Below are 56,037 nucleotides of genomic sequence, written 5' to 3' on the forward strand. Positions count from 1 at the left end.
ACCGGCTTGGCCGCGGCCGGCGCCGCGCCGCGGCCCTGCGCCTGGGCGGCGCGCAGCGCCTCCACCGCGGGGTCGGGCTGTTCCTTCAGCTCGGCCAGCACCGACATCACCGCGGCGACGATGCCCATGTAGCCGGTGCAGCGGCACAGGTTGCCGGACAGTTCGATCCGCACCCGGCCTTCGTCGGCGTCGGGCAGGCGCAGCACGATATCGCGCGAGGTCGCCAGCATGCCCGGGGTGCAATAGCCGCATTGCAGGGCGTGGTGGCGGGTGAAGGCGGCGCGCAGCCGCTGCATCACCGGATCGGCGTCATAGCCTTCGATGGTGGTCACCTGGCGGCCTTCGCAGGCCACCGCGAACGAAATACAGGAGCGCACCGGCGCGCCGTCGACCAGCACCGTGCAGGCGCCGCAGACGCCATGCTCGCAGCCTAGGTGGGTGCCGGTCAGCCGCGCCTGGTCGCGCAGGAAATCCCCCAGATGCATGCGTGCGGGCGCTTCGTGCGACACGCGCTTGCCATTTACTTCCAATGTCACCTGAACCATGGTTCTTCCTGTCAGCCCAGCGCCTGCGCCAGGCAGCGCGTCACCGCGGTCCCGTGCAGCTTGCGGTGGTGTTCATCCTTGTCCTGCATGACCCCGGCCAGCTCGGCGGCCAGCAGCGTCTCGTCCAGTCCGGCCAGCCCTTGCTGCGCGATGCGCGCGGCCAGCTGGGGCAACAGCCTGGGCGCTCCGTCTAACGCGCCGACCGCGATGCGGGCCGTCTTGGAAGACGGATCGAACCAGGCGGCGCAACTGGCCTCGGCGAACTCGCCGGTCTTGCGGCAGAACTTGTAATAGCCCCAGCGCGCCTGGGGTCCGGCTTCGGGTATGTGCACGGCGGCGATCAGTTCGTCCTCGCGCAGCCCGGTGGTGTAGGCGCCCTGCATATAGTCTTCCGCCGGCAGCATGCGCACACCGTCCGGCCCCGCGATCTCCAGCGTCGCGCCCAGGCCGACCACGGTCAGCACCCAGTCGGCCGCCGGATCGGCATGCGCCAGGCTGCCGCCCAGCGTGCCGCGGTTGCGGATGGCGCGATAGGCGATGCCGGGCGCCACCTGCTGCAGAGGCGTGCCGCGCAGCAGTTCATGCACGCCGTCCTCGATCTCGGCATGGGTCACCGCCGCGCCCACGCGCAGCTTGCCGTCCTGGCGCGAGACCGTGCGCAGTTCCGACAGGCCGGAAATGTCGATGACGACCGGCGGACGCGCCAGCCTCAGGTTCAGCATGGGGCCGAGGGACTGTCCGCCCGCCATCAGCTTGGCGCGGCCCTCGTGTCCGCGCAGCGCGCGCAAGGCGTCCTGCAGCGTGTCCGGACGGGTGTATTCGAATGCGGCGGCCTTCATGCCGTCACCTCCGCGGCGGCGGGAGCCGCCTGGCGGCTGCCCTGCGCAATGGCGGCCAGCACCCGCGTCGGCGACAAGGGCGTGCGCAATAGCTCGGCCGCGCCCAGCGGCCGCAGCGCGTCGTTGACCGCGTTGAACAGCACCGCCGGCGGCGCGATGGCGCCGCCCTCGCCCATGCCCTTGGCGCCGAACTCGGTATGCGGCGACGGCGTCTCGAAGTGATGCAGGCGCATATTGGGCACCTCGGTGGCGCCGGGCAGCATATAGTCCGCCAGGGTCGACGCCAGGGGCTGGCCGTTTTCGTCGTACGGCGTTTCCTCGTAGAAGGCGGTGCCTATGCCCTGGGCCACGCCGCCTATGGTCTGCCCCTCGACCACCATGGGATTGATCATGGTCCCGCAGTCCTCCACCACCACGTAATCCAGTATCTCCACGCCGCCGGTGCCCGGGTCCACCGCCACCACCGCCGCATGGGTGGCATAGGTGAAGCAGCCGGTGTCGACCTTGGGCTTGTAGCCCACGGTGACTTCCAGGCCGCTGGGGTCCACGTCGGGCGGCAATAGCTGCGGCCGCAGGTACCAGGCGTCGGCCACGTCCTTGACAGACACCGATTTGCCGCCCGCCTCCAGGCGGTCGCCGTTCCAGGCCACGCTGGCGGGATCGGCCTGCAGCAGGTGCGCGCCAATATGCGTCAGCCGCGGCAGCAGACGCTTGCAAGCCTGCGATACCGCGCCGCCGGACATCACTAGCGAACGCGAAGCATAGGTGCCGGTGGAGAACGGGGTCTGCCCGGTATCGCCATGCAGCAGCTTGATGCTGGCCACGTCCACTCCCAGGATTTCGTTGGCGATCTGGGCGAACGTGGTCTCCATGCCCTGCCCGTGCGAATGCACGCCGACCCGCAGCTCCAGCCCGCCGTCCGGCGTGACCCGCGCGGTGGCCTGGTCGAAGCCCGGAATCACGGGCGTGCCCCAGGCCGCGAACACCGAGGTGCCGTGCGCCGCCTGTTCCGTGTAGGTCGCCAGGCCCACGCCAATGAGGCGGCCGTCGGCCTCGCCCTGGCGCTGGCGTTCGCGTATGGCGTCCACGCCTATCATGTCCATGGCCTGTTGCAGGCTGGCCGGATAGTCGCCGCTGTCCAGGTGCTTGCCGGTGACGTTGACGTAGGGCATCTGCTCGCCCTGCACGAGGTTCTCCTGGCGGATCTCCCAGGGTTCGCGCCCGACTTCGCGGGCTATCGCGTCCATCGTCAGTTCGATGGCGAAGCACACGCCGGTGCGCGCCACGCCGCGGTACGGCACGAAGCCCGGCTTGTTGGTGGCCACCGCCCGCGTGACGCAGCGATAGCCCTTGAATGCGTACGGCCCCGGCAGGTTGCCGATGGCCTGGCCCGGTTCCAGGCCGATGGTGAAGGGCCAGACCGAATAGGCGCCGCCGTCGATGGTGATCTTGGCGTCCAGCGCCAGCAGCTTGCCGCGGCGGTCGGCGTAAGCCACCATTTCATAATGGTGCTCGCGCGAATTGGCGCCCGCGGTCAGGTGTTCGCGACGGTCCTCGATGAAGCGGAACGGCTTTTTGAAGGTCTTGGCCAGCCAGGCCACGCACAGCTCTTCCTGTTGCAGCACGCACTTGTAGCCGAAGGCGCCGCCCACGTCCGGCGACACCACCCGCACCCGGCCCTGCTCCAGCTCCAGGCACTGGGCCAGCACGCTGCGGATCATGTGCGGCACCTGCGTGGCGCTGACCACCACCAGCTGGTCGGCCTGGTGGTCCCAGTAGGCCAGCACGGCCTTGCCTTCCATCGGCACCATGCATTGCCGCGACAGGTCTATCTTGCGGCGCACGACCACGTCGGCCTGCGCCGCCAGCTCGTCGAACTGCTTGTCGACATTGAGGGTGACGAAGACGTTGTCGCGCCATTCCTCGTGCACGAAATCGCCCTGCGCGGCCTGGGCGCTGACCACGTCCGGATAGACCGGCAGGTCGTCGTAGTCGACCTCGATCAGTTCGGCGTAGTCCTCGGCCTCGGCCCGGGTCGGCGCGAACACCATGGCGACGGGTTCGCCCACGAAGCGCACCTTGCCCGAGGCCAGGGGCGGCTGGGCCGACACCTGGTAGCTGGGCAAGGTGGAATCCGCCACGATGTCGCGCGCGTCGGCCATGGCCTGACGCACAAACGCCTTGTCCGCGATCTGCTCGGCCACGCGCACCGAAGCGATGCGCGCATGCGCCAGCGGGCTGCGCAGGAAGGCCACCTCGCAAAGGCCGGGCATGGCCATGTCGGCCACGAAATTGCCCTTGCCGTGCAGATGGCGCGCGTCCTCCTTGCGCGGCACCCGCGCGCCCACTCCTTGCGGCTTGCCTGGCCGGCCGTGCGTATCGGCGTTTGCTGTCGTCATGACTCCCCTCTATCTCCTGCCTGTTATTTCGCCTGGGCCTTCGCCACCGCGGCGAAGGTGTAGTTGTCCAGCGGGCTTTCTGCGACCCGGAACCAGCCTGCCTGCTCCGCCTGGAATTTCTTCCAGTCGGGGAAGATGGCGGCGAAATCCGGGTTCTTGGCCGACAGTTCGGTCCACAGTTCCTGCGAAGCGTTATACGCCGCGTCCATCACTTCCTTGGGGAAGAAGCTGACCTTGGCGCCGCCGGCAATCAGCTTGCGCAGCGCCAGCGGGTTGCGCGCATCGTAGTTCGCCAGCATGCGCATGGTCTGCTCGCCCGCCGCCGCTTCGAACGCGGCCTGATAGGCCGGCGGCAAGGCCTCCCAGGCCTTGTCGTGCACCATGCTGGTGATGGACGCGCTGCCCTCGAACCAGCCCGGAGAGTAGTAGTACGGCGCGACCTTGTTGAAGCCCAGCTTCTCGTCATCGTAAGGGCCGATCCATTCGGCCGCGTCGATGGTGCCCTTCTCCAGCGCCGGATAGATGTCGCCCGGCGGGATCTGCTGCGGCACCGCGCCCAGCTTGGACAGCACCATGCCGCCGATGCCGCCGATGCGCATGTTCAGGCCCTTCAGGTCCGCGACCGACTTGATTTCCTTGCGGTACCAGCCGCCCATCTGCACGCCCACGTTGCCACAGACGTGGTTGACGATGTTGTACTTCTTATAGAGCGCGCGCAGCATCTTCATGCCGCCGCCGTAGTGGATCCAGGCGTTGTGCTGGCGGGCGCTCAGGCCGAAGGACAGGCCGGTGTCGAACGTCAGCGCGGTGTTCTTGCCGATGTAGGCCGTGCTCAGCACGTGATTGCATTCGACCGTGCCATTGCTGACCGCGTCCATGTTCTGCGCCGCGGGCACCAGTTCGCCGCCAGGAAAGGCGCGGATCTCGAACTTGCCGTCCGTCAATTGCGCCACGCGCTTGCAGAGTTCTTCAGCCGAACCGTAAATAGTGTCCAGGCTCTTGGGCCAGCTGGTGGACATGCGCCAGCGCACCGATGGCGCGGATTGCGCGACGGCAGGCATGCCGACAGTGGCGAGGCCCGCGCCGGCTGCGCCGGCGGCTTGTGCGAGGAAACGGCGTCGTTGCATTCATTGCTCCCGATCTGGTTCGATTGAGTCCCCTTGGACCCGCCTCAACTCATGCCAACGCCACTCGCGTACATCCGAAAAAAACGTTAGCACACTGAATTGTTGATCAGCATACTGACAGTAATTTTGAGTGTCAACAAGGTAAATCCCCACTGCCGGCACCCGCTAAACGCCTGGGTTTACACCGATTCCGGCGATATTTTCGGGGCAGCTCGCGCGCAGTTTGCGGGTACTCCTTTCATATAGCGGACACCCGCCGCCGCAGGTCCGACGGGGCGTGCATAATAAGCGCGCGCCGCCGGCCGCCAACCCTCCCGATGTCGGGGAAATCCCTAGCTCCTGACTTGTTTTTTTAGGCAGTACACTGACGACAATTACTCAGCATACTGACTAGCGAGTTGATATGAACTGGATCCGCATTGCCTCCACCGACCAGCTGACCGACGACGACGAGGTGATTCCCGTCGCGGCCGGCGAAAAGCAGCTTGCGCTGTATCGCAGCGAAGGCGAGTTCTTTGCCTCCGACAACGTCTGTACGCACGCCTATGCGCTGCTGTCCGACGGCTATCTGGAAGACGGCTGCATCGAATGCCCGCTGCACCAGGCGAAGTTCGACATCCGCACCGGCCAGGCCATGTGCGCGCCCGCCACCAGCGGTATCCGCGTCTATCCGGTCAAGGTCGAAGGCGAAGACATCTACGCCAACCTGCAAGGCTGACCATGGCCGACGCAGACCCGATCCTCATCATCGGCGCTGGCCAGACCGGCGCGGTCGCGGCGGCCACGCTGCGCGACCTGGGCCACGCGGGCCCCATCACGCTGATCGGCCAGGAAGCGCACGCGCCCTACGAGCGGCCGCCGCTGTCCAAGGCCGTGCTGCAGACGGCCGATGCCCATGGCCAGACGGCGGTGCACGCCGGCGACTTCTATGAACAGCAGCGCATCACGCTGCTGACCGGCACCGAAGCGGTGGCGATCAACGCCGCGGACCGCACGGTCCGGCTGGCCGACGGCCGCGCCCTGTCCTACAGCCGCTGCCTGCTCGCCACCGGCGGCCGCGCGCGCGAATTGCCCAGCCTGCCGCGCGGCACGCCGGGCGTGCACTACATCAGGACGCTGGACGACGCCGCCGCGCTGCGCGCCGGCCTCACCGCGCAAGCCCGCGTCGCCGTCATCGGCGGCGGCTTCCTGGGCCTGGAGGTGGCGTCGACCGCCCGCGCCCTGGGTGCCCAAGTCACCGTGCTGGAAAGCGCTCCGCGCCTGCTGGAACGCGTGCTGCCCCCTGCCCTGTCGGACTGGCTGGCCGAACGCGCCCGCCGTGCCGGCGTGGACCTGCGCCTGGGCGCGCGCATCGTCCGCAGCGACTGGCAGCCTCATGCCGATGCCTCGGTCACGCAGCAGGCGCGCTTCGCCATCGAACTGCAGGACGCGGCCGCGATAGCGGCCGACGTCGTGGTGGTGGCCATCGGCCTGGTGCCGGACGTGGCCCTGGCGGCGCAGGCCGGCCTGGCGCTGGATCCCGCCAACGGCGGCATCGTGGTGGACGAAGCCTGCCGCAGCAGCGATCCCTATATATATGCGGCCGGCGATTGCGCCAGCCAGCACCGGCGTCACCTGAACATGGTGCTGCGGCTGGAATCCTGGCAGAACGCCAATGAACAGGCGCGCGCCGCGGCGGCCGGCATGCTGGGCCAGCCGGCCCCCGCCGAACCCTATCCCTGGTTCTGGACGGATCAATATGGCTGCAACGTGCAAATGCTGGGCCTGCCGCAGCCGGACCTGGTCTACGCCTGCCGCGGCGTGCCGCAGGTGCAGGTGGAAGCGCCCAAGTTCATCTGGCTGGGCCACCGCGACGGCGTGCCGGTGCACGCCATTGCCATCAATGCCGGCGGCGACCTGCGCCAGCTGCGCGTGCTGTTCGAACAGGGCATACCCATCGATACGCAACGCTACGCCGACGAAAGCGTGGCGCTCAAGCCGCTGGTGAAGGCCAGCCAGCAAAACGCCGCCGCGTCCTGAATCCGATTACCGCCCCCGCTTAGACAGGAGCTTTTCATGTATCAATCGCAAACCGTCATCGGCCTTACGATGGCGTCCAAGGACACCGCGCTGGCCGACTGTGTCTGGCCCGAAGACGCGCTGCACTACATTCCCGACTGGGTCTACACCAGCCGCGCCGTCTACGACCAGGAAGTGGAAAGGATCTTCCATGGCAAGACCTGGAACTACGTGGCGCTGGAAGCGGAGCTGCCGAATCCGGGCGACTACAAGCGGTCCTATGTGGGGCCGACGCCGGTGGTGGTGTCGCGCGCCGAGGACGGCTCCGTCAATGTCTTCGAGAACCGCTGCGCCCACCGCGGCGCCGAGTTCTGCCGCAACAGCCAGGGCAACGCCAAGGAATTCGTCTGCCCCTACCACCAGTGGTCGTATGACCTGAAGGGCAATCTGCAGGGCATCCCCTTCAAGCGCGGCGTGAACCGCGAGGGCGGCATGCCCAAGGACTTCAAGAACGAAGAGCATGGCCTGCGCAAGCTGAACGTCACCACGCGCAACGGCGTCATCTTCGCGTCCTACAGCAACGAGGTCGAGCCCATCGACGAATACCTGACGCCCGAGATCCTGGCCGATTTCGACACCGTCTTCCCCGGCAAGAAGCTCAAGATCCACGGCTACTACCGCAACGAGCTGCCGTGCAACTGGAAGATGTACCACGAGAACCTGAAGGATCCGTACCACGCGACCCTGCTGCATTCGTTCCTGGTGGTGTTCGGCCTGCTGGTGGCCGGCAACAAGTCGGCCATGCTGGTCGACCCGGTGCACGGCCGCCACGGCACCATGGCCTCGGCCAAGAGCGAGGACAAGTACGCCAACGTCAGCGAAGAGAACAAGAAGGAGATGCGCTCCTTCCACGACGGCCTGCACCTGCAGGACGACCGCTTCCTGGAATTCGTCAAGGAATTCGATTCGCCCTGGTCGGTCACGATGCAGACGGTGTGGCCCAACCTGATCGTGCAGCGCGAGATGAACACGCTGGGCGTGCGCCAGATCGTGCCCAACGGGCCCGACAGCATGATCATGCAATGGACCATGTTCGGCTACGAGGACGACACGCCCGAAATGGAACGCCACCGCCTGCGCCAGGGCAACCTGATGGGGCCGGCGGGATTCCTCGGCCTGGAGGACAACGAAGCCATGAAGTTCGTGCAGGAAGGCGTGCGCCGCGCCAGCACCGACGTCAACGTGCTGAAGCTGGAATCCGGCAAGCAAGGCACGTCCAACACGCTGATCTCGGAAGCCGCGATCCGCTCCATGTACAGCTATTACCGCAGCGTGATGGGCTTCTGAGGCAGGAACCTAGAAATATGAGAACCCGATTCGAATTTTCCCCCCGCAAGATCGACCCCGCGCGCGCCATCGCGCTGCGGCAGGAGATCGAGGAATTCCACGCCGAGTACTGCGCGACCCTGGACGCGGGCCAGGTCGAGGCCTGGCCGGACTTCTTCACCGAGGACGGCCTGTACCGCGTCACCGCGCGCGAGAACGCCGACCTGGGCCTGCCCGTGGGGCTGGTCTATTCCGAAGGCCGCGCCATGATGCATGACCGCGCCGTGGCCATCTCGCGCACCCAGATGTTCGCGCCGCGCTACATGCTGCACCTGGTCAGCAACACCCGCGTGATCAGCGAATCCGCCAGCGGCGAGATCGAGGCCCAGGCCGCGTTCATGCTGATGCAGACGCTGGTGGAAGGCCCCACCACCCTGCACCTGGCCGGCAACTACTACGACCGCTACATCCGGCAGGATGGCGTGCTCAAGCTGAAGGAGCGCCAGGTGGTATATGACACCACCATCCTGGCCAACGACCTGGTGTATCCGGTCTAGCAAGCAGGACTCCAGCGAAAGAAGGGGTTGCGCCTCGCGGCGCAACCCCTTTTTTGCATGCCGGCGCCCTGTTTGGGCTCAGCCCTGCGTGGCGCGCACCGCCTCGTCGCGCGTGAGCACGGTGGCGTACTTCTGCTGCATGTCGAACAGGTTGGCGTCGTGCGGGCCGATGGCACGGTCGCCCACGCAGTCCGACACCACCAGCGGACGGAAGCCGTACTGCATGGCATCCACCACACTGGCCCGCACGCAGCCGCTGGTGACCGCGCCCGCGACCAGCAGCGTCTGCACCCCGCGCTGCGACAGCCAGGCCGCCAGGCTGGTGCCGAAGAACGCCGAGGGCACCGTCTTGCGCACCACCAGTTCCCCGGCGGCCGGAGCCAGCTGAGGCACGATGGCGCTGTTGTGGTCCGCCTCCTTCAGGGTCAGCATCCCCGGCACCTTCAGCGTGAAGATGTTGTGGTCGGCATCGTCGTCGGCGAACACGATGCGGCTGTGCGCCACCGGCCACCCCTGTTTGCGCGCATGCGCCAGCAGGCCCGCCGTCTGCTCGATGGCCTGGGGAATGTTGCCTCCGCCGAACACCGCCGGGTCGGCGAAGCCGTTGACCAGGTCCACGATCAGCAGGCCATAAGGCGGCTTGGGCGCCATCGCCGCGCCGAAGCCCTGGCGCGCGTAGGCCGAGATGTCGTCATTCATATAGTGAACTCCTTGATCGATGATGGCCTGCCTAGGCCTGGGTCTGGCCAGCGGCGCCGTCCAGCACCTTGCCCTGGCGCACCACGTCCTCCCCGTCCAGCCGCACGGTGCAGGCGCGCAAGGGGATGTCGATATGGCAGGTAGTGGTGCGATTGCCGCCGGCTTCGTTGTTGGGTCCCAGCGAGAACAGGAAGTTGCCCTCGTAGGCCCGCGCGTCCATGCCTATGGTGGCTTCGCGGTCGTACAGGCCCAGCGTGGTCCAGTGCGCGCGCGGTTGCAGCCCCCAGCCTATGTGCGAGATGGCATAGGCTTCGGGGTCCTGGAACGACGCCACGTATTCGCGCAGCAGTTCGGCGTCCACGCCGCCATCGATGCGCGTGGCATAGCCGTTTTCCACCGTCAGCTCGATCGCCGAGCGCACGTAGAGCTTCTGCGGCAGCAGGATGTCGCCCACGTCGATCACGATCTTGCCGTTGGCGCCGCCCTCGTTCGGCCAGGTCAGCACGAAGCCGCTGGGCCAATGGTCCCAACGGCCGGGCTCGTCGACGAAGCCGTACTCGCTGATGGCCGGGAATACGCCCAGCGGGCAGCGCAGGTCCGTGCCGGCTTCCGATACCACGCTCATTTCGCGCGCCGCGCCGATGCGCGCGGCAGCCGCCTTGACCCGGGCGCGGTCCGCTTCGGTCGGTACCAGCCGCGCCAGCACTTCCGGCGGCTCCACGGCCAGCAGGATCTTGGTCCCCGTGGCCAGGATCTCGTGCTGCTCGGGCGAGAACAGCAGCGTCATCAGGTCCAGCACCAGATCGCTTTCCTTCAGGGCCGCGATCGCGGCCTTGTTTCCGGTCAGCGGGGTGGTGCCCAGGTAGGCCAGCGAATCCCGGCTCAGGGCCCGTTCGCCGTTGATGGGCGGCAGGTCCAGGCGGTTCACGACCGCGCCCATCGCCTGCGTCGCTATCAGCGCCGTGGCCAATGTCTGCGGATGGGTCGCCGCGCTGGTCAGCACCGTGACGGTCTGCCCGGGCTCCAGCTTGGACAGGGTCAGCACCTGCTGCCAGGCCTTCACCATTTCGTAGTCGCTTATAGGCATGATGCCCTCCTTGCTTGACGGTCGCGCGCTTCAGCCGCGCGCCAGCGGCGCGCCCAGGAAATCGCCGAAAGCCGCATAGAAGCCTTCCTCGTTGTCCCACGGAATCATGTGGCCGGCGGCGGGCACCCGGTGATGCAGGGCACCGGGCGCCAGGCGCTGGATCTCCGCCACGTCCGCATCCAGCACCACGTCTCCCCTTTCGGCCGTGATCAGCAGGACCGGCACATTCAGCCGCGGCAGGTCGGCATGGATGTCGTCGCTCTGGAACGCCTCAAAGCTCTGGATGATGGCGCGCTCGTCGCAGGTGTGCAGCCATTCGGCGCGCAGCTGGCGCTGCGTCTCTGTCCAGGTCGGGCAGAAGGCGCGCATGGCTTCGGCGTCCATGCCCAGGCGCGCCTGCGCCATGGAATCGACGTACCACGGTAGTTTGGCGGGATACGGCCTGCGGCCGGGGCCGGACACTGGCGGGTCCACCAGCACAAGGCGACCGAGGCCCGCAGGCTGGCCGCGTCCGGCGCGCACGCCGATGCGCCCGCCCATGGAATGGCCGACCACGCTATAACGCGCCAGGCCCAGCGCCTGGGCGAAGGCCAGCACGTCGGCGGCTTGCGCGTCCAGGCTGTAGTCCAGGTCCGCGCCGGCTTCCGACAGGCCGCGGCCGCGCACATCGAGGATATAGGTATCGAAGGACTCGCCGAAGCGCTCGCCCACGAAGCCCCAGGTGATCGCGGGGCTGGTGATGCCCGGGACAATGATCACCGGATCGCGGCCCGCCCCGCGCTCGCCACCGTAGCGCAGATAGTGCTGGCGGATGCCGTTGGCATGGACGTTGCCGCCGTACAGGAAATTGCTCATGTCGGTCTCCGTGGCCGGGATCAGAGTTTGAACAGGCGCCGCGCGTTGCCGTTGCAGATCAGTTCGCGGGTCGCGTCGTCCATCGGCGTCTGCTCGATGAACTCCACGGCCAGCGCAGTCGACTCGTAGGGATAGTCGATCGAGAACATCACCGCCTCGCGGCCCATTTCGGCAATGGCGGCCATCAGCGTCGGAGGCGAACAGACGCCCGAGGTGGTGATGACGATGTTGCTGCCCAGGTATTCGGAAGGCGTGCGCTCCAGCTTGATGCCGTGCGAGTAGACGGCGAAGCGGCTGTCGAAGCGCCAGCGCAGGAACGGCAGGCCCTCGCCCATGTGCCCCAGGATCAGCTTGACGGCGGGGAAGCGGTCGAACACGCCGCCGAATATCAGTCGCAGCGCGTGCGTGGCGGTCTCGACACCCCAACCCCAGCATGCGCCCACCAGTTCCGGATGGCCCGAATAGGCCTGCGGAACGACATAGGGGTCCGACGGGTGCAGGTAGACCGGCACGTCCAGTTCCTGCACCTTTGCCCAGAAGGGATCGTAAGCGCGGCCGTCGTAGTACACGCCGTTGGTGTGGCCGTTGATCAGCGCGCCCTTGAAGCCCAGCTGCTTGACGCAGCGTTCCAGCTCGGCGGCGGCGACCAGCGGATCGTGCATGGGCACGGTGGCGAAGGCGCCGTAGCGCGTCGGGTGCCGCGCCACCTGCTCGACCAGGAAGTCATTGTTTTCCTTGGCGCGGCGCAGCGCCACGGCGGCGTCGGCTTCGGCCTGCACGCCCGGCCCGGTCTGCGACAGGATGACGTAGTCGATGCCGCCGCGGTCCATTTCGCCCAGCCGGACCTCGTCGAAATCCACCAGGCGCGCGGCCAGGTCGGCCAGCACGGCGGGATCGATGTGCTGCGCGAAGCTCTTCGAATAGTCCTTGAATCCGACCGCGGTGTAGTGCTCCTCAAACGCGATCTTGCGTACTTTGCTCATTCCCCTACTCCCAGTTTGATGGCCCGGACCCTGTCCAGCCACGGCGTGCCAGCGCCATTTATCAGTACACTGACTATTAAATCGGAACAACCGGAATCGCGTGCAGCCGCATTCCCATTGGGAACAGCCCTGCGCAGGCATCCGAATTTACGTCAGTATACTGACTTTATAGTCAGCGTACTGACATTTAGGGAAATCCCGGAGCCAAAGAAAAAGGCCGCTGCGGCGGCCTGTTTTGCGTTGCTTGGTTCAGCGGTGTCGTGTTCGGCTAAACAGAGATCAGCCGGCCTCGTCCAGGTCGGCGGGCGTGTCGACATCTCGCAACACTCCCGGATCGTCGACCTCGACCAGATGCAGGCCGGGCTGCCTGAGCAGCCGCCGCGCGCCCTCGTCGGCGCCCAGGGCCGCCAGCTGCGGCAACCATTCCGCGCGGAATCCCACCGGATGGCCGCGCTGCCCCTGGTACGACGGCGCGGCCATCGTGGCCTGACGCAAGCCGTCCAGCACCGCATCCAGGCTGGCGCGGCCGATCCAGGGCATGTCGGCCAGCGCCACCAGCACCGCGCCGGGCGCCTCGGGCAAGGTCTGCAGGTATTGCGCCGCCGCCGCCAGGCTGGCGCCCATCCCCTCGCCTGCCCGGGCCGTCTCCAGCACCAGGCAATCCTCCGCCCGCAGCAATTCGGCAAGGGCCGCGCTGCCCGGACGCACCACGGCGACGACCATGTCCACCGCCGCGCGCAACGTCCGCGCGCTGGCCGCGGCCACGCATGCGCCCTGCGGCAGCGGGGCCAGCAGCTTGTCGGCGCCGGGCCGCTGCGCGGCATAGCGCGAGCCCTGCCCCGCCGCCAGCAGAATGCCGGCGCGCAAGGAGCCCGGGTAGGGATAGACACTAGAGACAGTCGCCATAATGATCAGTATAGTGAATATAAGCCGTGACAGCGCCGCGGCCTTTCCTGTGAGAAGCCGATGAACGCTCTGGATCTGGACGTATTGCAACATGCCCGCGACTGGGTGGCCGCGGGCAGCCGCGTGCACCTGGTGACCGTGGTGCAGACCTGGGGATCGGCCCCGCGCCAATCCGGCGCCATGCTGGCGCTGCGCGACGACGGCCGCATGGTGGGCTCGGTGTCCGGCGGCTGCATCGAGGACGACCTGATACTGCGCGCCCGCGCCGGCACGCTGGAAGACGCCCCCGCGCGCCTGACCTACGGCGTCACCCGCGACGAGGCCGCGCGCTTCGGCCTGCCTTGCGGCGGCACGCTGCGCCTGATCAGCGAGCCGCTGCGCGACACGCAGTGGCTGGACCAGGTGCTGGAATCCATCCGCGGCCATCGCCTGATCCAGCGCACGGTGGATCTGCAGGACGGCAGCAGTTCGGTATCGCCCGCTGGCCCGGCGGACGGCCCGGATTTCGACGGCCGCATCTTCCGCAGCGTCTACGGTCCGCGCTGGCGGCTGCTCATCATCGGCGCCAACCAGACCGCCCAGGTGCTGGCCAACGTGGCCGCCACACTGGATTTCCACGTCACGGTCTGCGACCCCCGCGAGGAATTCTTCGGCGACTGGAACCTGTCCCAGACCACGTTGCTCACCAGCATGCCCGACGACGCCGTGCTGGAGATCGGCACGGACGAACGCACCGCCATCGTGGCGGTGACCCACGATCCCAAGCTCGACGACATGGCCTTGCTGGAAGCGCTGAAGTCCCGGGCGTTTTATGTCGGCGCGCTGGGCTCGCGCGCCAATCAGCACAAGCGCCGCGAACGCCTGCGGCTGTTCGACCTGGACGACGGCCAGATCGCGCGCCTGCACGGCCCGGTGGGCCTGCGCATCGCCAGCAAGACGCCGGCCGAGATCGCGGTGGCAATCGCGGCCGAACTGATCTGGGTGCGCAACACGCTGGGCGACGGCGAGGCCGCCCGCAGCGCGCCGCAGGCCAGCGCGCTGCAAGGCTGAAACTGGCGGCCGGCGCCCTGCCCTACATGGGCTTGAGCGTGGTGCGGCTGTACTGGTTGTTGGCTTCCACCAGGGTGGAAAGCAGCTTCATGAAGATTTCCTGGTTGCGCGTGGACAGGGGCTCCAGCAGGCGCTGCTGGGCCCGGGCCATGCCTTCCTGCAGCAGGCCCATGATGCGCAAGCCTTCCTGGGTAATGACTGCCTGGCGCGAGCGCTTGTCGTTGGGATTGATGCGGCGTTCCACCAGGCCGCGCTCCTGCAGGCGCTTGACCACGTCCGCCGTGGTGGTGCGGTCCAGCCCCAGCTCCATGCCGATGGCGGTCTGGTCCAGCCAGGGGCTGAGCGACAGCGCGGTCAGGACCCCATACTGCACCGGCGTCACGTTCTGCGTCTTGCATTCTTCGTAGAACATGGCGTAGTGGATCTGGTTCAGGCGCCGCACCAGATATCCAGGACGCGACCACAGCACCTGCTTGGCCGGATCGAAAATCTTGGTGTCAGCCTTATGAGTTGCGACGCGCTTCTGGGACGTCGTCTTTTTCTGTACATCCGGCACGTTGAGGCAGCTCCAATTTAGTTTGTGTACTGAGGATAATACCATCGGGTGCTGCCTGTCGAGCGGCGTCGCGCGGGCGCTTGCGTGAAATCAAGATGGCCCGCCCGCGCGCCCTGGCAGCCTGCGCAAAGCCGGTCCGAAACCTAGCGCGCCTGCTCCGCCAGATACTCCTTCAAAGTCTGCACCAGCGCCGCCGCGGCCGGCGACAGGCTGCGGTTGCGCGCGGTCACCAGGCCAATCGAGCGCTCCGCCACCGGACCGGTCAGAGGCCGCTGCACGATGCCGTTCTGGGCCACTGCCGCGGCGGCGATTTCCGGCAGCGCCGCCACGCCGAAGCCGCATTCGACCATGGCGACGATGGTGGTCAGGTGCTCGGCCTCGAACGCGGGCGTGAAGCGGATGCGGTTCTGCAGAAAGGCCCATTCCGTATATTGGCGCACGCTGCTGGGCTGCACCATGGACACGTGCGCGGCATCGGCGGTGTCGGCCCAGCGCAGCGGACCGCGGGCGCGGGCCAGCGGATGGCGTTCGGGGATCAGCAGCAGGAAGCTGTCGGACATCAGCGGCACGTAATGCAGGTCGGCGTGCTGCGGGTCGGCGGCGGTCAGGGCGAAGTCGACCTCGCCCGCGCGCACCAGGTCGAAAGCCGGTCCCGACAGGGTGTCGCGCACTTTCAGCGCGACCAGCGGGTGAGCCTGGCGGAAGGCCATGAGCACCCGCGGCAACAGCCGGGCGGCGATCGAGGGCAAGGCGGCCACCGAGACCTGGCCCTGCTCCGCGTTGACGATGCCGCTGACCGCGGCGATGGCGTCGCGGAAGGCCACCTGCAGGGCCGCGGCCTGCTGCATGAAGACCTCGCCGGCGGCGGTGAGCCGGACGGTGCGCGTGGTGCGGTCGAACAGCCGCACGCCCAGCGCGTCCTCGATGCGCTGGATCTGCGTGGACAGGGCGGACTGCGACAGATGCAGCTGCGCGGCAGCCTGGCGGAAGTTGAGCGTGCGGCCCAGCACCAGCGTCGTGTCGATATCGCGCATCGAAAGATTGATCTGCATGCCGCCAGTCGTTTCTATTGATCAGTATTGTCGATCATTCTATCCAAAAAATCTGATTCATCAATCAAACCAGCTTCTCTACACTCGCCCCCAGCGTAGTTTCAGATGAAGGAGCAAACCATGCAGACGGACGCGATAACGCTGCCCAATCCGGGCGCGGCGCATGCGGTGGTGGTGGGCGGCGGCACCATGGGAGCCGACGTGGCCGTGGTGCTGACCCGCGCGGCCTGCCGCACGACGGTGATCGAATCGAACCCCGAGCGCGCGGCGGGCCTGCCCGCCCGGGTCACGGAGAACCTCAAGACCATCGGACGCGAGGCCAATGCCGCCCTGCTATCCACCGCGGCCAGCCTGGACGGGGTCGATTGGTCTGCGGTGGACCTGGTCATCGAGTGCATCCCCGAACGCCTGGACATCAAGCAGACGCTGTTCGCGGATCTGGCCAAGCGCGCCCGGCCCGACGCCATCCTGGCCAGCAACAGCTCCAGCTTCCCGATCAGCGCCATCAGCCAGGGCCTGGACACCCGCGGCCGCATGCTGGGCCTGCATTTCTTCATGCCCGCGCATCTGGTGCCCCTGGTGGAAGTGGTGCTGGGCGAGGCCAGCGACAACGCCTGCGCCGACACGCTGATCGAATTCATGCGGCGCTGCGGCAGCGTGCCGGTGAAGGTGCGCCAGGACCTGCCCGGCTTTCTGGCCAACCGCCTGCAGCACGCGCTGTCGCGCGAGGCCTTCGACCTGATCGACCGCGGCATCGCCTCGCCGGAAGACGTGGACGCGGCGGTGCGCTTCGGTTTCGGCTTCCGCTTCCTGGCGGCCGGGCCCGTGATGCAGCGCGACCATGCCGGCATCGACGTGCATGCCGCGGCCGGCGCCACCATGTACCCCACGTTCTGCAACGCCAGCCAGCCGGCGCGCTGCCTGACCGAGCGCGCCCAGGACGGCCGCCACGGCATGAAGGCGGGCGAGGGCTTTTATGCCTGGACGCCCGAGACCATCGCCGCCGAGCGCGCGCGCTATGACCGCCTGCTGCGCGCGGGCCTGGACCTGATCGCGCCCGAGCTTCCGGAGATCAAGCCATGAGCACCGCCGCCCTGCCCCGCGCCGCCCTGGCCGAATCTCCCGTCATCATCACCGTGGCGCCCAACGGCGCCTACAAGAAGGCGGCCGATCATCCGGCCGTGCCGCTCACGGCCGAGGCCCTGGCGCGCGAGGCGCGCGCCTGCCTGGACGCGGGCGCCGCCATGATGCACATGCATGTACGCAAGCCCGACGGCAGCCACCTGCTGGACGCTCAGGCCTACCGCGACGCCCTGGCCGCGGTGCGCGGCGCCGTGGGCGAAGAACTGCTGGTGCAGGTGACCAGCGAAGCCGCCGGCGTCTACAAGGCGGCCGAGCAGATCGCGCTGGTGCGCGAACTGCAGCCTGAAGCCGTCTCCATCGGACTGCGCGAGATCGCCGTGCCGGACATCCCGGAATCCGAGCTGGCGGCCTTCCTGGCCTGGATCGCCGAACGCCGCATCATGACGCAGATCATCCTGTACGACGAAGGCGACGTGCGCCGCTGGCTGTCGCTGCGCGAGCGCGGCCTGGTGCCGGCGGGCGCCTGGTCGGTGCTGTTTGTGCTGGGCCGCTACAGCGCCGGGCAGACTTCGTCGGCCTATGACCTGCTGCCCTTCCTGGCGGCCTACGACCAGTCCCTGCCCTGGGCGGTCTGCGCCTTCGGTCCCGAGGAAAATGCCTGCGTCACCACGGCCGCGGCCTTCGGCGGCCATATGCGCGTCGGCTTCGAGAACAACCTGAAGCTGCGCGACGGCAGCACCGCGCCGGGCAACTCGGCGCTGGTGCTGCAGGCGGCCCAGGGCGCGCAGGCGCTGGGCCGCCCCCTGGCCACGGCCGCCGACGCGCGCCGCATCTACGGCGCCATCGGCTAGCCTCATCATGGCGGCGCTACGGCGCCCCCATGATGGCTTGCGCGACCTCGATCGCCTGGTCTTCGGAGTTCATCGTCAGGTTCAGGACGCCCTCCTCCATCGCCCCCGCGATGCGCGGCACGCCGACCAGCCTGCCGCCGACGGTGAAGACCAGCCACTTGCCCGGATACTGGCGGCCGATCTGCGCCAGCTTGCGCGCACCCGGCGACGTGAATTGCAGGCTCACGAAAGGCTGCCCTTCCCGCGTCTTCATCGGCGTAGCCGCGTTCAGATCGAACCGGGTAAGCGCGGGAGCCTGCAGAAAGTAGTAGGTCTTGTCGGGCATCCGCAGTTCGCGCAGGTCGGCCCCAGGCTGGTCCTGCGCCAGGCGGAACTCGACCGCAGGCGCTGTGCTTCGCGCCTGCCCCGTGGCATCTCGCGCGGCCGTCACCGGCTGGGAAACGCGGGGCTCGGCATGGGCGCCCTTCTGCGTTGCCATAGGCTGGCAAGCAGCCAGCAACGCGCTCGATGCCATCACTGCAGGAAGAATGATGCGACGTTTCATGGCTGTGTACCTCTCTTGAGTCATTGAGGATGCGGCGGCTGCTCGCGCGCCTTCGCTCACCATTGGTATCCCACCCCCACGCTTGCGCCGTAGTCCCCTCGCGAACTGCTGCTGGCCAGGCCTTTCAGCACCCACCTACCGCTGTCGGACACGGTGGACAGTCCCATCGCGAAACCGCTCTCGCCGCGCCACGCCCCCCCGCCCATGCTGAACATGCTCCTGCCGGGTAGATAGGCCTGGGGCAGCGCGGACATGGCCATCGCGGTCGCGACGCCCGCGCTCAGGCGGTTGTCCAGGCCTTGCACGTCCTTGCGCAAACCGGCGACCTGGCCATTCATGCCGCTCTCGATTTCCCGCAGCTGGTTCAGGTTGACCGCGTCCGTGCCTGCCGTGCCGCGGGCCACGTTCACCACCTGGCGCTCAGTCCCCGCCGCGCCGACGGACACCGAGTTGTCGCGGTCGGCGATGGAACCCGCGCCCAAGGCCACGGCATTGTTGGCCGAAGCCTTGCTGCCGTTGCCCAGCGCCGTTGCGCCTGCGCCGGAGGCCTGTGCGCCGTTGCCTATCGCGGTGCTGTTCCTGCCCGCGGCCACGGCGCCCGCTCCGCCCGCGGCCGAATTGGCGCCGCTGGCCTTGGGCGGGGTTGCCGCCTTCGCTTCCTGGCTGGTCTGGAACATGCCGGCGGCGCCCTTGCCGATGTTGGCCACGTCGTCCTCGACGCCGGTCATGCGCTCGTCCATCTTGGTGAGCTGATCGCCGACCTGAAGCACATTGCCGGCCACGTCCTGTATGCGCTTGTCGGTGTAGTCGTTGGCCTGCTTGAGCGCGCCGTCCAGCTGCCGCAGGTTCACGGCATCCGTGGCCTCACGGCCGTCGGCCAGGTTGCTGAGCGTGCGTTCCGCGCCCGATGTGCCCACCGACACCGTGCCCGCCGACCTGTTTTGCACGTCCGAGTACTTGCCGGCATAGGTTTCCGCGCCGCGGTCAGCCACCGCGCCAGCCCCCAGCGCAACATCGCCGTCCTTGCCAGCCGTTGCGCCGTTGCCCAGAGCCACCGAATTGCCGCCATTGGCCACCGCGCCCGGCCCCATCGCGATGCTGCCGGTACCGTTGGCCTGGGAATCCGGCAGGACCGCCGACGCCCCGCCATTGGCGCGGAAGTACTTTATTCCGGCTCCTCCCTGGGTGAAGGTGTTGACCGTGTCGCCTATCGACTTGACGTACTGATTGGTCTCGAACAGCTGCGAGCCGTTGACCGCGTCCGTGCTGTCCGCCGACACCGCGCCGCGCGCCACGTTCCTCAACACGGTGGCGGAGCCGCCGGGGTTCAGCGTCACCATGCCGTAGTTGATGGCGCCGTCCGGATCGCGGTCGTACTTCACTCCACCCGCGTCGAGCCCGCTCACATTCGTGGCCAGCGCCTTCAGCTGGCTGACGTTCACCGCGTCGGAATCCACCGTGCCTGCCGCCAAGCCGGTGATCTGGCGGTACTTTCCGGTATCCCCGTCACCCACGGATACCGCCGCCAGGGTGCTGCGTGTGGCATTCACGGCCGCGTCATCTCCCCCCAGGGGCACATACCCGGCGGCTCCGGCCTCGACCTTGGCGATCGATCCCGCCCCCAGCGCCACGCCACCCGCCTGGCTTGCCTGCGCCTCGCGGCCCAGCGCCAGCGCATTGTCGGCCATGGCCCGCGCGTTGTAGCCCAGCGCCGTGCTGCCCGCGCCCTGCGCATACGCGTCGTCTTCCGCCAATCCCGCCTCATTGGTCCGCGCATAGCGTATGCCCAGGCCGTTGGCGGCCTTGTTGACCAGGCTGGTGTCGCCGGTGAGGCTCGTCAAGGAGCCGCCCAGGTTCGTAAGCATGTCGCCCATGCCTGTCACCGTGTCGCCCAGGTTGGTCACGGTATCGCCCATGCGCGTCACCGTATCGCCCATCGTCGTGACCGTGTTCCCCATGGTCGTCACCCTGTCGCCCACCTTCAGCACATCCTGGTTCGTCTCGTGCAGTTGCGAACCGTTCACCGCATCGGTGCTGGTGGCTGACAGTGCTCCGCGCGCCAGGTTGCCGAGCCGCGTGCCACCCGTTGCGCCGCCATCCGTGGAGGCAACGCCAGCCAGCGTGATCAGGCTCTTGGGATCGCCCGACTTGCCGTCGTAGGTCACCGCACGGTCGCCCAGGCTGCCCACGTTTTCGGCCACGGACTTGAGCTGGCTCACGTTGACCGCGTCCGTGTCCAGAGCGCCCGCCGCCACGTGGGTGATGCGCCGCTCGGCCCCGGCCGCCCCCACGCTGACCTCGCCCACTGGCGCCGCGCCAGCCAGCACCGCCGTTCCCGCGCGATACGCCGCAACGGCCAGGGTCGCGCCGTCGGCCACCGCGTTCGCCCCCAGCGCCACGCTGCCCGCGTGGCTTGCCTGCGCATCACGGCCCAGCGCCAGCGCATTGTCGGCCGTGGCCCGCGCGTTGTAGCCCAGCGCCGTGCTGCCCGGGCTTTGCGCGTAGGCGTCGCTTGGCGCCAGCCCACGCTCATTGGTCCGCGCGTAGCGGATGCCCAGACCGTTGGCATCCGTGTACGCCGCGCTGGTATCGCCAGTGAGATTGGCCAAGGTGCCGCCAAGACTGGTGAGCGTGTTGCCCAAGGTTGTCACGGTGTCTCCCATGCCGGTCACCGTGTCGCCAAGATTGGTCACGGCATCGCCCATGCGCGTCACCGTGTCGCCCAAATTCGTCACGTTGTCACCCATCCGAGTCACCGTATCCCCCAGATTCGTCACGCTGTCGCCCATGCGCGTCACCGTGTCGCCCATGGTCGTCACCCGGTCCCCCACCTTCAGCACGTCCTGGTTCGTCTCGTGCAGCTGCGAACCGTTCACTGCATCGGTGCTCGTGGCCGACAGCGCTCCGCGCGCCAGGTTGCTGAGCCGTGTGCCGCCCGTCGCGCCGCCGTCCGTGGAAGCAACGCCGGCCAGCGTGATCAGACTCTTGGGATCGCCCGACTTGCCGTCGTAGGTCACCGCACGGTCAGCCAGCACGTCGACGGCCTGATTTGTCGCCTGGAGTTGCGAGCCGTTCACGGCATCCGTGCTGGCCGCGCTGACCCGCCCTGCCGCCAAGTTGGTGATGGTGCGTTCCGCGCCACTCCCGCCCACGCTCACCGTGCTCGAAGGCGAGGCGCCCGCGTATGCGTAGGACGCCCCGGCTATCGTGGCGCCCGTGGTTGCGATCGCAGCCCCCGTCACGGACCCGGCCCCAAGCGCAACGTCGCCCGAATGGGCGGCGACCGCGCCAGCCCCCAGCGCAATGCCCTGCGCCGTCCGCGCCTCGGCGCGCGTACCCAGCGCAACCGAATCCTGCCCGAGCGCCCGCGATTCTCCGGCAATCGCGACGGCGCTCAGGCCCGACGCCTGTGCGCCAGCCGCCGCGGTATTGGAGGACGTGTTGCCGCCAATTGCGACACTGCCGGCGGCAGTGGCGCGAGCCCATTGCCCAAGCGCGGTCGAACCCGCCGCAGTCGCCCCGGCCTGCATGCCCACCGCCGTGCTTCGGATTGCCGCGGTGGCGGCAAAACCCAGGGCGGTCGCGCCGTTGCCTGTCGCGGACGCGTTAAAACCCAGGACCTGTACGCCAACGTGGCCGCCGCCATCAGCATCGCAACCGAGAACGTTCGACCACAGGCCGGAGCCGTCTGCCGGATTTTTCCCTGCGGGATAGGACACCCCGTCCGGCCCCGTTCCCTTCGGAGAGTTACACGAGTCCGGCTTGTATGTGGCTGCGCGGACTTCAAACCCCGTGACGGTCAAACCTGCGCAAAGGGCGATTCCGGCCGCTATGGGCGCCAGCCGCGCCTCCTGCCCGCGGGCCCGCTTGTTCCCATCGCGCGCCGCCATGTTTTCGTCCGCGCCGATCCCTACCTTCCTGAGTATCTTGTTCATGAATTGGTGCTCCAGTTCAACGACTCAAATGGAACCTCTCATTCATCACGGCAGGCCTCCGGTGCCGGCGGAACCTCCCGCAACGACTGCATCAAGGCGATGCATTGAGCCCAAGACTACGGCGCGTAATTGCAATCTCACATTGCATCCGGCCTATGGGGCCTATCGGCCTGGCTACCCTGAACCGACATGCCACACGACGGAAACAAACTGATAGATTCAACATGCCCGGCCCCAAACCGGGAAACCGCTCATCCGTCCCGGGATCGGGCATGGGCTTCATGAGGAGGGGTTCCATGGATTTGCTGGCGACAATACGCATCTACCTCCGCGTGGTCGAACGCGGCACCATCTCCGGGGCGGCTCGCGATCTGGACATGAGCCAGCCGTCAGTGAGCGAGCGCATCGACAAACTGGAACGATTTCTGAGCACTCGCCTGTTGATACGCAGTTCACGCAACCTGATCTGCACTGCCGAGGGCAGGATGTTCTATGAACAGGGCAAACACCTGCTGGACGTCGCCGAAGCAACAATAAATTCAGTTACATCAAGCATCGAACAGATACAAGGACGCCTGCGCCTGGCTGCGCCGCAATGCCTGGGAGAAGTCATTCTTCCCAAAACCTTGATGCATGCACGCGCGACCTACCCCGAGTTGCAGATCGATCTGAATCTGAGCGACGAAATTGCCGACCCGGTCACCGAAGGGGTCGACATATCCCTGCGGCTGGGCCGCTTGAACGAGAACGGCGGCTACATCGCTTTCCCGCTGGGCTGGGTGGCCCGCAAACTGGTCGCGGCGCCTTCCTATCTGGCGGCGCACGGCCCGATAGAAACGCCGGCGGACCTGGCTCTGCACCCCTTCATCCGACTCAAGCCCGTATTTGCGAACGACTTGCTGCCCTTGGCGCGCGAAAACGGCCCGACGGAGGAAGCGCGCATCAAGACCGCCATGACCACCAGCCACTGGCGTCCCATGCACGAACTGATCGTCGCGGGCGGCGGCATCGGCGTCCTGCAGCACCCCGCATGCGCGCAAGCGCTGGCGCAGGGACGCCTGGTGGAGCTGCTGGACGGCTACCGCGTTCCGCCCCTCGCGCTCAATGCCTTGGTTCCGCCGCTACGGCCGCTGCCGCCGCGCGTGCGGGCAGTACTCGACCTGCTGAAGCAGGACATTCCCGAACGCCTGGAGCCGGCGCTCGACATACCGGCATCGCTGGCGTCTTCGGGCGCGGAGTAAGCGCCGCAGATCCGCTGGGCGTTCTCTGGCCATTTTCATGCGCGTCATATGCCTCTTCATATAGCGCCAACGCTGATTGTTACGCCGTGGCGCAACATTGACGCCTTTCAAAACCATCTGCTAAAAGCGTCGATATCCGCACGTTAAACGCAATACCCCAACTGTCGTAGTGAGGTGGTTTGTGCAAAACGAGTCTGATGGCTACACCAAGCCTCAGGAACTGCGCAGTTTCCTGTTCCTGACGGCCGTCATGGCGCCCGTCCTGTCGGTAATCATCGTGGCGGGCTACGGTTTCATCGTCTGGTTCTATCAGCTGTTCGCCGGCCCTCCCGGCAGCTGATGCGACGCGACGGAACCCCATTCATGTCCGCGCTCCCCCACTCCGCGCCGCCTGCGGCGCCGCCAGAGCTGCATATCGCCAGCATGGTGGTGCACGCCGCGCCCCGCCGCTTGCCCGACGTCCGCCTGGCGATCCTCGCGATCGCCGGCGCGGAAATCCATGGCGCCTCCGACACCGGGAAACTGGTGGTCACCCTGGAGGCGCCCTCCACCGACGACATGATGGCCAGGATCTCGGAGATCCAGCGCCTGGATGGCGTGCTGGCTTCGGCGCTGGTCTACCAGCACGCCGACTCGCTGGACGCGATGAACGAGGAGATTGACGATGGCAATGGCTCGTAGAGACTTCATCAAGCAATCCGCCGCCGCAGCCGCCGCCACCGTGGCCGGCATTCCTATCGTCGGCTACACGCAGAACATCGTCACCGAATCCGAGGCCGCCAAGCTCAAGTGGTCCAAGGCGCCCTGTAGGTTCTGCGGGACCGGCTGCGGCGTCAACGTCGCGGTGAAGGACAACCAGGTCGTGGCCACGCACGGCGATTTCAACGCTGAGGTGAACAAGGGCCTGAACTGCGTCAAAGGCTACTTCCTGTCCAAGATCATGTACGGCAACGACCGGCTGACCACGCCGCTGTTGCGCATGAAGGATGGCAAGTACGCCAAGGACGGCGAGTTCGCCCCGGTATCCTGGGACCAGGCCTTCGACGTCATGGCCGAGCAGTTCAAGCGGGTGCTGAAGGACAAGGGGCCGGAGGCCGTGGGCATGTTCGGCTCGGGCCAATGGACCATCTGGGAAGGCTATGCCGCGCTCAAGCTGATGAAGGCGGGCTTCCGGACCAACAACCTGGATCCCAACGCGCGCCACTGCATGGCCTCGGCGGCGGTGGGCTTCATGCGCACCTTCGGCGCCGACGAACCCATGGGCTGCTACGACGACATCGAGAATGCCGATGCCTTCGTGCTGTGGGGCTCCAACATGGCGGAGATGCATCCGATCCTGTGGACCCGCGTGACCGACCGCCGGCTGTCCGCGCCCAAGACCAAGGTCGTCGTGCTGTCCACCTTCGAGCACCGCTCCTACGAGCTGGCCGACATGGCGCTGACCTTCACGCCGCAGACGGACCTGGCGATCCTGAACTACATCGCCAACCACATCATCCAGACCAAGCGCGTGAACCGGGATTTCGTCGACAAGCACACGACCTTCCGCGAAGGCAATGCCGACATCGGCTATGGACTTCGCCCCGACAATCCGCTGCAGAAGGCCGCCAAGAACGCCGGCGACGCCGGCGGCTCCAAGCCCATTACCTTCGACGAATTCGCCAAGTTCGTCTCCAAGTACGACCTGGACTACACCGCCAAGCTGAGCGGCGTGCCCAAGAAGCAGCTGGAGGAACTGGCCGAGCTATACGCAGATCCCAAGGTCCGCGTGACCTCGTTCTGGACCATGGGCTTCAACCAGCACACGCGCGGCGTGTGGGCCAACAACATGGCCTACAACATCCATCTGCTGACCGGCAAGATCTCCACGCCGGGCAACAGCCCGTTCTCCTTGACCGGCCAGCCCTCGGCCTGTGGCACCGCGCGCGAGGTCGGCACGTTCTCGCACCGCCTGCCGGCCGATCTGGTGGTGACCAATCCCCAGCACCGCGCGCATGCCGAGGAAATCTGGCAACTGCCCGACGGCACCATCCCCGCCAAGGTGGGCGCGCACGCGGTATTGCAGAACCGGATGCTCAAGGACGGCAAGATCAACGCCTACTGGGTGATGGTCAACAACAATATGCAGGCGGCCGCCAACCTCATGAACGAAGGACTGCCCGGCTACCGCAACCCCGAGAACTTCATCGTGGTCTCGGATGCCTACCCCACGGTGACGACGATTTCGGCCGACTTGATCCTGCCGACCGCGATGTGGGTGGAAAAGGAAGGCGCCTACGGCAACGCGGAGCGCCGCACCCAGTTCTGGCACCAGTTGGTCAACGCGCCGGGCGATGCGCGCTCGGACCTTTGGCAGCTGATGGAATTTTCCAAACGCTTCAAGATCGAGGAGGTCTGGCCCGCAGACCTGCTGGCCAAGAAGCCCGAGTACCGCGGCAAGACGCTGTTCGACGTGCTGTTCGCCAACGGCAAGGTCAACCGCTATCCGAACACCGAGCGCGACAAGGACTATGCCAACCAGGAAGCCGAGGCCTTCGGCTTCTACGCGCAAAAGGGGCTGTTCGAGGAGTACGCCGAATTCGGCCGCGGGCACGGCCACGATCTGGCTCCCTTCGACACGTACCACGAGGTGCGCGGCCTGCGCTGGCCGGTGGTCAAGGGCAAGGAAACGTTGTGGCGCTACCGTGAAGGCAGCGATCCCTACGTCAAGCCCGGCGCCGGCTTCGAGTTCTACGGCAACCCGGACGGCCGCGCGGTGATCTACGCCCTGCCCTACGAACCGCCCGCGGAGTCGCCGGACAAGGAATACCCGTTCTGGCTGTCCACCGGCCGCATCCTGGAGCACTGGCATTCGGGGTCGATGACGCGGCGGGTGCCGGAGCTGTACCGGGCCTTTCCCAACGCGGTCTGTTTCATGCACCCCGACGACGCCCAGGAGATGGGCCTGCGGCGCGGCGTCGAAGTGGAAATCGTGTCACGGCGCGGCAAGATGCGCACGCGCCTGGAAACCCGCGGACGCGACAAGCCGCCGCGCGGCCTGGTCTTCGTGCCCTGGTTCGACGCCGGCCAGCTGATCAACAAGGTCACGCTGGATGCCACCGACCCGATTTCGTTCCAGACCGACTTCAAGAAGTGCGCGGTCAAGATCGTCAAGGTCTGAAGGCGAACCGGAGACAGCCATGAACCTACGCGCCCTTACCCTCGCGACATGCGTCATCCTCGGTTCCACCGCCTGGGCGGCGCCGCCGCAGCTGGAGGTCGAAGACCCGATGCGCGGCCCCACGCCGATCGCACAGGAAGCCGATCCGCCGCTCATGAGCCCGGTGGAGAACAAGGACATCAAGCGGATGCGCACGTATTCCATGCAGCCGCCCACCATTCCCCACAAGATCGACGGCTACCAGATCGACAAGAACTTCAACCGCTGCCTGGCCTGCCACGCCCGCGTCAACACCGAGGAAACCCAGGCGCCGCCGCTGAGCGTGACCCACTACATGGACCGCGACAGCAACGTGCTGGCGGAAGTGTCGCCGCGGCGCTACTTCTGCGTGCAATGCCACGTGCCGCAGACCGAGGCCAAGCCGCTGGTGTCCAACACCTACCAGGACATCGACGTGATCCTCAAGCGCCTGACCGCCCCGGCGCCGGCCAAGAAGTAAGCGACCGGAGGCAGCCATGCTCGCACTCATCAAGCGCTACTGGAACATCATCCGACGGCCCAGCGTGCATTTCAGCCTGGGCTTCCTGACGGTCGGCGGATTCATCGGCGGCATCCTGTTCTGGGGCGCCTTCAACACCGCCATGGAACTCACCAACACCGAGAAGTTCTGCACCGGCTGCCACGAAATGCGCGACAACGTGTATGCCGAGCTCAAGGGCACCATCCACTTCACCAACCGCTCCGGCGTGCGGGCGTTGTGCTCGGACTGCCACGTGCCGCACAACTGGACCGACAAGATCGCGCGCAAGATGCAGGCGTCCAAGGAAGTCTGGGGCAAGATCTTCGGCACCATCGACACGCGCGAGAAGTTCGTGGACAAGCGCCTGGAACTGGCCCAGCACGAGTGGGCGCGCTTCAAGGCCAACGATTCGCTGGAATGCCGCAACTGCCACAACTATGAATACATGGACTTCACGCGCCAGAGCCCGCGCGCGCAGAACATGCATTCCACCTACCTGGCGGACAAGAGCAAGACCTGCATCGACTGCCACAAGGGCATTGCCCACAAGCTGCCCAACATGGGCCCGGGCCCGACCTCCATGGCGCCGGAACGCCCGGGCGCCGGCACGGAGGTCGCGAATGCGGCCCGCTGACGCGCCGCCGCCCATGCTTTGCGCGCGCGGACTTATCGGCCGCCGCGGCTGCGGCGCGCCTCTGGACTTCGAATTGCATGGCGGCCAGCTGCTGCACGTGCGCGGCGCCAACGGCAGCGGCAAGACCAGCCTGTTGCGCATGCTGGCGGGCCTGTTGCGGCCGCTAGCGGGCAGCGTGCTGTGGCGCGGCGCCGATGCGCGCCGCGATCCCGCGGGCTACCGCGCCGGCATGGCGTACCTGGGGCATGGCAATGGCCTGTGCCGCGAGCTGAGCGCCGCCGAGAACCTGCTTTATGCGCTGCACGTCGCGGGCACGCCGCTGGCGGCGGCGCGCATCGCGGAAGCATTGCGCGCATGGCACCTGGAATCCTGCGCCGACGTCGCGACGCTGCGCCTGTCCCAGGGCCAGGGACGGCGGCTGGCGCTGGCGGCGGTGGTGCTTGGCGGCAAGCCGCTGTGGCTGCTGGACGAGCCGGACGCAGGCCTGGACGCGGCCAGCCTGGAATTGCTGCGCCTGGCGCTGGAGAACCACCTGGCGGCCGGCGGCGCCGCGGTGGTCGCGTCGCACCGCGAGCCGGGCACCGCCCCCGCGCATACCCAAACCCTGGACATGGATGACTACGCGGATGCTGGCTACGCTGTCGCAGTTGGCGTTGCGTGAAATCCGGCTGGCCTGGAGACGGCCCGCGGACACGCTGGGCGCCACCCTCTTCTTCGTCGTGGCAGGCACGCTGTTCCCGCTGGCGGTCGGCCCCGATCCCGCGCTGCTGCTGGCGATAGGACCCGGCGTGCTGTGGGTCTGCGCCCTGCTGGGCATCCTGCTGACGCTGAACCGCCCTTTCGCCCAGGACTACGACAACGGCGCGCTGGAGCAACTGCTGGTGTCGCCGCATTCGCTGCCGCTGCTGGTGGGTGCCAAGCTGGCGGCGCACTGGTTCAGCAGTTGCCTGCCCCTGATCCTGGCCAGCCCGGTGCTGGCCCTGCAATTCGGCCTGCCGCCGCAGGCCATCGGCGTCCTGGCGCTGTCGCTGCTGCTGGGCACGCCGACGCTGGCGCTGGTGGGCGGACTGGGCGCGGCGCTGACCTTGGGTCTGCGCGGCGGCGCCCTGCTGCCGCTGCTGGTGCTGCCGCTGTACGTGCCGGTGCTGATCTTCGGCGCCGGCGCGGTGTCGGCCACCCACGCGGGCCTGGGCGCCGGACCGCAACTGTCGCTGCTAGGCGCCTGCCTGTGCCTGGCCATCCTGTTGTGCCCCTGGAGCGCCTCGGCGGCGCTGCGCGTGGCGCTGGACTGAGGACGCCATGCACAAGCACCCTGCCCTGGACTCGTATCCGCCCGCCGCCTCCGGCGCGGGCTGGCTGCGCTACGCCTCGCCCGCGCTGTTCTATCCCCTGGCCGGCCGGATGATTCCGTGGCTGGCGCTGGCCGCCGCGCTGTTCGCGGCTGCGGGACTCTACGTGGGCCTGGCCGTGGCGCCCACCGACAGCCAGCAGGGCGAGGTCTACCGCATCCTGTTCATCCACGTCGCGGCGGCATGGATGTCGATGTTCCTGTACCTGGTCATGGCGCTGTACGCCGCGCTGGGCCTGATCTTCAACACCCGCCTGTCGTTCATGATGATGCGGGCCCTGGCTCCCACCGGCGCGCTGTTCACCTTCCTGACCCTGTGGACCGGCGCGCTGTGGGGCAAGCCGACCTGGGGCACCTGGTGGGTGTGGGACGCCAGGCTGACTTCCGAATTGATACTGCTGTTCCTGTACCTGGGCTTCATGGCCTTGCAGGCCGCCGCCGACGACGACGCGCAGCGCGCCGACCGTGGCGGCGCCATCCTGGTGCTGGCGGGCGTGATCAACGTGCCCATCATCTATTTCTCGGTGCGCTGGTGGAGCACCCTGCACCAGGGCGCGTCCATCAATCTCACCACCGCGCCCAGCATGGCGCACATCATGGTGACGGCGATGCTGCTGATGGTGGCGGCGTTCTGGCTGTACAGCGCGGCTGCGGCGCTGGCGCGCGTGCGCGGCATCATCGCGGAACGCGAACCGGGCGCGACTCGTCCCCGGCGGGAGGCGCCATGAGCTGGGCAGCGCTGTTCTCGCTGGAAGGCCACAGCCCCTATCTGCTGGGCGCGTATGGCGTGACGCTGGCGCTCATCGGCCTGGAGGCGCTGCTGCTGTGGCGCCGCGCCCGCGCCCGGCGCGCGGCGCCTGGCCAGGCGCCGGCGGCGCGCCCCGAAAGGACCGCGCGATGAGCCCGCGCAAGCGCCGCGCGCTGGCTATCGCAGGCGGCCTGGGCCTGTTGGCCGCGGCCGCCGTGCTGGTGCTCAACGCCCTGCAATCCAATCTGGTGTTCTTCTTCAGCCCCACCCAGGTGATGGCGAAGGAGGCGCCCGCCAGCGGCAGCTTCCGCGTGGGCGGCCTGGTGGAGCAAGGATCGCTGCGCCGCGAGGCCGATGGCCTGACGCTGCGCTTCGTGGTGACGGACACCGCGCACACCGTGCCGGTGACCTACCAGGGCCTGCTGCCCGATCTGTTCCGCGAGGGCAAGGGCGTGGTGGTGGCCGGCAAGCTGGGACCGGACGGCGTGTTCCGCGCGACCGAGGTGCTGGCCAAGCACGACGAAAACTACATGCCGCCCGAGGCCGCCGACGCGATCAAGCGCGCGTCCGGCGCCAACCCCGGCAGCATGCGCGCGGAGGCGCGATGATTCCCGAGATCGGACTGTTCAGCCTGATACTGGCGCTGCTGGTGGCGCTGGCGCAGGGCGTGCTGCCGCTGCTGGGCGCAGCCACAGGCTGGCAAGCGGGGCTGCGGGTAGCCCGGCCCGCCGCCGTGGGACAGTTCTGCCTGACCACGATAGCCATCGGCTGCCTGGCCTGGTCGTTCGTGGACAACGACTTTTCCGTCCTGTACGTGGCGGCCAATTCGCACGCGGACCTGCCGGCCGCCTATCGCTTCGCCGCGGTCTGGGGCGGACACGAAGGATCGCTGCTGCTGTGGCTGTACCTGCTGACAGCATGGACCCTGGCCGTGGCGCTGTGCAGCCGCCGCCTGCCGCTGCCCTTCGTCGGCCGCGTATTGGCGGTGATGGGCTGGATCAGCGTGGGCTTCCTGCTGTTCCTGCTGTTCCTGTCCAACCCCTTCGAGCGCCTGATGCCGCCGGCCATGGCCGGCCGCGACCTGAATCCGCTGCTGCAGGACCCGGGCATGATCGTGCACCCGCCCATGCTGTACATGGGCTACGTGGGCTTCTCGGTAGCCTTCGCCTTCGCCATCGCGGCGCTGCTGTCGGGCGAACTGGATGCGATGTGGGCGCGCTGGGTCCGGCCCTGGACATTGGCGGCCTGGACCTTCCTGACCATAGGCATCCTGTTGGGCAGCGCCTGGGCCTACTACGTGCTGGGCTGGGGCGGCTGGTGGTTCTGGGATCCGGTCGAGAACGCCTCGTTCATGCCCTGGCTGGCGGGCACCGCGCTGATCCATTCCCTGATCGTGACCGAAAGGCGCGGCGCCTTCCGCAGCTGGACGGTGCTGCTGGCGATCTGCACCTTCTCGCTCAGCATCCTGGGCACGTTCCTGGTGCGCTCCGGCGTGCTGACTTCCGTCCATGCCTTCGCGGTGGACCCGGGACGCGGCCTCTACATACTGGGTTTCATGCTGGTGATCGTGGGCGGATCGCTGGCGTTGTACGCGTGGCGCGCGCCCAGCGTGGGCCTGGGCGGCGGATTCTCGCTGCTCTCGCGCGAATCGCTGCTGCTGTCCAACAATGTGGTGCTGACCGTGGCGGCGGGATCGGTGCTGCTGGGCACGCTCTATCCGGTGGCGCTGGACGTGCTGGAGTGGGGCAAGATCTCCATCGGCCCGCCCTACTTCGAAGCCGTGTTCGTGCCGCTGATGACGCCGGCGATATTCCTGATGGGCATCGGCCCGGTGGCGCGCTGGAAACAGGCGGAACTGCCCGACCTGGGGCGCCGGCTGCGCATCGCCTTCGGCGTCAGCGTGGCCACGGCCGTGCTGCTGCCGCTGGCCATGCCCGGTCCGGCGCGGCTGGGTTCGCCCATGGTGATGCTGGGGCTGTGGCTGGCGGCGTGGTCGGTCGCAAGCGCCGCGGTGCACGCCTGGCAGCGCCTGACGGACGGCGACGGCCAGTGGCTGCGCCGGCTGGGCCGCCAGCCGCGCTCCTGGTACGGCATGCTGCTGGCCCACGCGGGCGTGGGCATCTTCATCGCGGGCGTCACGCTGGCCAACGGCTACGAGGTCAAACAAGAACTGCGGATGGAGTTGGGCGCCACGCAGGAAGCCGGCGGCTATGCGTTCACCTTCGCCAGCATCGGCCCCGCGGCCGGCCCCAACTACAGCGCCCAGCGCGGCGTGTTCCCGGTGACCCGCAACGGCAAGCCGGTGCTGACCCTGTATCCGGAAAAGCGCCTCTATACCGTGCAAGACATGGCGTTGAGCCAGGCCGACATAGACAGCGGCTTCACCCGCGATCTGTTCGTGGCGCTGGGCGAACCGGTGGGCGACACGGCCTGGACCGTGCGCCTGCAGGTCAAGCCCTTCATGACCTGGATCTGGACGGGCTGCATCCTGATGGCGCTGGGCGGCCTGCTGGCGGCCGGCGACAAACGCTACCGCCGCGCCCAGGAGCCGGCGCGCGCGCCGCAGGCGGCCATGCCCGCCCCGGCCCGGACCACGCAGGAGGGCGTCTGATGCTGCGCTACCTGGCGCCGCTGGCGGCCTTCCTGGCCATGGCCGTGTTCCTGGCGATGGGCCTGTCGCGCGATCCGCGGGCCGTGCCCTCGGCCATGATAGACAAGCCCGCCCCCGCGATTGGCCTGCCCGTCCTGCTGGCGCCCGGCCAGAAACTGGAGGTGCAGTCACTGCGCGGCCAGGTCTGGCTGCTGAATGTCTGGGCCTCCTGGTGCGGGCCCTGCAAGGACGAGTTGCCCGTGCTGCGCGAGGTCGCGCAGCGCCACGGCATTCCGCTATACGGTCTGAACTACAAGGACAAGCCGGAGGACGCCGAGGCCTGGCTGGCGCGCAACGGCAATCCCTACATCGCGTCGGCCAGCGACGTGGACGGCCGCATCGGCATCGAATACGGCGTCTACGGCGTGCCCGAGACCTTCGTCATCGACCGCGACGGCCGCATCCGCTACAAGCAGCTGGGCCTGATCACGCCCGAAATCTGGCGCAGCCGGATCCAGCCGACGATAGAGGCGCTGCGATGAAGTCCTTGCTCGCCTTTGCTCGCCGCCGATTTCACCGCTCGCTTGAGAATTTGTCGCGGGGGCAGTTGCCTGGCCTGTTCCGCACCGCGCTGGCCGGCCTGCTGCTGGGCATGGCTCTGGCCCTGGCCGGCGCCGCGCGCGCCCAGGTGCACGCGGCCGCCACATTGCCGCCTGTCCTGGAACAACGCGCCGACAAGCTGGCCCACGGACTGCGTTGCCTGGTATGCCAGAACCAGACGCTGGCCGAGTCAAACGCGCCGCTGGCCCAGGACATGCGCAAACTGATCCGCGACCAGTTGGCTGCGGGCCGCAGCGACGCGCAGATCATGCGTTTCTTTGAAGACCGCTATGGCGACTTCGTACGCTACGACCCGCCCTTCAAGCCCATCACCTGGCTGCTGTGGCTGGGACCGTTCGCGCTCCTGGCGCTGGGCTTCCTGGTGCTGGCGCGCACGCTCAAGCGCCGCGCCGGCGCGCGCGCGCCCCTGACGGCCGACGAACGCGAGCGCGCGGCCCGCTTCCTGGATACCGGCTCATGACCGCGCTCTGGCTCACCGTGGTGGTACTGCTGCTGGCGACCCTGCTGTGCCTGATCCCGCCCTTGCTGCGGCGCGCGCCGCCCGCGGAAACCGCAAGCGACGCCAACGTGCGCGCCTTCTATCTGGCGCAGCGCGAACAGCTGCGGCGCGACATGAACAACGGCAGCCTCAGCGCGCAAGCGCTGGCGCGCGCGGAAGAAGAGTTGCAGCGCGACCTGCTGCAGGACCTGGACCTGCGCCGCGCAAAAGCCGCGCCCTGGACCGGACAGCGCGCGGGCCTGGCGGCGGCCTGCCTGCTGACCGTGCTGATCCCCGTGGCGGCCGTGCTGCTGTACGGCCAGCTGGGCAATCCGCGCGCGGCGGCCAGCGTCAGCGCCGGCCAGCCGGCCGAACCGCACGCGGGGGAAACGAACCAGGACATGACGCTTGCCATCAACGCGCTGGCTCAGCGGCTGCGGGCGGCGCCCGATGACGCCGACGGCTGGTACATGCTGGCGCGTTCGTATGAAACCCTGGGCCGCTACACCGATGCGGTGGCCGCCTACCAGCAGGTGCTGCGCCTGGTGCCGGGACAACCCGCGGTGCTGGCCGATCTGGCCGACGCGCTGCTGTCGGCCAACCAGGGCGCGCCCGACGCCGCCTCCATCGCAGCGGTGGCACAGTCCCTGGCGGCGCAGCCGGACCAGCCCAAGGCGCTGGCCCTGGCCGGCATGATGGCGCTGCGCCGCGGCGATGCGGCCGAGGCGCTGGCGTATTGGGAACGGCTGCAGGCCCTGCTGCCGCCCGATTCGGAAGCGGCGCGGCAGATCCAGTCCAATATCGCGCAGGCGCGCGCCATGGCGGCGGCGCCGGCCGGGACATCCGCCACGGCCTCCGCCGGCTCATCCGCCACGGCCTCTGCCGGATCATCCATCGATGCGCCGACAGGCGCGCCCGCTAAAACACCCGCTGCTTCCGCAACCCCGAATCCAGCCTCCGCCTCCACACAGCCCGCCGCGAGTGCGCCGGCCGCCGCCCGCATCAGCGGCCGCGCCAGCATCGCCGGCGCGTTGCGCGACCGCGTCCAACCCACCGATACCGTGTTCATCCTGGCGCGTCCCGAACAGGGTTCGCGCATGCCGCTGGCCATCCTGCGCATGCAGGTTTCCGACCTGCCCCGCGATTTCGTGCTGGACGACAGCAGCGCCATGTCGCCCGACGCGACGCTGTCGCGCGCCGACAAGGTGCGGGTGGAGATCCGGGTCAGCCGCTCTGGCACCGCGGCCGCCCGGCCGGGCGACCTGGGCGGCTCCCTGTCCGGTATAGGCATTCACGCCAACGGCCTGGAATTGGTGGCCGATACCGTGACGCCCTAGCGTTCCGTCCGGCATCGGCCGAACAGAACGCCGCCTCCAGCGCTATCCGCTCAAACCCGCTCGATTCGCGCCGGCAGGCCCTGGCGCACCGCGGCGCCCGAGACCCAGTCGATCCAGACGTTGGCATGCTCGCCGCGGGTGGCGTCGCCGAATCCCAGATCGTTCAAGTTCACGCCCGCGCCCAGCGCCGGATCGTGCGGCATGGGTTTGCCATCGATCACGTGGGCGCGCGCGCCAAGCTCGGTGTGGCCGTAGCCGTGCTCGATGCCCACCGCGCCCGGCTGGATGCCATCGCGCAGCAGCGCCAGCCCGGTCACCGCGCCGCCAGGCGTCACGATGCGCACCGCGTCGCCATTGCGGATGCCCAGGCGCTCGCCGTCCTGCCGGTTGATCGACACCGGATTGTGCGGATGCACCTGACGCAGGCGGTTCACGCCGATGGACATGGAGCTCATCAGGTTGGACTTGAAGGAGCTGAGCAGGAACGGCCAGTCCTTGCGTTCGTACTGAGCTCTCATGTCGCGGCCGTCGGCCAGGCGCGTCGGATACCAGGTGGGACAGCCGCTGTAGCGTTCGCCCGTCATGGAATGGCGGAAGCCCGCCAGTTCCTCGCTCCAGACCTGCAGCGGCTTGGCGTGGGCGGCGCGCGTCTGCCGCGCCCCGCTGTCGCCGACCCAGGCGTCCTCCATCCTGTCGAAGCGTCCGCCGCGGCTCATCAGCATGGCGACCTGGCGCCATTCGCCCGGCTTGAGCTTCTGTTGCAGCAGCGCGCTGTAGCGGTCGACGCCGGTGAGCGCCATGTCGTCGTCGCTGGCCTCTGGCACGGGCTTGCCGGCCGCGTAGGCGATGTTGGCCATGCCGCGCAGGAAGAAGTCCTCGGGCGTGTCCAGCGCATACTTGGCGCCGTCCTTGTCCGAGATGGCGCCGGCGCCAAAGCCCGGCATGTCCAGCCGCTTGGCGCAGGCGATCAGGAAGGTTTCCAGGCAGACCGGCTCGTCCGTGGCCGTGCGCGCCACGCGCGGCTGCACGGCGGGCCAGCGCACGGTGGAGGCCTTGGCGACCACGTCCGCCCACGGCGCCGACACGCCCCAGCTTTCATAGGTGACCGTGTCCGGCACGATGTAGTCGGCCAGCGCATTGGTCTCGTTGATGAAGGGGTTGATGGACACCGACAGCGGCAGCAGGCGCGGGTCCTTCATCTTGTCGATGATGACGCTCTTGAGTCCCGCGATGCCGTAGATCGGGTTGCTCATATGGTTGAACCAGACCTTGGCGTGGTACGGATAACCCGCCAGCGCGGACGCCAGCATTTCCGAGCTGAGCCCGCCGGTGGCCGGATACCAGGGCGCCGCCGCCGGATAGGCCGGCTGGCCAGCCGCCTTCTTGCGCTTGAACTCGCTGGACTTCTCATAAGGGAAGCGGTTGCGCGACAGGCCCACGCCCTTGGGCGTGGCGCGGTTCGCAAAGCCGGCGATGTTGTAGCGCGGCCCCTGGCCGTAAGGCGGGAACGGGCCGGCGTCCAGCACCAGGCCGCCTTCCACGTTGAGGTTGCCCACCAACGTGTTCAGCATGGCAATGGCATAGGCGGTATAGAAGCCCGAGCCGCTCATCGTGCCGCCGTGCGCGTCGGCCACGGCACGCTTGCCGTAGCTGGTGAAGCGCTCGGCAAGCGACGCGATCTTGGACGCGGGCACGCCGCTCAGTTCCGCGTATTCGTCCAGCGTCTTGCGGCGCGCTTCCTCGCGCAGCAGCGACAGCGAACTGCGCACGCGCAGCGCTTGCGGCGCGCCTTCCATGCCGGACGCGGAGACCGCCTCGTCCACGAACAGCGCGGCGGGCGCGGCCGAGGTGTGCGGCGCCAGCGTGCCGTCCTCCAGGCGCACCACGTACACGTCCTCCCATTTCTCGTCCGCGTCGGCCGGACGCGGCCAGCCCAGGTCGGCGCCGCGCAGGAAGCTGCCCAGGCGCGGATGGCCGGGTTCCGCCACCACCAGATGGGTGGCGTTGGTCCAGGCCGCCTCGCCCGCGGCCTTCATGGCGTTGGGACCGGGCTGCGCCAGCGCGCGCGCGTCGTAGCGTTCGTTGTCCAGGATCCAACGGATCAGGCCCATGGCCAGGCCCAGGTCGCCCGCCGGATTGACGGGCACCCATTCATTGCCGGAGCCGGCCGACAGGCTGGACGAGGCCGGCAGCATGGGCGACACGACCACGTAGGTGAAGCCTTGCTCCTGCGGCCGCACGCGGGCCTCGGCCAGCTGGCGGGCCTGGCGCTGGAACGGGTTGCCGGCCTGCGCCGGCGCGGCGCCAATGAACAGACCGAAGCGCGCATTGTCCCAATCCGGCTTGCCGTGCGGCATGCCCTTGAGGTCGCCCAGCGCGGCGCCCGCGCCCACGCGGAAGCTCTGGCCGCAATAGGAGCCATGGTTGCTGAAGTTGACGGTGCCGAACGACTGCCCGGCGAAGCGCTGGATCAGTGGAGTGCGTCCTTCGTTGGACGCGTCGGTGAACAGGAACTGGTTGACCTTGGCGCCGTACTCCGGGTTCTGCGGATCCAGCGGCGTCTCCCGGTCGTAGATGGCGCGCAGCCCATCGACATGGCCCTCGCCGAACAGATCGCCGCCTTCGCACACTTCCTGCACCAGCTGCTCGAAGGAAATGGTCTGCCACTTGCCCTCGCCGCGCTTGCCCACCCGCTTGAGCGGCTGCAACACGCGGAAGGGGCTGTTCATCTGTTCCAGCATGGCCGAGCCGCGGGCGCAGGAGGTGGCGCGCCCTTCCAGGCCGTTGTCGCCGCCCAGCTGCGCGTAGACGTCGCGCACCGGCACGTCCATGGACGCCGGCCGGGTCGTGGCCAGCGGATGATAGGGGTTGCCGGCCACGCGCAGGATGCGGTTTTCCTTCGTGTCCACGCGCAGCCGCACGCCGCACTGGGTCCAGCAGCCCAGGCAGCTGGAGGGGCTGACCGTCTGGCCCGGCTGCGCGCTGAGCGCGCCCGTCAAGGGGTCGATGCGGAATTCCGGCGTCAGCGAATTGCCGCGCACGGCATGCGCCGTGGGCACGCCGGCCGTGCCTTGCGCCAGGCCCTTCACGGCCCGGACCACGGTTTCGCCATAGCCGGCGGCGAAGGCCGCCATGCCGCCGGCGACCACGCCGCCGCGCACCATCAGCTTGCGCCGCGCCTCGTCTTGCGGCTGGTCCGGCGTCCCGTCCGGCGGGGCGCCATGCTTGTCGTCTTCGTGTTGCTTGTCCATTGCGATCTATTCCAGGTTCTTTGGCCTCGCGGCAGCGGCGCCAGCGCCTGCCCAGGCAGCCGTTTCCCGGCCTGCGCGAGGCTTCTTCAGTGTCAACAGGCCCTAGGCCGCCAGGCCCCGCGTGCGCGCCGGGAACAGCTCCAGGGCGTAGGTCACGGCGGCGACCAGCGCCACGCACAGGCCCAGCACGCCCGCCATGCCCAGCAGGCCGTCGCTGCCCCAGGGCATGTCGTACAGGTAGAGTCCGGCGCCGTACTTCGGCACGCCCTGCACGCTCATGAAGACCACCCAGCGGAAGATCCAGGCGGCGGCCAGCATGGTCAGCGCCAGCGCGGCCGAGGGCAACGGCGCGGCCAGCGTGCGCGCCGGACGCTGCAGCAGCGCGATCATGCAAAAACCCGTGGCCACGGCGCCAGCCAGGCTGACGCGCCAGATCGGGAACTCCGCGAACAGGCGCAGCGCGGCGTCGAACGAAGGGTCCATGCCCAGCAGGCCCAGCAGCATCCAGGCGCCCGCGCCCAACGCCATCATCACCACCGCCGTCACGCTGAGGCTGCGCAGCAGCTCCACCGGCATGGCCTGCGTGCCGCCGCGCAGCCAGCGGCCCACCAGGAACATGGCTCCCAGCGCGCCCAGCCAGGCGGTCAGCGCGAAGTTCACCGGCAGGAACACCGTGTGCCACAGCGGCCGCGAACGCAGCACCATGACTTCGGCGCCGGTGTAGACCAGGATGGACAACGCCGACACCGCCAGCGCCATGCCCAGCACGCGCACCCAGCCGATGCGGCCCCACCACCAGGCGGCGCAGAACAGCAGCGCCAGGGTCACGAACACCGGCAGCAGCAAGGCGCCCAGCCACATCCACGACCAGGGCGTGATATGCGCGTAGAAATGCCAGAAGCGGCCCGGCTGGTGCAGGTCCGCCAGCAGCGACACGGGCGCGGCGATGGCGCTGACCAGCAGCACCGTCACGGCCGCGGGCAACAGGCGGCGCGCGGGCGAGCCCGCGCTGCCGAAGGCCGCGAAGGCGGCGGTCAGCGCGGTGGTGGCGGCGATGCCGATGAGGAAGAAATACTGCACGGCCCAAGGCAGCCAGGCGGCGTCGTAGACCGGCGTCAACAATTCAGAGATCTGCATGCTTATCCCCTTCGATGGCTCAATGGCCGCCCGCCAGCCGCACGCCGGCCTGGCCGTCGACCTGATGGACGAACGCATCGGGCAGGCCGATGTAATAGACGTGGGGATCGGTCTTCATTTCGGGCTTGAGCACCTTGATGTCCTGCTTGTGCTCGGCCAGCAATTGGGAAATGGCGCTGTCGGGATCGTTCAGGTCGCCGATGACGCGCGCGCCGCCCACGCAGCTTTCCACGCAGGCCGGCAGCAGTCCCGCTTCCAGGCGGTGCTCGCAGAAGGTGCACTTGTCGGCGGTCTGCGTCTCGTGGTTGATGAAACGGGCGTCGTAGGGACAGGCCTGCACGCAATAGGCGCAGCCCACGCAGCGCTCGTTGTCGACCAGCACAATGCCGTCTTCGCGCTGGAACGTGGCCTGCACCGGACAGACCGGCACGCAAGGCGGGTTGTCGCAGTGGTTGCACAGGCGCGGCAGCATCACCATGGACGCCGGATCGCCGTTGTCCGGCGCGACTTCGTACTGCAGGACGGTGGTGCGGAACTGCCCGATCGGCGGCAGGTTCTCCATGGAACAGCTGACCGTACAGGACTGGCAGCCGATGCATTTGCGCATGTCCACGACCATGCCATAGCGCTTGCCCGGCATGCCCGGGCGACGCGGCGGCTGGCCATTGATGCCGACGGCCTCGGCGCGGATGGGGATGACGGTGGCCGCGGCCCCCAAGCCCAACAATCCCTTCAGAAAGCCTCGTTTACCCGGTAGTGGCGGTTCCGGGGGGCTGGCGGGGGTACTCATAGTGCTTCTCCAAGCGATGATTCTGTTACAGGAATTAACTTATCACTTGGAGTTATATAGAGGCTTGATAAGTATCAAACCGGGGACGGATAAGAGCGAAACCGGGAACGCAATGCCTGCGTCCCGGCCCGGTCCTCGCCTGGAAACCGTCAATCCGCGAGCTTGAGCGCCCTGCTCCAGGCAGCCAGCTTGCGCTCGAAGGACGCCGCCGCATGCGCCGGGCTGGTCGACGGCAGATCGATGTACTCCAGCGGCACGGCCAGACCGGGCAGTACATGCCGGCGATAGAGCGCGGCGGCCTTGCCGCCGTTGAAGCAGACCCGGACGATGGCCGGATGGCGTTCCAGGAATGCGGCGAAATCGTTGGCGACCAGGGTGTCGCCGCGGATGTCGGCATCCAGGCTGCCGGGGCGTTCGCAGGCCTGCAGCACGTCCCACAAGGCCACGCCAGCCGCCTGCAGGGCCAACAGGCGCTGGCCGTATTCCAGGCCGGGATCGAAGCCGAAAATGCTGGCCGCGATGGGCCAGAAGGCGTTGCGCGGATGGGCGTAATAGCGGGCCTGGCGCAGCGAAGCCACGCCCGGCATCGAGCCCAGCACCAGCACGCGCGCATCCGCCGCCGCCACCGGGGCAAAGCCCTGGACCTGGTCTTCCTGCCCCGCGGGGGCCATGTGTTTGCTATCCGCCATTCCCGCAGGATACGCGAGCCGCGAGTTCCCGCCCCATCGTCCGATACATGGAACGGTGCTTATCAATGCGGGGGACTACCGCCAGCGGGCTTGCGCCCTTATCTTCTTATGTATGACGAACGGCCCCGTAGGGGCCCCGCAACAGGAAATACGACCATGAAGAAGATTCTCGGATTGCATGCCAGCCCCCGTCCCCACTGGGTGGGCGACGGCTTCCCGGTGCGCTCCATGTTCTCCTATAACGACAAAGGCAAGAACACCAGCCCGTTCCTGCTGCTGGACTACGCCGGCCCGGCCCAATTCGAGCCGGCCGAGCAGCCCCGCGGCGTCGGGCAGCATCCGCACCGCGGCTTTGAGACCGTGACCATCGTCTACAGCGGCGAAGTCGAGCACCGCGATTCCACCGGCAACGGCGGCGTCATCGGTCCCGGCGACGTGCAATGGATGACGGCGGCCTCGGGCATCCTGCACGAAGAGTTCCATTCCCACGCCTTCACCCGCAAGGGTGGCGAGCTGGAGATGGTGCAGCTGTGGGTCAACCTGCCCGCCAAGGACAAGATGGCGCCGGCCGGCTACCAGGGCATCCTCGACGCGGACATCCCGGCGGTGGAACTGCCGGACGGCGCGGGCACGCTGCGCGTGATCGCGGGCAACTACGCGGGCCATGCGGGGCCGGCGCGCACCTTCACGCCGATGGACGTGTGGGACGTCAGGCTCGCCGCAGGCAAGTCGGCGACCTTCCCCGTCGCCGAAGGCCGCAACAGCATGCTGGTCGTGCTGCGCGGCACGGTGCTGGTCAACGGCGAAACCGTGGCGCGCGACGCGCAGCTGGCGCTGTTCTCCCTGGAGGGCGAGGACATCACCGTCGAAGCCAACAACGACGCGGTGTTCCTGGTGCTGAGCGGCGAGCCCATCGACGAACCGGTGGTCGGGTACGGCCCCTTCGTGATGAACACGCAGGCGGAAATCGTCGAAGCCATCCAGGACTTCAACGCCGGCCGCTACGGCAAGATGCACTGAGGCAACGGGGCCGGCTGGTTACGGCCGGCCCTGGCCGCCTGCCCTCCGGTTTCCTGCACCCGGCGGACAGCCAGCGCAAAAAGCGGATAGAACTCCCCGTTCCTGGACGGGTTTTCCACCAGTCCCCCAGAGCCGGCGCAGCTTTACTATCAAAGCCTTCAAGGCCCCGGCACTGGAGTTCCCCGCCATGCTCGACACGATGCAGTCCGCTACCAGCACTTCTTGGCCGCCGGCCGGGCCGCGGATCGAGTCGGTCCTGGGCCTGCCTGCGCAGCAATTGTTCGCCTCCGGCGATCTGGACGAGGCCCGCTCCATGGTCGGCCGGGTGATGCGCCCGCATCACCTGGGCGTGGTCGGCGCGCTGCAGCGCCTGGATGCGCGCATGCATCACCAGCCGCTGGGCGAGGTCTCGTTGAACCGCCTGCGCTACGGCGCCCAGGTCGAGATCCGGCCCGGCCCGCTGGAGGACTTCTTCCTGGTGCAGATGCCGCTGTCGGGCTGCGCCCGCATCAGCAGCGGTCCGCAGCAGCTGGATTCGACGCCCGAGGTCGCCTCGGTGGTCAGCCCGGACGACGACCTGGCGATGCGCTGGGCCGACGACAACGACCAGTTCATGCTGCGCGTCGGCCGCTCGCTGCTGGAACGCACCCTGGTGGGTCACCTGGGCTGTGCGCTGGACCGGCCGCTGCGCTTCCAGCTGGGCTTTCGCTGGCGCGAGTGCCCGGCCTGGCGCTGCCTGATGAGCTATCTGCTGGACTGCTCCACGCAGCACGCCGACCTGGCCACGCACAAGCTCATCGTGCATCAGATGGAACAGCTGGCCGCCGCCACCCTGCTCTCGGCCCAGCCCCACAACTACACCGGCGTGCTGCCCGGCCGCCGCGGCGCGGTGCTGCCGCGCCACGTGCGCAGCGTGCAGGACTATCTGCAGGCGCATGCGCACGAACCCGTCAGCGCCGAACAGCTGGCGCGCATCGCCGGCGTCAGCGTGCGCAGCCTGTATGCGGGATTCAAGGAGTTCCTGGGCGTCAGCCCCATGCACTACCTGCGCGACCTGCGCATGGAACGCGCCCGCGCCGAGCTGGTCTCGGGCGAAAGCCGCAACATCGCCGGCGTGGCGCTGCGCTGGGGCTTCGCCCACATGGGGCGCTTCAGCGCCGGCTACAAGGAACGCTACGGCGAAAGCCCCAGCCAGAGCCTGCGCCGGCTCGGCTGAGACGGCGGGCGCGGACCGCCCGCGGCCACGCCTGGATCGAACCGATCAGAACGGTATCCCCAGCTTCACATACAGCTGCGCCCCTTCGGGCCGGTTCTTGACCTTGAAGTCCTGCTGCCACTTGGCCGTGAACAACCAGCCCTTTTCATTCATGTAGCGCACCGACGGGCCGACGCCGAACCCGCGGGCGCGGCCGGCGGCGCTGTTGGGGCCGCTGTCGTCGGTCACCTGCTGGAAGGCGTAGCCGCCCACGCCCAGCACCCAGCCCTTGCCCACGCCCCAGCCCAGCGCGTAGTCGGCATGCAGGGCCTGGCCGGAACGGGTGTCGGTGGCGGAATTGGTGAAGTTGAAGTCGTACATCACTTTCAGGTCGGCGTTGAAGCCGTCCGGACTGATGCGGCTCAACGCGAACACGGGCTGCGCGGTCCAGTAGTTCTTGCCCAGGCTGGAGGGGTCCTTGCGGTCGTACTTGCCGGTGGGCGCGTACATGTCCAGCCCGACCACGTAATGCAGGGATTCGGACGGGTGGTAGCCCAGCGCCACGCCCAGCGTCATGTCGCCCAGGCCGGTGCTGCGGTTGCGCTGCCCGGCTGCCTTGGCGGTCACGTCCAGCAGCGGCGCGATGGCGTGGAAGGCCAGCTGCCCGCCCATGACCTGCTGCTGCGTGACCCAGATCAGGCGCGGCGCCAGCACGTTGACGTCCACCTTGAAGCCCGGCACCGGCACACGCTCGCCGTCGTTGCCGCGCAGCGTGTCGTAGCGCGCGCCGCCGCCATAGACCAGCATGTGCACGCCCGGCGGCGGCAATGCCCCCGACATGAAGTTCTCCAGCCCGTCCGGGTAGATGCCCAGGCCGCCGCCCTCGGTGGCCTGGGCCCCCGCGCTGGCCAGCGCCAATGCCGTGACGCTGGCCAGCCGCCGGAGTTTCAGGTGTCCGCTCATGTTCCCCTCCTGCCTATTTGTTGTGCGACGAGATAGCCGGATCCGCCCCCAAGCCCGGGGCCCGGGTGGGTGGCGGCGCCGATGTGAAAGAGATTGCTCAGCGGCGTGCGATGTCCGCGCGCGCCGTGGCCGCCAGCAAAGGGCCGCAGCCAGAAGAACTGGTCGGGAGAACACACGCCCGAATAGGGATCGCCTCCCACCAGGTTGCAGTTCAGCCCTTCCAGGTCCGCCGGCGAATAAGCGCGGCGCCCGACGATACGGCGCGACAGGCCCGGCATCACGCGCTCCATGCGCGCCTGCACCCGGTCGGCCATCGCCTCGCGCAAGGCCTCGTTCCAGCGGCCGTCGGCGGGTGCGGCCAACTCGCCTGCGGCGTCGCCCTTGATCCGGGTCGGCAGCTCTTGCATCTGCACCCACAGGATCCAGCCGCCTGGCGGCGCGCGCGTGGGATCCGCTGCGACGGGCTGGCCGATGGCCAGCGTGGGGCGCGCGGGCAGCAAGCCGTTGTTGGCCTCGGTGACGGAGGCGCAGACCTGCTCCATGCTCTCGGTCAGGTGCACCAGCGGCACGTGGCGCAGCTCCGGAGTGAGCCAGTCCGGCGGCGCGTCCAGCGCGAAGTGGATCTGCATGCCGCCGCGGCCGTAGCGATAGTTGGCGGCGCGCTCGCGCATGGCCGGCGGCGCATCGGGCAGCAACTGCCCGTACAGCTGGCCCGGCGCCACGTTGCAGACCACCGCCTCCGTGGCGCGATACTCGCGCCCCGCCGCCACCACGCCCACCGCCCGGCGGCGGCGGCCGTCGCCGCGCGTCAGGATGCGTTCGACCTCGGCGCCGGTCTGCAGCCGGCCGCCATGCCGTTCGATGACGGCGGCCAGCGCGTCCACCACGCCGCTGCCGCCGCCCTTCACCACGGGCATGCCGCCGGCCACCACCGCCGCGAAGGTCAGCTTGCCGATCAGCGCGGAACAGGCGTCGTCCGGTCCCAGTCCGGTGTGCAGCACCCAAGGCGCGATCAGGGCGCGCGCCGCGTCCGAGCGCAGCGCGCGTTCGGACCAGCGGCGAAAGCTCTCCATCGAGTCTGCGGCGAACGACGCCAGGCCGTCCATGCCGCGCTTGCGCCATTCGCCGAACAGCAGCTTGAGCATGCCGGCGCCGTAGGGGTTCTGGCCCAACAGGCCGAAGGTCAGCGCGGCATCCTCGCCGAACAGGCGCTGCGCCATGGCGCCGAAGGCCGCGCCGTCGCCGGGCGCCCAGGCGTCGAGCCGCCGCGCGCTGTCCGCCACGTCCTGCTTCAAGGCCAGGCCGGTGCCGTCCGGCAACACCAGCCCGGTGGAATATTCGCCCTGCATGAACTCCAGTCCGGCCTCGCTCAGCGCGGGCTTGAGCGCCGCGTAGGCGGGACTGCCGACGAACAGCGGATACCAGCAGGACAGCACGTCGTGGCGGTAGCCTGGAAACAGTTCTTCCGTGCGGATGCATCCGCCCAGCCTGTCGTTGCGTTCCAGCACCAGGACGGACTTGCCGCGCCGCGCCAGCAAGGCCGCGCACACCAGCGAATTCATGCCGCTGCCGACGATGATGACCTGCGCCTCTGACTCCAGGGGCATGATGCGCTCCGATGGGAAACAGGCCGCACGGGCCCGTGGACATTGAAAGGAATGGCGCGCGAGCCCTATGCGGCGCTCAACGCGGTGAAGCGTCCGGCATGGAACACCAGGGGCGTCGCCGCCACGCTGGCCACGCGCAGCACCCGGCCGAACAGCAGCAGGTGGTCGCCCGCGGGGCTTTGCTGGTCGTTGGCGCAGACCAGGGTGGCCACCGCCCCCTCGATGGCGGGCACGCCTTCCGGCACGTCGTGCACGGGCGCCCCCGCGAACTTGTCCGGCACCGCGGAACTGGCGAAACGCAGCGCCAGCTCTTCCTGGCCGCAGGCCAGCACGCTGATGGTGAAGTGGCTGCAATCACGGAACGCCGCCAGGTTGGGCGAATGGTTCACCAGACTCCACAGCACCAGCGGCGGGTCCAGCGACAGCGAGGCGAAGGAGTTGATGGTGAGCCCGACGCGGCGGCCGTCCGGACAGCGCGTGGCCACGATGGCCACGCCCGTCGGATAGCTGCCCAGCACGCCGCGCAGGACCTTGGGATGCAGATCGGTGCAGCCCCAGTCCAGGGGCAAGCCCGCCGCGCAATCCGGCTTCATGCCGCCGCCCGCGCCGGCTGCGCCGCGATGAAGGCTTCGCAGGCCGTCGCGTCGCCCCACCAGGGAAACAGCGACGGCGGATGGTTGAAGCCGTTGGCGATGATGCTGGCCAGCGCCGGCGTATGGTCCGCCGCCTGCAACAGCTTGAGCAAGTGCGGCGCCGGCGGCAGCAGCATGGAATTGGTCCACTCCACCACCGCGCCGCCGTAGTCCCAGAAGCGCTCGAAGGTGCGCTGCATCCAATCGGCCGTGTAGGCGCCGTCGCCATGCGCCAGGATGGCGTCGAGATAGACGGCGCAGGCCTTGGTGGCATTGTTCGAGCCCTGGCCGGTGATCGGGTCGTTGGTCACCACCGCGTCGCCCAGGCCGAACACCAGGTGGCCGGACGGCAGGGTCAGCACCGGCTTGCGCACGGTGGGCGCGAAGCTGCCGGCCAGGATGCCATTGGCATCGGTCAGCTCCACCGCGCTGCAACGCTCGGCCTCCCAGGGCAGATAGGTGTGCAGGATGTGCAGGCTTTGCGCCAGGTGCTCCTGCGGCGACCTGATGTCGCGCCAGCAATCCATCGGGCCGCCCGGCACGCCCTCGAACACCATGATCTCGCAGGGACCGCTTACGGTCAGCGCGGGAAACACGAAGTACTCGCCCACGCCGGGAATCAGGTTGAAGGCGACGCGCGAATAGTCCGGCGCGGGACGCATGCCGTGCACATAGGTCAGCGCCAACGCGCGCTGCGGCCGGTCGAAGCGCGAGCGCAGCGCATCGCGCTCGAACAGCTTGACCACCTCGCCCTTGCCCGCGGCCAGCAGCACCAGGTCGTGCGAGGCCGCCAGCAGTTCCAGTTCGGCCACGCCGCCGTCCTGGATCAGCAGCCTGCCGCCGCGCGCCGCGAACAGCTCCATCCAGGCCGGCATCTTGATGCGCTGGTCCACCGCCTGCGCGGAGCGATCCAGGCGCGCCACCCAATCGATCAGCTTGTGCCCGGGCCGCTCCGGATGCGGTATCGCCAGGCCAATGCCGTCGACGGTCGGGCACTCGGCTTCCCACTGGTTCAGGCCCAGGTTGCGTTCGATCTGCAGCGAGGCATCGAACATGCACTGGCTGGACATCACCTTGCCGCGGCGGATGTCGTCCGGTTCCCGATTGGTGACCACGGTCACCTCATAGCCCTTGTCCAGCAATCCCAGCGCCAGCGGCAGGCCCGCCTGCCCTCCTCCCACGATCGCGATTCGACGCATGTCTGTACTCCTTTTCTGATGTCTAGGCAGCCAGGCGCGGAATCGCGGGCTTGGCCTGTTCGGGGCCCATGGCCGAATAGCCGCCGTCCACCGCGTAATCGGCGCCGGTGACGAAGCTGGCATGGTCTGAAAGCAGGAAGGCGACCACCTCGGCCACCTCGGCCGGATCGCCGGCGCGTCCCAGCAGGTGATAGTCCGCGGCCACCCGGTCGGTCTTGGCGCGGTCGCCCTGCGTCAGCTCGTCCATCACGCGCGACCAGGTCCAGCCCGGCGACACGGAATTGACGCGGATGCCGTCGGCGGCATAGTCCATCGCCATGTTGCGGGTGACCTGCAGCAGCGCCGCCTTGGACACTGGGTAGAGCCAGCGCCCGGTCTGCGCGACGCGCGACGAGATGCTGGTGAAATTGACAATGGCACCGCCTCCGGCGGCCACCAGATGGGAACGAACCGCGCGCGCGGCAATCACCGCGCTGACCAGGTTGACGTCCAGCGCCCGCAGCCAATCGGCGCGGCCCGACGCGGCGCCGTCGTCCAGATAGGTCGCGGCCAGGTTGACCAGGAAATCGAGGCGGCCGAAATGCGCCGCCGCCTCGGCCACGCCGCGTTCCAGCTGCGCGTCGTCCGTGATGTCCAGCGGCCAGAAGCGAGTGCCGGCCGGATCGGCCGCGGCCACGCGTTCGCCGCCCACGGCGTCGATATCGAACAGCGCCACGCGCACGCCCCGGGCGCGCAGCGCCGCGACCACGCCTGCGCCGATCAGCGTGGCGCCGCCGGTCACGATGGCCACCTTGTTGTCCAGACCCTTCATCGCATCACCTCACCGTGTCTGATTGAGTGAGGCGAATACTGGCGCCGCGCGGCGCGGCCGCGTTAGCCGGATCCGGCCGACGCTATCCGCAAACTGCGCTTATTCGATGGAAAGCTGATCCAGGTCCAGGCGGCGTGTCCGGAAAATGCGACGGCTGTCCGCTACGTGCAAGCGGGCGGGCTTCGGGCGCACAGGCGGCCGGCTTGCCGCCGCGACGCGGCGAACCGCCAGATGCGCCGGCCCTAAGGCCGGCCTGTCTTGCGCGAGGCGCGCGCATGTTCCTTGATGAGGCGCACGAATCGCTGCACCTGCCTGCTGGGGCGGTCGAAGCGCGAACGCACCAGGCTCAACGACAGCGGGATGGACTCGCGCAGCGGCCGCGTCACCACGCCGGGCCAGCCCTGCTGCCCGACCGAGAACTCATCGACGATGGCCACGCCCCCGCCCACGCGCACCAGCGCACAGGCCAGTTCCGCGCGCACGATTTCCACCGCCGCGTTCCAGCTGACGTTGGCGCGCTGGAAGGCCGCCGCCACCAGTTGCCCGAAGGGGATGTTGCGGTTGTAGAGGATCAAGCGGCACTCGGCCAGTTCGGCCAGGCTTAGCGCCCGCCGCGCGGCCAGCGGATGCCCTTGCGGCAGGATGCAGACCATTTCGCCGGTCGCCAGCGGTTCCACCACCAGATTGGGGTGGTCTATCGGCAGCACCGAAATGGCCAGCTCGGCCTTGCGCCCCAGCAGTTCGTGCGCCATGTCGGACAGCAAGGTGGTGTGGAACTTGAGCCTGACGTTGGGATAGAGCTCCATGTACTGCGCGATGACGGGCGGCACGAAGTTCAACGCCAGGCTGGGGCTGGAACACAGCGTCAAGGCGCCCTCCGGCTGCTCGGCCAGGTCGCGCGCCAGCTCGTCGATGCGCAGGGCCTCATCGAACAACGGCCCCACCTCCTGGAACAGGCGCTGCGCTTCGGGGGTGGGCGTGAGCTTGCCCTTGTCGCGTTCGAACAGCTGCAACCCCAGGCTTTGCTCGGTGTGGGCAATAAGGCGGCTGACCGCGGGCTGCGACACGAACAGCAGCTTGGCCGCGCCGTTCATGGAGCCGGTCAGCATCACCGCGCGGAACACCTCCATCTGCCTGAGCTTGAAACGCATGGCTGATCCGATAATCGTTTGTTATATCCCCTGGCCAACTTAGCATAACCGCGAAATCCACGCCTTCATTAGCATTCCGGATGAATCCTGGCGCGCTTTCCAGGACGATTCGATAAAGGGAATGCATGACACTGAACGTAGGATTCGTCGGCCTGGGCATGATGGGCCTGCCGATGCTGGAAAACCTTGCCGGCGGCGAGGAAGGCTTCAACATCCTGGCCTATGACCGCGACCCAGCGCGCCTTGAACGCCTGGCCGCGCACCCTGCCTGGAACCGCACGCTGAAGCCGGCCGCCGGCCTGCAGGCGCTGGCCGCCTGCGACGTGGTCATCACCATGCTGCCCGACAGCAATGTCACCAACGCGGTGATCGAAGGCGAAAACGGACTGGCCGGCGTGATGCGCCCCGGCTCCGTGCTGCTGGACATGGGCTCGTCCAACCCCGCCGAAACGCTGCGGCTGGCGCCGCTGCTGCGCGCGGCCGGCGTGACGCTCATCGACGCGCCGGTATCGGGCGCGGTGGCCAAGGCCGCCGCCGGCACGCTGGCCATCATGGTGGGCGCGGACGCCGAGGGCCTGGCGCGCGTGCGTCCGCTGCTGTCGCGCATGGGGGCCTCGCTCATTCACACCGGCGCAGTCGGGTCCGCCCACGCCATGAAGGCGCTGAACAACTACGTCTATGCAGCCGGCCTGCTGGCGGCCAGCGAAGCGCTGCTGATCGCGCAAGGCATGGACCTGGACCTGGAGGTGTTCACCGACGTGCTCAATGCTTCCAGCGGCCGCAACGTGGCGACCGAGACCAAGCTGTGCCAGTTCATCGTGCCCGGCACCTACAACGGCGGCTTCGCCCTGGCGCTGATGGCCAAGGACCTGCGCACCGCCGACTCGCTGCAGGCGCTGGCCGGCGTTGCGGCCTCGCAGCTGTCGCTATGCACGGCGCTATGGCAGCGCGCGCTCGCGGACATGCCCGCCGGCGTCGACAACACCGAGATCCACCGCTACCTGGAACGCCTGCAAGTCCCCGCGCCGGCCTGAGCCGCGCGGCGCCAACGATAACGAGATCCACAGGAGACAAGCATGAAACGATCCGCCGCCGCGCTGGCGCTGGCGCTGGGCGCGTCCCAATTGCCCGCCGCCGCGGCCTATCCCGATCACCCCATCCGCATGGTCGTGCCGTTTCCGCCCGGCAGCATCACCGACGTGGTGGCGCGCAGCCTGGGCAAGGCCATGGCCGACGACCTGGGCCAACCCGTGGTGGTGGAAAACAAGCCGGGCGCCAACGGCATCATCGGCACCCACGACGTGGCCCGCGCCAAGCCCGACGGCTACACCCTGGTGGTGGTGGGCGTGTCCACGGCGGCCAGCGGCGTGAGCCTGTTCAAGGACCTGCCCTACAACCCCGCCACCGACCTCACGCCCATCGGCGCCGTGGCCGAGACGCCCTATCTGCTGGTGGGTTCGCCGCGCATGCCGGGCGCCAAGGTCTCGGACCTTTTTGCCTATGGCGCGCAGCATCCGGGCAAGCTGACCTATGCCTACGGCTCCGGCAGCGCGCAGGTATTCGGCGCCAAGCTGGCGGCCATGGGCAAGATCAACGTCACGCCCGTGCCCTATCGCGGCGGTCCGCAGGCGCTCACCGACGTCATCGGCGGCACCGTGGACCTGACCTTCACCGACCTGGCCAACGGCCTGCAACAGGCGCGCGCCGGCAAGGTCAAGACCTACGGGGTCAGCACGCCCGAACGCTTTCCGCTGGCGCCCGACATCCCCACGCTCAACGAAAGCGGCGCGGCCGGCTTCGATCTGACCGTGTGGTTCGGCCTGATGGGCCCGGCCGGCCTGCCCGCGCCCGTGGTCACGCGCCTGTCGCAGTCGCTGGACAAGGCCCTGGCGAGCGATGAGCTCAAGCAGACCTATGCGTGCCAGGGCCTGAGCGTCAAGCAACAGACCCCTGCTGAATTCGGCGGCTTCGTGCGCGCCGAAATCGACAAATGGGCGGACATCGTCAAGGAAACCGGCATCCCGCCGCAATGACCGCCTTCCACAACCGCAACCAGGAATCCCCCGCATGTCGCTGATCGATATCCGCAAACGCTGCCTCATCGTCGAAACCACGTACCACGAGAACGGCCCCGCGCCCGCGCAGCCCCTCAAGCTGGCCGCCGCCTGCGCCGTGATCCGCAATCCCTACGCCGGCCGCTACGAGCCGGACCTCATGCCCTTCATGGCCGAACTGCGCAGCCTCGGCACCCTGCTCGCGACCGAGCTGGTCGACACGCTGGGCGGCAAGGACAAGATCGAGGTCTACAGCAAGGCCGCCATCGTCGGCCTGGACGGTGAAATGGAACATGGCGCGGTCTGGCACGAGGCCGGCGGCTGGGCCATGCGCAGCGTGCTGGGCGAGCCGCGCGCCATGGTGCCCGCCGTCAAGGCCGTGGCCGTGGCCGGCTACCGCATGATGGTGCCGGTGCACTACATCCACGCCTCGTACGTGCGCAGCCATTTCAACAGCATCGAGATCGGCGTCCAGGACGCGCCGCGCGCCAACGAGATCCTGTTCGCCCTGGTCATGGGCACGGGCGGCCGCGTGCATTCGCGGCTGGGCGGGCTGACCAAGGAAGCCGTGTCGGTGCACGACGGGCAGCGATAGCGGTTGCGCTGCGCAGCCGGGGTAAGGAGCGCGCACCGCCGGCATCCCCGGCAGTCATAGGCCCGGTCGGCGGGCAGTTTTCCTGGGTTCTTGCATGGTGGCCAGTCAGGCCTGACACGGCATAATGTCCCGCCTATCCGCCGTCCAATTGCCACATACCGAGCTGCCCGAGTTTCTCCGCCAACTGCAAACGGGCACTGCGCCACTCAGCCACGGCCTCGATCCGCAACTGATTAGCATCCGTCAGTGCATTCTGCGCACTCAGCAGTTCCAACATGCTGCCCACTCCCATGACATATCTGCGCTTGGCCGCCTCGAAAGACTTTTCGGCAATGCTCCGCAGTTCCGCGCTGTGTCGAACATTTTCCGTACTGGCTTGCAAGGCCTGATAGCTTTTCCAGACCGCCAGGCCAACACCCTGGCGCACTTCGGCCAGCGCCTCGCCCTGACGCTGCCTCTCGGCCGCAGCCTCACGGATCTGGTAATTGCGGCTGAACCCCTCAAACAGCGGAATCTGCAACTGCACGCCTATGTAGAACTCGCGCCCCTGAGCGGGAAAGGAATTGGCTCCGAACCCCGAACTCACCGGCTGATTATTGCGGCCATAGCGTGACGTCAAGCTCAGCTTGGGCAGGCCTTCGGCTGCCACCTGCGCTTCCTTCGCCTTGGCCGCGTTCCATTGCGCCTTGGCGGCAACGACACTGGGATGCCTTTCCGTTGCCTCGGCCATCAATGCATCCACCGACGACTGGAATGCCGGCCCTGCCATGGCGCCCTCTTCAATGTCCGGCAAAACCACCTGCTGCGATGGCGACAAGGTCATGCCGGCCAGCAGCACGCCCTGCGCCGCGCGCAATTCCGCCTCCGCCCTCACCCGCCGTAAGGTGGCCTGCACCTTAGCCGTCTCCGCCTGCAACTGATCGGCCACCGACGCCACACCGTGCTCGACGCGGCGGACGGCAGCGGCAAAACTGTCACTGGCGATTTTTTCCGCCTCGACCGCCGCTGCCAGCTTGCCCTTGGCCGCCTGGGCCGCGTAGTAGTCGGTCGCCACTGTCGCAAAGGTGGCCTGCAATGCCACCTCCTGCGATGCCAGGGCAGCGCCGAGCAAGGCCTCGGCATTCTCCAGCGCCGCCCCGCGCGCTCCGAAATCGTAGAGCAGCCAATTCAGCGAGATGCTCTCGTTATGCGTCCAGCCGCTACGCGACGAGCTCAGGGGCGGATAGTCTTTGACCACCGTATCCGACTTCTGGCGGATGTTCTGCGTATTGATGGAGACGGTTGGCAGGTATTGAGCCGTCGCAACGCCCGCGCCGGCCGCGCGTGCCCTGACATCCGCCCAGGCCTTGCGCGTGGCCGGATTGCGGCACAACGCAAGTACCACAGCCTGGTCGAGCCGCAGCGGGTCTGCCAGGACCTGCGAGGCGCAATCCCGCCCAGGCTGGCCGGCCAGCATCAGGCTGGCAGGCGCAGGTGGCACGCCGACCTCGGTGTTGAAGACATCCCAGGTAGGCGCGGCCTGGGCCACAGTGAAGCATACCCATAGCACACAAGCAACGACGCAGCCACTCCATATTCCTCCTCGCCGCCTTGCCTCGACCCCGCCGCTATCGTTCACGCATGCTCTCCTGCGCCACCTGTAGCAAGGGGTCGAAAAAATAGGCCGCTACCGCCCGCTTTCCAGTCTTGATCTCCGCCGAAACCTCCATGCCCGGAGTCAGATTGATGGACTTTCCGTCGATGAGCATCTGATTGGTTGGCAACCGTATACGCGCGGTGAACGTCAAAGCCGCGCGCCTGTCTCTGTGCTGCACGGCATCACTGGAAACGGAAATCACCTTGCCCGTCAGATAGCCGTAGCGGGTGTAAGGAAACGCGTCGATCTTGACAGTCGCGTCATCGCCCTCATTGACGAAACCGATATCCTTGTTCTCGATATGAGCCTCCACCTCCAGGACGTCCTCGGGAACGATCACCATCAGGGATTGCGCTGTAGTCACCACACCGCCCAGCGTATGAACCGCCGACTGCTGCACCACGCCGCCGACTGGCGCATGTAGGGTCAACAGCTGCTGACGAGTGGTCGCCTTGGTTTCATCGTTGCGACTCTGCAATGCCTGCTGGCTAGCCTGCTCGAGGTCCCGCAACTGCTCGCGCTGAAATTGTGACGCGGTCTGCGCGAGTACAGCGCGCTGCTGGTCTATCGCCGCCCCCAGTTCTGTCGCCCGGCTGCGCTGCATAGACAGCTCGTGGTCCTGCTCGACTGCCTGCTTCATCCTATTCAGATAATCGTGTTGCGCCACATAGCGGTCGCGCGCCAACTCCTTGTAGTCGTCCGCCTCGCGGCGCGCTATTGGCACGGTGATTTCAAGTTTCCTGATCAGACGCCGAGTAGTGGCCAGCTCCGCTTCGCGCCGCTCGAGCTCAGCCTGTGCGACCGATAGTTTGTCGATGTATTCCTGATAAACGGCAACCGCGTAGCGTTGCACCTCGCCCTGCTTTTCAGGCCTTGCGTCCTCGACCGGCGGCACTAGCGGCTGGCGATGTCCCGCCTGCGCCTCCAGCAAGGCCTTGGCCCGCGCCGCCGATAGCGAAGCATCGATTCGCAGGGAGCGCGCCTTGTCCGCGTCGGCCGCGGCCTGCGTAGCATCGAGCACGATCAGCGGTTGCCCTGCGGCCACGCGTTCGCCATCGCGCACCAGTATGCCTTTCACCACGCCGGTGATCGCGGGCTGGATGGTCTTCACCCGCTCACTGGGTATCAGCTTGCCTTTCGCCACGGCCACGATGTCCAGCCTTCCGAATACGGCGATCAGCAGGGTCGTGACAATCAGCAGCAGAATCGCGCGCATGGTCCAGCGCGCCGCTGGATGCGCCGGCGTCTCCATTAGTTCCAGATTGGCTGGCAGGAATTCCCGTTCGTGCCGGTCCAGCGGCACGCTATCGTCCTGACGGCGCCTCGACCACGCATGGTGGAACACCGTGGCGTAGCGCCGCAGCAGATCCCACGCTGCCCCGATCTGTAGATGAAACGGCAACCTCATCATGATGCGTTCTGAATCGAAACGAGTTTCCAGTAATAGCCTTTCAGGTCCATTAACTCAGCATGGGAGCCGCGTTCAACGATTTTTCCGTTGTCCATCGCCATAATTTCATCCGCGTGCCTGACCGCGCTCAGGCGGTGGGCGATGATAATGACGGTGCGATTCCGGGAGATGGCACGCATGTTCCGCTGTATCACCTGCTCGGTCTCGAAGTCCAGTGCGCTAGTCGCCTCGTCGAAGATCAGGATGCGCGGGTTGGTCAGTAGCGCCCGAGCGATGGCAATGCGCTGGCGTTGTCCACCCGACAGCGTCGCACCGTGTTCACCCACCACCGTCTCGTAGCCCTCTGGCAGCTGCGAAATGAACTCGTGCGCACCGGCCAGCGTCGCCGCCTGGATCACGTTTTCCAGGCTTGTGCCGGGATCGGTCACCGAGATGTTCTCGCGGATGGTCAGGTTGAACAGCAAGTTCTCCTGCAGCACCACGCCGATATGACGGCGTATCCAGGCCGGATCGACCAGCGCCAGATCAGTGCCATCGACGTGCACGCGGCCATACTCCGGCACGTAAAGGCGCTGAATCAGTTTGGTCAACGTGCTCTTGCCGGACCCCGACCGTCCAACAATACCCACCGTCCTGCCTGCTCCGATATGAAACGACACGTCATCCAGCACGTAGGGCAACTCCGCTCGGTAGCGGAACCGGATCTTCTCGAAGCCGATGTCGCCGCGCACCGCCGGAGGCACCTGCTGAGCGCGCGGAATCTCCGTTTTTGCATTGAGCACGTCCCCAAGCCGCTGCATGGAGATGCCAATCTGCTGGAAGTCCTG

The 56,037-nt window shown here is 67.9% G+C and carries 53 protein-coding genes (1 of these 53 only partly in view); 27 read left to right on the plus strand and 26 right to left on the minus strand.

Translation table 11 applies throughout. The features are described 5' to 3' along the window. The 4 genes from HWY37_RS33240 to HWY37_RS33255 form a co-directional block, all read right to left on the minus strand. Positions 1-545 (minus strand): (2Fe-2S)-binding protein (locus HWY37_RS33240; protein WP_176090801.1); only part of this gene is annotated, 545 nt, incomplete at its 3' end. A gap of 11 nt (positions 546-556) precedes the next feature. Beyond that, complete coding sequence (locus HWY37_RS33245; protein WP_175210629.1) at positions 557-1,384, minus strand: FAD binding domain-containing protein; 828 nt, start codon at positions 1,382-1,384, stop codon at positions 557-559. After that, positions 1,381-3,783 (minus strand): xanthine dehydrogenase family protein molybdopterin-binding subunit, encoded by a 2,403-nt coding sequence (locus tag HWY37_RS33250; protein WP_176090802.1) that lies wholly within the window; start codon positions 3,781-3,783, stop codon positions 1,381-1,383. Before HWY37_RS33250 ends, HWY37_RS33245 begins: the two co-directional genes overlap by 4 nt. A 23-nt stretch (positions 3,784-3,806) precedes the next feature. Next, on the minus strand, positions 3,807-4,910 hold the full coding sequence (locus HWY37_RS33255; RefSeq protein WP_175210627.1) for a TRAP transporter substrate-binding protein: 1,104 nt from the start codon (positions 4,908-4,910) through the stop codon (positions 3,807-3,809). A gap of 403 nt (positions 4,911-5,313) precedes the next feature. Here HWY37_RS33255 and HWY37_RS33260 point away from each other — a divergent pair, with 403 nt between their 5' ends. Genes HWY37_RS33260 through HWY37_RS33275 form a run of 4 tightly spaced genes read left to right on the plus strand, consistent with a single transcriptional unit; the run spans position 5,314 to position 8,791 of the window. Then, on the plus strand, positions 5,314-5,628 hold the full coding sequence (locus HWY37_RS33260) for a non-heme iron oxygenase ferredoxin subunit (protein ID WP_175210626.1): 315 nt from the start codon (positions 5,314-5,316) through the stop codon (positions 5,626-5,628). Between the two features lie 2 nt (positions 5,629-5,630). Next, on the plus strand, positions 5,631-6,929 hold the full coding sequence (locus tag HWY37_RS33265) for an NAD(P)/FAD-dependent oxidoreductase (RefSeq protein ID WP_175210625.1): 1,299 nt from the start codon (positions 5,631-5,633) through the stop codon (positions 6,927-6,929). Between the two features lie 36 nt (positions 6,930-6,965). Then, positions 6,966-8,255, plus strand: a complete 1,290-nt coding sequence (locus HWY37_RS33270; RefSeq protein WP_175210624.1) for an aromatic ring-hydroxylating dioxygenase subunit alpha — start codon at positions 6,966-6,968, stop codon at positions 8,253-8,255. Positions 8,256-8,272: 17 nt separating this feature from the next. Beyond that, positions 8,273-8,791: an aromatic-ring-hydroxylating dioxygenase subunit beta gene (locus tag HWY37_RS33275; protein WP_175210623.1), complete on the plus strand. Its 519-nt coding sequence runs from the start codon at positions 8,273-8,275 to the stop codon at positions 8,789-8,791. A 78-nt stretch (positions 8,792-8,869) separates the two neighbouring features. Here HWY37_RS33275 and HWY37_RS33280 read toward each other — a convergent pair whose 3' ends face one another. The 5 genes from HWY37_RS33280 to HWY37_RS33300 form a co-directional block, all read right to left on the minus strand. Next, complete coding sequence (locus tag HWY37_RS33280) at positions 8,870-9,490, minus strand: N-carbamoylsarcosine amidohydrolase (protein ID WP_176090803.1); 621 nt, start codon at positions 9,488-9,490, stop codon at positions 8,870-8,872. Positions 9,491-9,521: 31 nt separating this feature from the next. Further along, the gene (locus HWY37_RS33285) at positions 9,522-10,577 is read right to left on the minus strand and encodes a 2,5-dihydroxypyridine 5,6-dioxygenase NicX family protein (RefSeq protein WP_176090804.1); all 1,056 of its coding nucleotides are present in this window, start codon (positions 10,575-10,577) and stop codon (positions 9,522-9,524) included. Positions 10,578-10,607: 30 nt separating this feature from the next. Continuing rightward, positions 10,608-11,432, minus strand: a complete 825-nt coding sequence (locus tag HWY37_RS33290) for an alpha/beta fold hydrolase (protein ID WP_176090805.1) — start codon at positions 11,430-11,432, stop codon at positions 10,608-10,610. A 20-nt stretch (positions 11,433-11,452) separates the two neighbouring features. After that, positions 11,453-12,415 (minus strand): amidohydrolase family protein, encoded by a 963-nt coding sequence (locus HWY37_RS33295; protein ID WP_176090806.1) that lies wholly within the window; start codon positions 12,413-12,415, stop codon positions 11,453-11,455. 279 nt (positions 12,416-12,694) lie between these two features. Continuing rightward, complete coding sequence (locus tag HWY37_RS33300; RefSeq protein WP_176090807.1) at positions 12,695-13,321, minus strand: nucleotidyltransferase family protein; 627 nt, start codon at positions 13,319-13,321, stop codon at positions 12,695-12,697. Between the two features lie 60 nt (positions 13,322-13,381). Here HWY37_RS33300 and HWY37_RS33305 point away from each other — a divergent pair, with 60 nt between their 5' ends. After that, the gene (locus tag HWY37_RS33305) at positions 13,382-14,371 is read left to right on the plus strand and encodes an XdhC family protein (protein WP_175210616.1); all 990 of its coding nucleotides are present in this window, start codon (positions 13,382-13,384) and stop codon (positions 14,369-14,371) included. A gap of 22 nt (positions 14,372-14,393) precedes the next feature. Here HWY37_RS33305 and HWY37_RS33310 read toward each other — a convergent pair whose 3' ends face one another. Then, the gene (locus HWY37_RS33310; RefSeq protein WP_223306531.1) at positions 14,394-14,861 is read right to left on the minus strand and encodes a MarR family winged helix-turn-helix transcriptional regulator; all 468 of its coding nucleotides are present in this window, start codon (positions 14,859-14,861) and stop codon (positions 14,394-14,396) included. 209 nt (positions 14,862-15,070) lie between these two features. After that, on the minus strand, positions 15,071-15,979 hold the full coding sequence (locus tag HWY37_RS33315; protein ID WP_175210614.1) for a LysR family transcriptional regulator: 909 nt from the start codon (positions 15,977-15,979) through the stop codon (positions 15,071-15,073). A 120-nt stretch (positions 15,980-16,099) separates the two neighbouring features. Between HWY37_RS33315 and HWY37_RS33320 the strand changes: the two genes are divergently transcribed. Both HWY37_RS33320 and HWY37_RS33325 read left to right on the plus strand, forming a co-directional pair. Continuing rightward, complete coding sequence (locus HWY37_RS33320; protein ID WP_175210613.1) at positions 16,100-17,062, plus strand: 3-hydroxyacyl-CoA dehydrogenase family protein; 963 nt, start codon at positions 16,100-16,102, stop codon at positions 17,060-17,062. Further along, entirely contained in the window at positions 17,059-17,913 is an 855-nt protein-coding gene (locus HWY37_RS33325; RefSeq protein ID WP_176090808.1) for a beta-keto acid cleavage family enzyme, read from the plus strand. The genes HWY37_RS33320 and HWY37_RS33325 overlap by 4 nt, the downstream gene beginning before the upstream one ends. Positions 17,914-17,929: 16 nt before the next feature. On the opposite strand, the gene HWY37_RS33330 is transcribed toward HWY37_RS33325, so the two are convergent. Both HWY37_RS33330 and HWY37_RS33335 read right to left on the minus strand, forming a co-directional pair. After that, positions 17,930-18,457 (minus strand): SecDF P1 head subdomain-containing protein, encoded by a 528-nt coding sequence (locus HWY37_RS33330; protein ID WP_176090809.1) that lies wholly within the window; start codon positions 18,455-18,457, stop codon positions 17,930-17,932. Positions 18,458-18,513: 56 nt separating this feature from the next. Continuing rightward, complete coding sequence (locus HWY37_RS33335; protein WP_246302475.1) at positions 18,514-22,176, minus strand: YadA family autotransporter adhesin; 3,663 nt, start codon at positions 22,174-22,176, stop codon at positions 18,514-18,516. A gap of 512 nt (positions 22,177-22,688) precedes the next feature. Here HWY37_RS33335 and HWY37_RS33340 point away from each other — a divergent pair. The 15 genes from HWY37_RS33340 to ccmI all read left to right on the plus strand — a co-directional run bounded on the left by HWY37_RS33340 (position 22,689) and on the right by ccmI (position 35,069). Continuing rightward, the gene (locus tag HWY37_RS33340; protein ID WP_176090810.1) at positions 22,689-23,633 is read left to right on the plus strand and encodes a LysR family transcriptional regulator; all 945 of its coding nucleotides are present in this window, start codon (positions 22,689-22,691) and stop codon (positions 23,631-23,633) included. Positions 23,634-23,814: 181 nt separating this feature from the next. Then, a complete protein-coding gene (gene napE, locus HWY37_RS33345; RefSeq protein WP_129244695.1) occupies positions 23,815-23,973 on the plus strand; it encodes a periplasmic nitrate reductase, NapE protein in 159 nt (52 codons plus the stop codon). A gap of 23 nt (positions 23,974-23,996) precedes the next feature. Beyond that, positions 23,997-24,314, plus strand: coding sequence for a chaperone NapD (locus tag HWY37_RS33350; protein ID WP_175210603.1), 318 nt, complete (start codon positions 23,997-23,999; stop codon positions 24,312-24,314). Next, positions 24,298-26,793 carry a periplasmic nitrate reductase subunit alpha gene (gene napA / locus HWY37_RS33355; protein WP_176090811.1) on the plus strand — a complete coding sequence of 832 codons (2,496 nt, stop codon included), beginning with the start codon at positions 24,298-24,300 and terminating at the stop codon, positions 26,791-26,793. The genes HWY37_RS33350 and napA overlap by 17 nt, the downstream gene beginning before the upstream one ends. Positions 26,794-26,812: 19 nt before the next feature. Beyond that, positions 26,813-27,292 (plus strand): nitrate reductase cytochrome c-type subunit, encoded by a 480-nt coding sequence (locus HWY37_RS33360; RefSeq protein WP_176090812.1) that lies wholly within the window; start codon positions 26,813-26,815, stop codon positions 27,290-27,292. Positions 27,293-27,308: 16 nt separating this feature from the next. Then, positions 27,309-27,947 carry a cytochrome c3 family protein gene (locus HWY37_RS33365; RefSeq protein WP_175210599.1) on the plus strand — a complete coding sequence of 213 codons (639 nt, stop codon included), beginning with the start codon at positions 27,309-27,311 and terminating at the stop codon, positions 27,945-27,947. Beyond that, positions 27,934-28,608, plus strand: a complete 675-nt coding sequence (gene ccmA / locus HWY37_RS33370) for a heme ABC exporter ATP-binding protein CcmA (RefSeq protein WP_175210598.1) — start codon at positions 27,934-27,936, stop codon at positions 28,606-28,608. The genes HWY37_RS33365 and ccmA overlap by 14 nt, the downstream gene beginning before the upstream one ends. Then, positions 28,574-29,239 (plus strand): heme exporter protein CcmB, encoded by a 666-nt coding sequence (gene ccmB / locus HWY37_RS33375; RefSeq protein WP_175210632.1) that lies wholly within the window; start codon positions 28,574-28,576, stop codon positions 29,237-29,239. The genes ccmA and ccmB overlap by 35 nt, the downstream gene beginning before the upstream one ends. A 7-nt stretch (positions 29,240-29,246) precedes the next feature. Beyond that, the gene (gene ccmC / locus HWY37_RS33380) at positions 29,247-30,023 is read left to right on the plus strand and encodes a heme ABC transporter permease CcmC (protein ID WP_176090813.1); all 777 of its coding nucleotides are present in this window, start codon (positions 29,247-29,249) and stop codon (positions 30,021-30,023) included. Continuing rightward, positions 30,020-30,196 carry a heme exporter protein CcmD gene (ccmD, locus tag HWY37_RS33385; RefSeq protein ID WP_176090814.1) on the plus strand — a complete coding sequence of 59 codons (177 nt, stop codon included), beginning with the start codon at positions 30,020-30,022 and terminating at the stop codon, positions 30,194-30,196. Before ccmC ends, ccmD begins: the two co-directional genes overlap by 4 nt. Beyond that, entirely contained in the window at positions 30,193-30,651 is a 459-nt protein-coding gene (gene ccmE / locus HWY37_RS33390; protein ID WP_175210194.1) for a cytochrome c maturation protein CcmE, read from the plus strand. Before ccmD ends, ccmE begins: the two co-directional genes overlap by 4 nt. Then, entirely contained in the window at positions 30,648-32,654 is a 2,007-nt protein-coding gene (locus HWY37_RS33395; RefSeq protein WP_175210195.1) for a heme lyase CcmF/NrfE family subunit, read from the plus strand. Before ccmE ends, HWY37_RS33395 begins: the two co-directional genes overlap by 4 nt. After that, a complete protein-coding gene (locus HWY37_RS33400; RefSeq protein ID WP_175210196.1) occupies positions 32,654-33,175 on the plus strand; it encodes a DsbE family thiol:disulfide interchange protein in 522 nt (173 codons plus the stop codon). The genes HWY37_RS33395 and HWY37_RS33400 overlap by 1 nt, the downstream gene beginning before the upstream one ends. Before the next feature lie 110 nt (positions 33,176-33,285). Continuing rightward, positions 33,286-33,714: a cytochrome c-type biogenesis protein gene (locus HWY37_RS33405; RefSeq protein WP_176090828.1), complete on the plus strand. Its 429-nt coding sequence runs from the start codon at positions 33,286-33,288 to the stop codon at positions 33,712-33,714. Next, complete coding sequence (gene ccmI / locus HWY37_RS33410) at positions 33,711-35,069, plus strand: c-type cytochrome biogenesis protein CcmI (RefSeq protein ID WP_176090815.1); 1,359 nt, start codon at positions 33,711-33,713, stop codon at positions 35,067-35,069. The genes HWY37_RS33405 and ccmI overlap by 4 nt, the downstream gene beginning before the upstream one ends. Before the next feature lie 50 nt (positions 35,070-35,119). Here ccmI and HWY37_RS33415 read toward each other — a convergent pair whose 3' ends face one another. The 4 genes from HWY37_RS33415 to HWY37_RS33430 all read right to left on the minus strand — a co-directional run bounded on the left by HWY37_RS33415 (position 35,120) and on the right by HWY37_RS33430 (position 40,918). Then, positions 35,120-38,320 (minus strand): tetrathionate reductase subunit A, encoded by a 3,201-nt coding sequence (locus HWY37_RS33415; protein WP_176090816.1) that lies wholly within the window; start codon positions 38,318-38,320, stop codon positions 35,120-35,122. Between the two features lie 102 nt (positions 38,321-38,422). Then, positions 38,423-39,457 (minus strand): NrfD/PsrC family molybdoenzyme membrane anchor subunit, encoded by a 1,035-nt coding sequence (gene nrfD / locus HWY37_RS33420; RefSeq protein WP_176090817.1) that lies wholly within the window; start codon positions 39,455-39,457, stop codon positions 38,423-38,425. A 19-nt stretch (positions 39,458-39,476) separates the two neighbouring features. Continuing rightward, positions 39,477-40,247 carry a sulfate reduction electron transfer complex DsrMKJOP subunit DsrO gene (dsrO, locus tag HWY37_RS33425; protein WP_175210200.1) on the minus strand — a complete coding sequence of 257 codons (771 nt, stop codon included), beginning with the start codon at positions 40,245-40,247 and terminating at the stop codon, positions 39,477-39,479. Positions 40,248-40,396: 149 nt separating this feature from the next. After that, entirely contained in the window at positions 40,397-40,918 is a 522-nt protein-coding gene (locus HWY37_RS33430; protein ID WP_246302476.1) for a DNA-deoxyinosine glycosylase, read from the minus strand. A 174-nt stretch (positions 40,919-41,092) separates the two neighbouring features. On the opposite strand from HWY37_RS33430, the gene HWY37_RS33435 reads away from it, so the two are divergent. Together HWY37_RS33435 and HWY37_RS33440 are read left to right on the plus strand one after the other, a co-directional pair. Continuing rightward, on the plus strand, positions 41,093-41,956 hold the full coding sequence (locus HWY37_RS33435) for a pirin family protein (protein ID WP_176090819.1): 864 nt from the start codon (positions 41,093-41,095) through the stop codon (positions 41,954-41,956). A gap of 187 nt (positions 41,957-42,143) precedes the next feature. Next, positions 42,144-43,172 carry an AraC family transcriptional regulator gene (locus HWY37_RS33440; protein ID WP_176090820.1) on the plus strand — a complete coding sequence of 343 codons (1,029 nt, stop codon included), beginning with the start codon at positions 42,144-42,146 and terminating at the stop codon, positions 43,170-43,172. Positions 43,173-43,217: 45 nt separating this feature from the next. Here HWY37_RS33440 and HWY37_RS33445 read toward each other — a convergent pair whose 3' ends face one another. From HWY37_RS33445 to HWY37_RS33470, 6 genes are all read right to left on the minus strand, one after another. Continuing rightward, the gene (locus HWY37_RS33445) at positions 43,218-44,114 is read right to left on the minus strand and encodes a SphA family protein (RefSeq protein ID WP_175210206.1); all 897 of its coding nucleotides are present in this window, start codon (positions 44,112-44,114) and stop codon (positions 43,218-43,220) included. Then, on the minus strand, positions 44,111-45,721 hold the full coding sequence (locus HWY37_RS33450; protein WP_176090821.1) for a phytoene desaturase family protein: 1,611 nt from the start codon (positions 45,719-45,721) through the stop codon (positions 44,111-44,113). Before HWY37_RS33450 ends, HWY37_RS33445 begins: the two co-directional genes overlap by 4 nt. A gap of 65 nt (positions 45,722-45,786) precedes the next feature. Continuing rightward, a complete protein-coding gene (locus tag HWY37_RS33455; protein ID WP_175210210.1) occupies positions 45,787-46,314 on the minus strand; it encodes a flavin reductase family protein in 528 nt (175 codons plus the stop codon). After that, positions 46,311-47,552, minus strand: a complete 1,242-nt coding sequence (locus HWY37_RS33460) for a styrene monooxygenase/indole monooxygenase family protein (RefSeq protein WP_176090822.1) — start codon at positions 47,550-47,552, stop codon at positions 46,311-46,313. Before HWY37_RS33460 ends, HWY37_RS33455 begins: the two co-directional genes overlap by 4 nt. Positions 47,553-47,574: 22 nt before the next feature. Then, complete coding sequence (locus tag HWY37_RS33465) at positions 47,575-48,363, minus strand: SDR family oxidoreductase (RefSeq protein ID WP_175210214.1); 789 nt, start codon at positions 48,361-48,363, stop codon at positions 47,575-47,577. 242 nt (positions 48,364-48,605) lie between these two features. Continuing rightward, complete coding sequence (locus tag HWY37_RS33470; protein ID WP_175210216.1) at positions 48,606-49,514, minus strand: LysR family transcriptional regulator; 909 nt, start codon at positions 49,512-49,514, stop codon at positions 48,606-48,608. A gap of 125 nt (positions 49,515-49,639) precedes the next feature. On the opposite strand from HWY37_RS33470, the gene HWY37_RS33475 reads away from it, so the two are divergent. From HWY37_RS33475 to HWY37_RS33485, 3 genes are read left to right on the plus strand one after another with little or no spacing between them, the layout of a single operon-like run. Beyond that, positions 49,640-50,548, plus strand: coding sequence for an NAD(P)-dependent oxidoreductase (locus HWY37_RS33475; RefSeq protein WP_175210218.1), 909 nt, complete (start codon positions 49,640-49,642; stop codon positions 50,546-50,548). 42 nt (positions 50,549-50,590) lie between these two features. Then, on the plus strand, positions 50,591-51,547 hold the full coding sequence (locus HWY37_RS33480) for a Bug family tripartite tricarboxylate transporter substrate binding protein (RefSeq protein ID WP_176090823.1): 957 nt from the start codon (positions 50,591-50,593) through the stop codon (positions 51,545-51,547). Between the two features lie 34 nt (positions 51,548-51,581). After that, positions 51,582-52,163, plus strand: a complete 582-nt coding sequence (locus HWY37_RS33485) for an amino acid synthesis family protein (RefSeq protein WP_176090824.1) — start codon at positions 51,582-51,584, stop codon at positions 52,161-52,163. A gap of 133 nt (positions 52,164-52,296) precedes the next feature. On the opposite strand, the gene HWY37_RS33490 is transcribed toward HWY37_RS33485, so the two are convergent. The 3 genes in view from HWY37_RS33490 to HWY37_RS33500 are tightly spaced (each overlapping or abutting the next) and all read right to left on the minus strand, a layout consistent with a single transcriptional unit that may run on beyond the window. After that, positions 52,297-53,781, minus strand: coding sequence for a TolC family protein (locus HWY37_RS33490; RefSeq protein WP_246302477.1), 1,485 nt, complete (start codon positions 53,779-53,781; stop codon positions 52,297-52,299). Beyond that, on the minus strand, positions 53,771-55,210 hold the full coding sequence (locus tag HWY37_RS33495; protein ID WP_338076241.1) for an HlyD family type I secretion periplasmic adaptor subunit: 1,440 nt from the start codon (positions 55,208-55,210) through the stop codon (positions 53,771-53,773). Before HWY37_RS33495 ends, HWY37_RS33490 begins: the two co-directional genes overlap by 11 nt. Then, positions 55,207-56,037, minus strand: the 3' portion of a protein-coding gene (locus HWY37_RS33500) for a type I secretion system permease/ATPase (RefSeq protein WP_175210224.1). The gene runs 1,296 nt beyond the window's last position; only the last 831 of its 2,127 coding nucleotides appear in the window; its start codon lies beyond the right edge, outside the window; the stop codon is at positions 55,207-55,209. Before HWY37_RS33500 ends, HWY37_RS33495 begins: the two co-directional genes overlap by 4 nt.

Source organism: Achromobacter anxifer (genome assembly GCF_903652925.1).
In the GTDB taxonomy this organism is placed as follows: Bacteria; Pseudomonadota; Gammaproteobacteria; order Burkholderiales; family Burkholderiaceae_B; genus Achromobacter; species Achromobacter anxifer.

Bases quoted from the DNA above. Each gene is read 5' to 3' on its own strand.
- HWY37_RS33295 (WP_176090806.1), bottom strand. From the start codon at position 12,415: ATGAGCAAAGTACGCAAGATCGCGTTTGAGGAGCACTACACCGCGGTC.
- HWY37_RS33280 (WP_176090803.1), bottom strand. From the start codon at position 9,490: ATGAATGACGACATCTCGGCCTACGCGCGCCAGGGCTTCGGCGCGGCG.
- HWY37_RS33360 (WP_176090812.1), top strand. From the start codon at position 26,813: ATGAACCTACGCGCCCTTACCCTCGCGACATGCGTCATCCTCGGTTCC.
- HWY37_RS33340 (WP_176090810.1), top strand. From the start codon at position 22,689: ATGGATTTGCTGGCGACAATACGCATCTACCTCCGCGTGGTCGAACGC.
- ccmC (WP_176090813.1), top strand. From the start codon at position 29,247: ATGCACAAGCACCCTGCCCTGGACTCGTATCCGCCCGCCGCCTCCGGC.
- HWY37_RS33255 (WP_175210627.1), bottom strand. From the start codon at position 4,910: ATGCAACGACGCCGTTTCCTCGCACAAGCCGCCGGCGCAGCCGGCGCG.
- HWY37_RS33475 (WP_175210218.1), top strand. From the start codon at position 49,640: ATGACACTGAACGTAGGATTCGTCGGCCTGGGCATGATGGGCCTGCCG.
- HWY37_RS33445 (WP_175210206.1), bottom strand. From the start codon at position 44,114: ATGAGCGGACACCTGAAACTCCGGCGGCTGGCCAGCGTCACGGCATTG.
- HWY37_RS33465 (WP_175210214.1), bottom strand. From the start codon at position 48,363: ATGAAGGGTCTGGACAACAAGGTGGCCATCGTGACCGGCGGCGCCACG.
- HWY37_RS33325 (WP_176090808.1), top strand. From the start codon at position 17,059: ATGAGCACCGCCGCCCTGCCCCGCGCCGCCCTGGCCGAATCTCCCGTC.
- HWY37_RS33415 (WP_176090816.1), bottom strand. From the start codon at position 38,320: ATGGACAAGCAACACGAAGACGACAAGCATGGCGCCCCGCCGGACGGG.
- HWY37_RS33470 (WP_175210216.1), bottom strand. From the start codon at position 49,514: ATGCGTTTCAAGCTCAGGCAGATGGAGGTGTTCCGCGCGGTGATGCTG.
- HWY37_RS33245 (WP_175210629.1), bottom strand. From the start codon at position 1,384: ATGAAGGCCGCCGCATTCGAATACACCCGTCCGGACACGCTGCAGGAC.
- HWY37_RS33315 (WP_175210614.1), bottom strand. From the start codon at position 15,979: ATGCAGATCAATCTTTCGATGCGCGATATCGACACGACGCTGGTGCTG.
- HWY37_RS33405 (WP_176090828.1), top strand. From the start codon at position 33,286: ATGGCTCTGGCCCTGGCCGGCGCCGCGCGCGCCCAGGTGCACGCGGCC.
- HWY37_RS33250 (WP_176090802.1), bottom strand. From the start codon at position 3,783: ATGACGACAGCAAACGCCGATACGCACGGCCGGCCAGGCAAGCCGCAA.
- HWY37_RS33455 (WP_175210210.1), bottom strand. From the start codon at position 46,314: ATGAAGCCGGATTGCGCGGCGGGCTTGCCCCTGGACTGGGGCTGCACC.
- ccmD (WP_176090814.1), top strand. From the start codon at position 30,020: ATGAGCTGGGCAGCGCTGTTCTCGCTGGAAGGCCACAGCCCCTATCTG.
- HWY37_RS33495 (WP_338076241.1), bottom strand. From the start codon at position 55,210: ATGATGAGGTTGCCGTTTCATCTACAGATCGGGGCAGCGTGGGATCTG.
- napA (WP_176090811.1), top strand. From the start codon at position 24,298: ATGGCAATGGCTCGTAGAGACTTCATCAAGCAATCCGCCGCCGCAGCC.
- HWY37_RS33395 (WP_175210195.1), top strand. From the start codon at position 30,648: ATGATTCCCGAGATCGGACTGTTCAGCCTGATACTGGCGCTGCTGGTG.
- HWY37_RS33265 (WP_175210625.1), top strand. From the start codon at position 5,631: ATGGCCGACGCAGACCCGATCCTCATCATCGGCGCTGGCCAGACCGGC.
- HWY37_RS33275 (WP_175210623.1), top strand. From the start codon at position 8,273: ATGAGAACCCGATTCGAATTTTCCCCCCGCAAGATCGACCCCGCGCGC.
- nrfD (WP_176090817.1), bottom strand. From the start codon at position 39,457: ATGCAGATCTCTGAATTGTTGACGCCGGTCTACGACGCCGCCTGGCTG.
- HWY37_RS33450 (WP_176090821.1), bottom strand. From the start codon at position 45,721: ATGCCCCTGGAGTCAGAGGCGCAGGTCATCATCGTCGGCAGCGGCATG.
- ccmA (WP_175210598.1), top strand. From the start codon at position 27,934: ATGCGGCCCGCTGACGCGCCGCCGCCCATGCTTTGCGCGCGCGGACTT.
- HWY37_RS33480 (WP_176090823.1), top strand. From the start codon at position 50,591: ATGAAACGATCCGCCGCCGCGCTGGCGCTGGCGCTGGGCGCGTCCCAA.
- HWY37_RS33440 (WP_176090820.1), top strand. From the start codon at position 42,144: ATGCTCGACACGATGCAGTCCGCTACCAGCACTTCTTGGCCGCCGGCC.
- HWY37_RS33305 (WP_175210616.1), top strand. From the start codon at position 13,382: ATGAACGCTCTGGATCTGGACGTATTGCAACATGCCCGCGACTGGGTG.
- HWY37_RS33485 (WP_176090824.1), top strand. From the start codon at position 51,582: ATGTCGCTGATCGATATCCGCAAACGCTGCCTCATCGTCGAAACCACG.
- dsrO (WP_175210200.1), bottom strand. From the start codon at position 40,247: ATGAGTACCCCCGCCAGCCCCCCGGAACCGCCACTACCGGGTAAACGA.
- HWY37_RS33330 (WP_176090809.1), bottom strand. From the start codon at position 18,457: ATGAAACGTCGCATCATTCTTCCTGCAGTGATGGCATCGAGCGCGTTG.
- HWY37_RS33365 (WP_175210599.1), top strand. From the start codon at position 27,309: ATGCTCGCACTCATCAAGCGCTACTGGAACATCATCCGACGGCCCAGC.
- HWY37_RS33300 (WP_176090807.1), bottom strand. From the start codon at position 13,321: ATGGCGACTGTCTCTAGTGTCTATCCCTACCCGGGCTCCTTGCGCGCC.
- ccmI (WP_176090815.1), top strand. From the start codon at position 33,711: ATGACCGCGCTCTGGCTCACCGTGGTGGTACTGCTGCTGGCGACCCTG.
- HWY37_RS33285 (WP_176090804.1), bottom strand. From the start codon at position 10,577: ATGCCTATAAGCGACTACGAAATGGTGAAGGCCTGGCAGCAGGTGCTG.
- HWY37_RS33435 (WP_176090819.1), top strand. From the start codon at position 41,093: ATGAAGAAGATTCTCGGATTGCATGCCAGCCCCCGTCCCCACTGGGTG.
- HWY37_RS33460 (WP_176090822.1), bottom strand. From the start codon at position 47,552: ATGCGTCGAATCGCGATCGTGGGAGGAGGGCAGGCGGGCCTGCCGCTG.
- ccmE (WP_175210194.1), top strand. From the start codon at position 30,193: ATGAGCCCGCGCAAGCGCCGCGCGCTGGCTATCGCAGGCGGCCTGGGC.
- HWY37_RS33260 (WP_175210626.1), top strand. From the start codon at position 5,314: ATGAACTGGATCCGCATTGCCTCCACCGACCAGCTGACCGACGACGAC.
- HWY37_RS33320 (WP_175210613.1), top strand. From the start codon at position 16,100: ATGCAGACGGACGCGATAACGCTGCCCAATCCGGGCGCGGCGCATGCG.
- HWY37_RS33350 (WP_175210603.1), top strand. From the start codon at position 23,997: ATGTCCGCGCTCCCCCACTCCGCGCCGCCTGCGGCGCCGCCAGAGCTG.
- HWY37_RS33430 (WP_246302476.1), bottom strand. From the start codon at position 40,918: ATGGCCCCCGCGGGGCAGGAAGACCAGGTCCAGGGCTTTGCCCCGGTG.
- ccmB (WP_175210632.1), top strand. From the start codon at position 28,574: ATGCTGGCTACGCTGTCGCAGTTGGCGTTGCGTGAAATCCGGCTGGCC.
- HWY37_RS33290 (WP_176090805.1), bottom strand. From the start codon at position 11,432: ATGAGCAATTTCCTGTACGGCGGCAACGTCCATGCCAACGGCATCCGC.
- HWY37_RS33270 (WP_175210624.1), top strand. From the start codon at position 6,966: ATGTATCAATCGCAAACCGTCATCGGCCTTACGATGGCGTCCAAGGAC.
- HWY37_RS33400 (WP_175210196.1), top strand. From the start codon at position 32,654: ATGCTGCGCTACCTGGCGCCGCTGGCGGCCTTCCTGGCCATGGCCGTG.